Below are 57,671 nucleotides of genomic sequence, written 5' to 3'. Positions count from 1 at the left end.
TAGGTTGGATGATACTTGGAATATTAACTTTAGGAATAGGATTACTTTGGGTAATTCCTTATTATAGTACATCATTAGCTAATTTTTATTTAATAATAAGGAATGGAAAAGATTCTTGTGAAAAATTTAATTTAAATGCATAAATAAAGTATAACTATTCAAAATTTTATATATTAAGGTAGGAAAGGTATGATAAAAATATAGATTTTCATACCTTTCTTTTGCTTTTTATTAAAAAATCTAAAAATACAGAAAATTCATTTTTTCTCTTGATATTTTATCGAAATAAGTAGATAATTGTTATGTAATAGCAAATAAAAGCTTTATAAAATATATAAAAAATAATTAATTTATAAAATAATTAATTAATAAAAAGGCAATAAAAATGCAATAATTGTATTAAAGTAATAACAATAGTCAATAATATTGAATGAAAGATAAATGAAAATTTTTACAAAAATTAAATCCAAAAAAATAATAAGATTACATATAATTTTGAATTTCATAGGGTATAATAATGATGTGGAATGATTACAACAATTCAATATAAAGAATATTGTAGAATATTTTAATATAATATCAATATATTAAAAAAATTAAACAATTTACATTGATAACATTGATAATTTTCAGCAATTTATGTACAATTATAATCGGTCATATAAACGTGGGAAGATTTATTACCGGTGGGACAAGATGTGTCCTGTTTGGTGAATAAGGAGGAGTAATCATGAAAAAGATAGCTATTTTAACTAGTGGTGGAGATGCACCAGGAATGAATGCTGCAGTTAGAGCGGTAACTAGAACAGCAATAGCAGCTGGATTAGAGGTAATGGGAGTTCAAAGAGGATATAGTGGTTTAATTAACGGAGAATTATTCACTATGGACAGAAGTTCAGTTTCTGATATTATTCAAAGAGGTGGAACAATTTTAAGAACAGCTAGATGTCCAGAATTTAAACAAGAAGAAGTAAGAAAAAAAGCAGTTAAAATCTTAAAAGCATATGGAGTAGATGCATTAGTAGTAATAGGTGGAGACGGATCATTTACAGGAGCAAAGCTTCTTTCTAAATTAGGAATTAAAACAATTGGTCTTCCAGGAACAATTGATAATGATTTAGCTTACACAGATTATACTATTGGATTTGATACAGCATTAAACACAGTATTAGATGCGATTAATAAGATTAGAGATACTTCAACATCTCACGAAAGAGTTTCAATAGTTGAGGTTATGGGAAGAAATTGTGGAGACTTAGCTTTATACGCTGGTTTAGCAGGTGGAGCTGAAGCAATAATAGTTCCAGAAAAAGGATTCGATAAAAATGAATTATGCAAAACTATTCTAGAAGGAAGACAAAGTGGAAAGATGCACAATCTTGTACTTTTAGCAGAAGGAGTAGGTGGAGCTTTCGAATTAGCTAAAGAAGTTGAAGAAGTTACAGGAATGGAAACAAGAGCAACTGTTTTAGGACATATCCAAAGAGGTGGAAGCCCAAGTGCTTTTGATACAATATTAGCTTCAAAAATGGGATCAAAGGCAGTTGAAGTTTTACAAGAAGGAAAAACTTCAAGAGTTATTGGAATAGTTGATAATAAAATAGTAGATATGGATATCGACGAAGCTTTAGCAATGGAAAGAAAATTTGATGAAAAGACTTATGAAATTGCAGAAATAATTTCAAAATAGTTTTAAATAATAAATTAATAATGCTATAAATAAATTTTTATATATAGATTTTGGGTAATTACAAAAAAAGAGGGAGTGTTATTTCGAATGAAAAAGACTAAGATGATTTGTACAATAGGTCCAGCTAGTGAAAATGAAGAAATATTATCACAAATAATCCAAGCTGGAATGAATGCTTCAAGACATAACTTTTCACATGGAGATCATGAAGAGCATGCAGGAAGAATAAAAAAAGTTAAGGAATTAGCTAAAAAATTCAACAAAGAAATAGCTATCGTTTTAGATACAAAAGGACCAGAAATAAGAACTGGAAACTTTGAACCAAGCAAGCTTGAACTACAAAAAGGTTCAGAATTCACTATATATGTTGGTGAAGAAGTTCTTGGAGATGCAACTAAATGTTCAGTAAGCTACGATGGATTAGCTAATGACGTTAAACCAGGAAACACAATCTTAATAGATGATGGTTTAGTTGGATTAGAAGTTAAAAAGGTAGAAGGAAATAAAGTAATCTGTGAAGTTATGAACACTGGATTAGTTGGAAGTCACAAAGGAGTTAACGTTCCTGGTGTATCAATAAAATTACCAGCTTTAACTGAAAAAGACGAAGCAGATTTAAAATTCGGTTGTGAAATCGGAGTAAACATGATAGCTGCATCATTCGTAAGAAAAGTTGAAGACGTAAGAGCAATCAGAAAAGTTTTAGATGAAAATGGTGGAGAAAACATCCTTATCTGTCCTAAGATAGAAAACCAAGAAGGTGTTGACAATATAGATTCAATAATAGCTGAATCAGATGCTATTATGGTAGCTAGAGGAGACCTTGGAGTTGAAATTCCAATAGAAAACGTACCAGCAGTACAAAAAATGATCATTCAAAAATGTAACAAAGCTGGAATCCCAGTTGTTACTGCAACACAAATGTTAGATTCAATGATCAGAAACCCAAGACCAACAAGAGCTGAAGTTTCAGACGTAGCTAATGCTATATTAGATGGAACAGATGCAATAATGTTATCAGGAGAAAGTGCTAACGGAAGCTATCCTGTAGAAGCTGTTAGAACAATGGCTAAGATTGCTGAAGAAACTGAAAAGCAATTAGAATACAAAGTTGCAACTTCAACAGCAACTCATCATGTTCCTGCAATATCAGGAGTAATAAGCAGAGCTACTTGTAATGCTGCTAATGAATTACAAGCTGCTGCAATAGTTTCATCAACTCAAAGTGGAGCAACTGCAAAGAGATTATCACAATGCAGACCAGAATGCCCAATATTAGCAATTACTCCAAGCGAAATTGTTGCTAAACAATTAGCTTTCTCATGGGGAGTATATGCAATGGTTTCAGAAAGAATGGAATCAACTGATGAAATGATGGAAAAATCAACACAAATAGCTAAAGAAAACGGATTTGTTAAAGCTGGAGATACAGTAGTTATAGCTGCTGGAGTACCAGTTGCAGAAGTTGGAGCAACTAACTTAATGAAAGTAACTGTTGTAAAATAGTTTAATTTATATAAGTTAATTAAAAATAACCTTTAGATTTATTTCTAAAGGTTATTTTTTATGAAAATATTTAAATTTATAAAAAAATATAATAAAGTATTGTATATTATTTATAAGATATGTTAAAATTATAAGATGTATCTAAAGTAAAGATTATTATTGGCAACTGATTCTATTGCACCCTTAGTGGTGCTAATTTTTTTAAAAAAATGAACAAAAAGTAAAACTTTAAGTTTTACTTTTATAACTATTGTAAATGTTTACTAAAAATATTATTATAAAATTAGAGATAGCGCTATCTTGAATTTTTTATACTTTAATCAAAATTTAATACATGGTACAGAGATTTAGAGAATAGACCACAATTAGTATATTAAAAATATACTTTTGTGGTATTTTTTTATTTTCTGACATCGTAGGGGGGACAAGAGATATGTCAAACTTTTCAAAAGTTAACAAAGCAGATATGACAGTAGATTTATCTAATCAAACAAGAGATATATTAGGATTTTTAAAACCTGCTAAACCAATAGCTAGGTTGCCAAAGGATAAAATAGATTCTGCATATAAAAGGTATAGAATTCAAGTATTTATTAGTATATATATAGGATATCTAACTTATTATTTTGTAAGAAGTAATTTTTCATTAGCAAAAGCTTACTTAGTAGATCAAGGATTTACTAAGCTTCAATTAGGATTTGTAGCATCAGCACTTGGAATAGCATATGGAATTAGTAAATTTGTTATGGGAAATGTTTCTGATAGATCAAATCCAAGGTATTTTTTAGGAATAGGACTTATTTTATCAGGTATAGTAAATTTCTTCTTTCCAATTACATCAAGTATAACATTAATGTTTATATTAATGCTTGCTAATGGTTGGGTTCAAGGAATGGGTTGGCCACCTTGTGGAAGAACAATTACTCACTGGTTTTCAGATAGAGAACGTGGAGTAAAAATGTCAATTTGGAATACTGCTCATAATGTTGGAGGCGGACTTATAGCAACAATAGCAGTAATTGGTGTTTCAATGTTTGGCAGCTGGAAAGGAATATTCTATTTACCAGCAATAATTGCAATTATAATTGGAATTCTTTATATGATATTTGCAAAAGATACTCCTCAATCAGTTGGATTACCACCTATAGAGGAATATAAAAATGATTATCCAGAAGTTCAAGTTGATGATAGAGAAAGAGAATTATCAGCAAAAGAAATATTATTTAAGTATGTATTTACAAATAAATATTTATGGGCAGTAGCTTTGGCAAATATTTTTGTATATTTAGTTAGATATGGAGTTATAAACTGGGTTCCAACATATTTAGAAGAAGTTAGAAACTTTAGTATGAAAGAATCATCAGTTGCATTTGCACTTTTTGAATATGCAGCAATACCAGGTACTATAATAATTGGATGGCTTAGTGATAAAGTATTCCATGGAAGAAGAGCACCTCTTGGAGTATTCTGTATGATTGGTGTATTTATCGGGGTATTTATATATTGGAAGAGTTCAAATCCAATAATTATAAATTGTGCTTTAGCTTCAATTGGAGCTTTAATATATGGACCAGTTATGTTAATTGGAGTAAGTGCATTAGATTTAGTTCCTAAAAAAGCAGCAGGAACAGCAGCTGGTTTTACAGGTCTTTTCGGATACATGGGAGGACAAGTGTTAGCAGAAGTTGCTATGGGTGCTGTTGTTGATAAGTTTAATTGGGATGGTGGATTTATACTACTTATGGCATCATGTATATTAGCAATAGTATTCTTAGCATTTACTTGGAATGTTCATGATAGATCAAAAGCTTAATAGTAAAGGTTATCAATTAAAAATTCTATATAAATAAAAGAATATTATCACACTCCTTGCAAATAATATAACTTAAGGGAGTGTGATAATTTATGAATACAACATTAGGCTGTTCAGTTCATAGTTGTATAAATAATGAAGGTGGACTTTGTGGAGCAGAATATATTCTTATTGAAGGAGAAAATGCTTACACATCAAGTCAGACACATTGTAGTAATTATAGAGAAAAATCAATAATAAATGGATTTAAAGCTTTGGGGAATACTGATTTTATTGGAGAAATAATGCAAATGGTTAATGATGGTAGTGATATAAAACTTAGTCCAACAGTTTCTTGCAATGCAAAATCTTGTTTTTATAATGGAAATGGTAAGTGTGAAGCTAGAAACTTAATAATAACTAAAAACACTGAAAGAAATGATGTGTTAACTCAATGTGAAACTTTTATAGAGTCATATTAAATATTTTTTATACTATAAATAAAATATTTAATTTATCAATTAGTTAAAACAATAATTAATAAAAATCATAATATATAATAAAACAACATATCTTCATAAATAATTTGCATGAGGTGGATAAATGAAAGATAGTATTTCTTTAGGTTTTTCTTATAATGAAAAAAAAGTTAAAAGCTTATTAGGACTAGGATTAGTTATTGTTGTTACTTTTAGTGGTATATTAATTACATCTATTGCAAACAAAATTAAATAATTATAAAGAGCTGTCAAATGAAAGTTTGACGGCTCTTTATATTATAGAAATTAATTTTAAGCTTAGAAATTTTATTTAGAATATGAATTAATTTGATAAGAGGGTTATATCAATATTTATACAACTTTTATATAACTTTATGATATAATAAGTCGGTATTACATGTTAGGAAAAAGGTGAAACGATATGGTTATAAAAAACAAAGAGTACACTTTAGATATATTGTCACAAGGATATGAAGGTGAGGGAATTGCCAAGATAGAAGGATTTCCTATATTTATTGAAGGAGCTTTAAAGAGAGAAAAGGTTAGGGCTTTAATTGTTAAGGTTAAAAAAAATTATGCATATGGCAAATTATTAGAAGTTATAGAAAAATCTGAAGGTAGAGTAGAAGCAAGATGTGAAAACTTTAAAAAATGTGGTGGGTGTAAAATTCAACATATGAATTATAAAACACAACTTGATTTTAAGTATGAGAGAGTTAAAGATTGTATAAAAAAAATCGGTGGTCTTAATGAAGATATAGTAAATTATCCTATTGGTATGAATGAAAATCCATATAATTATAGAAATAAAGTTCAATTGCCTGTAGGAATGGTTAATGGGAAATTATCAATTGGATTTTATGCACCAAGAAGTCATGACATAATTAATATAGATAGATGCTTTATTCAGGAAGATGATTCAGATAAGATAGTGAAAATCTTTAGAGATTGGATGGAAGAAAACAATATAAAACCAGCTTTTGTTGATGGTAAATTTAATAAAGAAGGTTTTTTAAGACATATAATGATAAGAAAAGGCTTCAAAACAGGAGAGGTTATGGTTGTCTTAGTTGCAACTAGAAAAGAATTAAAAAATATAAATGAGCTAATACAAAAGTTAGAGTTTAAAATTAAAGGTTTAAAAAGCGTTATACTAAATGTAAATAAAAAAGATACAAATGTAATACTTACACCTGAATGTTATACGTTATGGGGAGAAGATTGTATTACTGATTACATTGGAAACTTTAAATTTAATATATCACCTCTTTCATTTTTTCAAGTTAATCCTGAACAAACAGAAGTACTGTATGGAAAAGCACTTGAATATGCAAACTTAACAGGAAATGAAACGGTATTTGACGCTTACTGTGGTACAGGTACAATAACACTATTTTTATCACAAAAAGCAAAGAAAGTTTATGGAGTTGAAATAGTTGAGCCTGCAATAGTAAATGCTAGAGAGAATGCTAAAAAAAATAATGTTGATAATGCAGAATTTTTTGTTGGTAAGTCAGAAGAAGTTATACCAAAGCTTATAGAAGATGGAGTTAAAGCTGATGTTATAGTAGTTGATCCGCCTAGAAAGGGTTGTGATAATAAATTACTTAATGCTATAGGTGAAGTAAAGCCAGAGAGAGTCGTATATGTATCATGTGACCCAAGTACTTTAGCTAGGGATTTAAAGGAACTTGATATATTAGGATATAAAACTATAGTGGTACAACCAGTTGATATGTTTCCACATACAGCACATATAGAAAATGTTGCATTATTAGAAAGAAAATAATTTTGATAGAAATACTTATAAATTAAATATATTTTAATGGAAGAATATTAATATATATTCTTCCATTTTTATTAATAATTACAATTATGTTTATTTAGAGGTTAATTATAATTTAAAGAAAGAGAATTAGATAATAGAATGAGATTAGATAAATTTTTAGCACAGTCATCAATTGGAAAGCGTAAAGAAGTTAGAATTTATATAAAAGAAGGAAAGGTAAGAGTTAATGAAAAAGTAGTAACAGTACCTGCAATTAATATAGATGAAAAGATAGATAAAATAGAATATCTTAATAATGTAGTAGAATATTCAGAAAAGGTATATTATATGTTTAATAAACCTTCTGGGTGTATTACTGCAAAGATAGATAAAGAGCATAAAACTGTATTTGAATTTTTAAGTGAAGAAGATAAAAAAGGAATATTTCATGTTGGAAGGTTAGATAAAGATACTGAGGGTTTATTATTGTTCACTAATGACGGAGATTTTGAACATAAGTTAATGCATCCAGAAAAGCATGTATGTAAAACTTATTTCTTTTGGGCATTAGGTTCTTTAAGTAATGAAAATATAAAAAGCTTAGAAAATGGAGTTAATATAATAAAAGGTAGAGTTTTAACTAGACCTGCTAAGGTGAAAATTAATGATTATGGCTTATTTAAGGATTTTGAAGATGAACTTAAAAAGTTAAATATAAATTTAAAAAATTACAATCAATCCGTTGTTTCAGGATATATTACTATTTCAGAAGGACGAAAGCATCAAGTGAAACGTATGCTTAAAGCAGTTGGATGTAATATTTTATATTTAAAGAGAATTGCTATAGGAGAAGTAGTGTTGGACACAAAATTAAATTTAGGTGAATATAGACATTTAACAGAAAAAGAACTTCAAAGTTTGTTTAGTATTTAATATAATTATTATAATAAAATTAAGAAAGTAGAAGTTTTAAAATTTATTATATATTAAATTAGTATTGTTTTGATTTGATATATCTTTTAATTACATAATGTTTATAAATTTATTTAACATAAGTATCATTTAATTATAATATAAAATGGAGATGATTTATTTTGAATTTTGATGATGGATTAGAGAAATTAGGAATAAATAAAGGGGAAATAATAAGCAGATTTGCGAATAATACTAATTTAGTTGAAAAGTTTATAAAAGCTTTTCTTAAGGATAATACATATTATGAATTAAAAGAAGCTGTTGATAATTTAGATTATAAAGAAATAGAAATAAAAGCACATACATTAAAGGGAATATCTTTAAATCTTAGCTTTCATACATTATTTTTATTATGCACAGAACTTGTAAATGATATTAGAGCTCACAAATACAATAAAATAAAAGAACTTTTTTTAGATATAAAAAATGAGTATGAAAGAATTTGTAAAATTATATCAAGTATAAATTAATCTTGGAATTAATAATTAAATAAAAATTTATTAAATTAGTGAGGTGTATCTGTTATATTATAAGAATGTAAAAATTAAAAATGGGGGATAATTTTATGAAAAAGAAGGGACATATTCATAATAATTTAAAAAGATATAAAGAAATAAATGAATATCTTAAAGAGAAATATGATTCTTCAAGTGAATTTTATAAACAGTTATTAGATGAGTATATATATTCTAATAATGAGTTTGATATAGATGAAATTAAAAAACATGAATTATATTTAGAATCGCAAGTTGAATTGGATTCATTAAATGAATTATACAATAAAATGAAAATAGAAGATTTTATAAATAATCAATTAGTTATTAAAGAAAATAATGAAACAAAATACGCTTTTATTTTATTAGATATTGATAACTTTAATAAGATAAATAAAAAATATGGACGAATGTTTGGAAATGAAACTTTAAATAAGGTAGAGTTAAAATTAAAGTCATTAGTTAGAGATAATGATTTTATTTCAAGGGTTAGTGGAGATGAATTTATTATTTTTATTAAGGATATTAAAAATAAAAATGATGTTTTAATAAGAGCTTATGAAATATGTAAAAGTATTAATTTAATATTTTTTTATGATTTTCCAGAACTCCATGTTTCTTGCTCATGTGGAATTTCCATAGCAAAGGAACATGGAAACAGCTTTAATGAGCTTTATAATATATCATATATAGCTCTTACAGAAGCTAAGAAGTTAGGAAAGAATTGTTGTAAAATTTATGGTGAAGAGAGTATAGATATAAATAACAAAAGTTTTAATGAAAACATAAATAATAAAATTTTGATTGTTGATGATATAGATATAAATAGAGAAATTTTAAAGAGTATTTTTTCAGATGAATATGAGGTTTTAGAAGCGGAAAATGGACAGGTGGCTTTAGATATTATAAAAGAGAAAGGTAACGAGATTTTAGCTGTAATTTTAGATATAATAATGCCTATTAAAAATGGATTTGAAGTTATGGCTGAAATGAAAAATAATAATTTAATTAATGAGATACCTGTTATTGTTGTTACTATGATTGATGAAACGGAAAATGAGGTTAAAGCTCTTGAAATGGGTGCCGTTGATTTAATTGTTAGACCATATAATTCAAAAGTTATTAAAGAACGTATAAGAAATGTTATAAGTAGAAAAGAGCTTAGTAAAATAAAATATCAAAACAAGATATTAAAGGAGCAAAATGAAACTGCTGAAAGGTATCGTATAATAGTTGAACAAACAGGGGCTATAGTTTATGAATGGAACCCAATAGATAGAACATTTTATAGTTCAGCAGGAATTAAAGAATTTCTTATAAGTACAACTAAGCCATGTTTAGTTTTTTCAGGTAAAGATACTTGTTGTAAGTATTTTCATCCAGAAGATTATGGGATTATATTAAATACATATTTTAGAGATATCTTAGAGGGTAATGGTAAAACAATTGTTACTGTACGATTAAAAAAACTTGATGGATCATTTGTATGGTGTGAGATAACAATTAATTGTGTAAAAGATGATGACAACAATATACAACGTATAATAGGTACAATAGCTGATGTTGATGAAAAAATTAAATCAGAACAAAAGCTTTTATATATGGCTAAATATGATGAGTTAACTGGAATATATGATAAGGATGAATTTTACAGATCAACTTTAGATATGATTAAAAAAAATAATCAACTATCATATGCAGTAATTGTTATGAATATTTCAAAATTCAAGGTTTTAAATGATATATTTGGCTTAAAAGCTGGAGATAAATTATTATGTTTTATAGCAAATTATCTAAAGAAAAATTTAGTTGGAGATGTAAGGTTTGGAAGACTACAAGCTGATAGTTTTGCAATGTGCGTTCCAGCGGATGAGAAATTTATAATTAATTTAATAAAAGATATAGAAAAGAATATATCTATATATCCATTAGATTTTAATATAATAGTTAATTTTGGAATTTATTTAGTAGAGAAATATGATGAATGTGTAAATTTAATGTGTGATAAAGCAAATATTGCATTATCTACTATTAAAGGAAATTATGTAAAAAGATATGAATTTTATGATAGTAAAATGCGTAGAGATTTAATTAAACAACAAGAGTTAATTAATGATGTTAAGTTAGCAATGCAAAATGGAGAATTCAATATACATATACAACCTCAAATAGAATATAAATCAGGTGAAATTGTTTCAGGTGAGGCATTAGTACGTTGGAATCATAAAATTAAAGGAATGATTCCACCAAATGTTTTTATAAATTTATTTGAGGAAAATGGATTTATTACAAAATTGGATATGCATATATGGGAATGTACTTGTAAATTAATAAGAAAATGGATTGATAATGGTCAAAAAGTAGTACCTATATCAGTAAATGTATCAAGAATAGATATATTTAATTTAAATTTAAATGATCATTTCAATAAACTTATTAAAAAATATAATTTACCTAAAGGAGTTTTGGAATTAGAGATTACAGAAACAGCTTATATGGAAAACTCTGTACAACTTATTGAGATTGTAAATAAGTTAAGAGCAGATGGATTTAAGGTTCTTATAGATGATTTTGGTAGTGGATATTCTTCCTTAAGTATGCTTAAAGATATTGAAGTAGATATATTAAAATTAGATCGTAGTTTTATTCAAGATGCAAATGTTAATAAAAGAAGTGAAAAAATTTTAACTGCTATAGTATATATGGCAAATGCATTAAAAGTACCTATTATTGCTGAGGGAATTGAAACAAAGGAACAAGCGGAATTTTTAGGGGAATTAGGTTGTGACATAATACAAGGATACTATTATTCTAAGCCACTACCTATAGATAAATTTGAAAATTTACTAAATAGCAAAAACTAATAGGAGATTAATTTATATGAGAAAAAGAAAGGAAGGATATGAAAAACGAATAAAAAACATAACAATTATAAGTAATATTATAATTATACTTTTATTAGTTATATTTTTCATATTCTTTATAAGATCTATAGATAGCCTGAAAAAACAAATAAACTATATTTTTTATCATACATTTAATGTATCATCTAGTGTAAATAAAATAAGTAGTAATTTAAATAATATTGGGGTAGGTGTATCTAAGTTATCAAATTTAACTAACGAAGATGATTATAAAGATATAAAGTCAAGCATAGATAAAGATAAAAATAATATTAAAAATGAACTTAAGTACATAAAAGATAATTATTTAGGTCCTTATAAAGACTATGAAGAATTTTACAATAGTATAATGCAAGTAGAAAGTAAGTTTGATGAAGTTTTTAAAGGTGCTAAATATAACAATGGTGATTGGATTAAAAAAGAACTTGGTAAAAAGGTATGTCCGTTAGTTACTAAGTATAATAAAAAGGGATATGAAATTATTGAAAATGCTCAAAAAAAATGCTCAGAATTAAATGAATACTATGAACATATAGATAATGTTTTGGTTATTGGATTAGTTATAATTGCTTTATTTATTCTAATAGTTTCTACAGTATTTAAGAAAGCTATAAAGTCAATGAATAAAAAAGTTTATGATGGTTATGAAATATTAAGTGTTCTTTCAAAAACATTAGATGCTGTATTTATTGTTTTTAATTTAAAGGATAAAAAGAAGGAATTTATTAGTTCAAATAGTTTAAGAGTTCTTGGAATAAATAATATTGAAATAGAAAAAGATAAATTTTCATTTATTAACTTAATTCATCCAGATGAAAGAGAAGAAATAAAAGAATTGCTTGAAAATGCTAATCAAGAAGAACCTTTAGAAAAAGAGTTTAGATTTTATAAAAATAATGAATTAGAGCCTATATGGTTAAGACTTAATATATTCCCTGTAAAAGATAATTATGATCCTAAAAGTAATGTATCTAAATATATAGTAACTATTAGTGATCAAACAGAGGAGAAGAAAAAGAAGCAAGCACTTAGTGATGCTTTAAGGTTAGCTCAAGATGCTAATCGTGCAAAAGGTGATTTTCTTGCTAATATGAGCCATGAATTAAGAACTCCTATGAATGGAATTATAGGTATGACAACATTAGCTAAGACAAACATAAACAATACAAAAAAGGTAGAGCAATATTTAGATAATATATCTATTTCTTCTAATCATTTAATGATGTTAATTAATGATATTCTTGATATGGCAAAAATAGATAACGGAAAAATGTACATAACACATGAATTATTTGATTTTAACGAAATGATAAATGATGTAAATTCTATGATATATCAACAAGCTATAAAAAAAGAATTATCTTATAATGTGAAAATGACAAATATAGTTTATAAAAAGATTATTGGCGATTTTATGAGAACAAAACAGATACTTATAAATATTTTATCAAATTCAGTTAAATACACTCCTTCTGGTGGAAATGTACTTATGGAGATTAGTCAAATTCAAAGTGGAGATAAACTAAAAGTTAACTTTACAATAAGTGATAATGGAATTGGTATGAGTGAAGAGTTTTTAAAGAATTTATTTAAACCATTTGAAAGAGGTAGTAATATAAGTAATAAAAATATAGAAGGTACAGGTCTTGGACTAGCTATTACAAAAAATCTTATAGCATTACTAGATGGAACAATTAGAGTTCATAGCAATTTAAATAAAGGATCAAAATTTGTAATTGAATTGCCTTTTGATATTGATAAAAATTATAAAGTATCAGTAAATGATTTGCAAAATAATAAATTAAATACATTTAGTAATAGTAATATAAAATATTTATTAAAAGGAAAGAGATTTCTTTTAGCAGAAGATAATGATTTAAATGCGGAAATTGCGATATCATTTTTAGAGCAAGCATCTGCTAAGGTAGAACTTGCGAAAAATGGGAAAGAAGTTTTAAAAAAGTTTTTAAAATCACAAAAAAATTATTATGACTGTATATTAATGGATATACAAATGCCATTGATGAATGGATATGACGCAACTAGAGCTATAAGAAATTCGGTACACGATGACGCAGAATCTATACCTATAATTGCAATGACAGCAGATGCTTTTGAAGAGAATATTACAATGTCATTAGAAGCAGGAATGGATGGACATATATCTAAACCAATAGAGATAAACGTACTATACAATACTTTAAAGGAAATACTTATAAATAAAAAAGAAGGAAAATCTAATAATTAATAGAGAAATTTAATTTGATATAAAGTTATACTATTTTATTATTTAAAAATATAAGATTTAAATAATAAAATAAATTACAAAATTTAATTTATAAACTATATGAAAAATAGACTTTTTAAGATTTTATTTTAACTTAAAAAGTCTATTTTAAAATATAACAGAGAAAATTATTTACTTATATATTGTCCAAAAACCCAACCAGTATGTCCATTATAATTTACTTTATACCATCCATTTGAACTACCTAATACAGTAACGACTCTATTATTAGGTATAGTTAATATACAACTACTATGAGTAGTATTAGATGTTCTTAAATTTAATCCTGAGCGAGCAGTTATTCTAGCTTTCTTCATGCTTTTGTTTTCGTTATTAGAAGATGATGATTCTATGAAATTAGAATTTACTCTTACATAGTCTTTAGAAACATAAGCGTGTCCACCTATATATTCTATTTCATAGAAGTTACCTTTTGAACCTGTGATAGTAACTTTATTATTTCTTCTTAAAGAACCAATTATTCTTGAGTTAGTTGAAGCACCACTTCTAACATTTAAATAACTATTAACATTAACAGTACCAGTTTTCTTATCTGTAGAATTATTTGATTTTTTAATTTCTTTACTAGGTGATATATTTTTCGTAGTTTCTGTATAAGTTGAATTTATTCTTACATAATCTTTAGAAACATAAGCATGTCCACCTCTATATTCTATTTCATAGAAGTTACCTTTTGAACCTGTAATAGTAACTTTATTATTTCTTCTTAAAGAACCGATTATTCTTGAGTTAGTTGAAGCACCGCTTCTAACATTTAAATAACTATTAACATTAACAGTACCAGTTGATATTTTCTTAGCTTCAGATTGTATAGCTGTTTGTTTTTTAACTTCAGATTTAATATTTATTTTTTTAGTTGTATCTGTTTTTACTGATTTATAGTTTTTTACATAGTCTGAATAAACATAAGCTGAATCACCATTATAATTTATTCTATAAAAATGATTATCTAATCCTGTAATATCAACTTTAGTATTATTTTTTAATGCTCCAATTGCTTTTGATTTAACTGAAGGGTTACTTCTTACAGTTAAATAAGTATTTACTCTTACAGTACCTTCAGCTATTTTAGGATTAGTTTTACAATTAGATTTTTTAGGGCTAGTTTTATAAGCAACCTTTTTAGCTTCTTCTTTTACATATTCATAGAAATGAGAAGTTGGAGTTATATTTTTTCCATCATATAATCCTCTTTCATGATATATATTATTATTAAATAATGCCTTTTGATTATCAACAACATAAGCTAATGTATGTTCTTCATTAGCCCATCCCATAAAAATATATGCATGCATTTCTCCAGCAAAACATACATCACCAGGTTCTAATTGGTTTAAATTAGTTACTTTTTTCCATCCAACATTTTTTAGTGCTTTTTCTAAATTAGTTGTATATCCAGTCTCTTCAGGAATATTTACTCCAACACGTCTTAATGCTTCTGAAGCAAAGTAAACGCAGTTGTTGCTAGTAATACCATTATGAAGTTTTACAGCTTTTACATCAACAGATTTTTGATGTTCTGGATCCATCATATAATAATATAAATTTTCTTGAACTTTTGAATGAAATTTTGGTTTTACTGCAGATGATATTGTATTTTCACTTGAGGCTTTAACTGGTGAGTTTACTTTATTAGAATCAATTTTTTTTGTTTCTGAAGAAGATGTAGTATTTATATCTTTTTTTACTTTTTCTTCAGATTTTTTATCAACAGTATTTTTACTTTTTATAGTTTTATTTTCTGTTTTTTTGTCTTTAGTAGTTTCAGTATTTTTTGTTACATTATTATTAGTTTTCACTTCTTTATTGTTAGCTTTAGAATTAGAATCTTTTACATCTTTTTTAACTTCTGATTGATTATTAGAATCTAAAGCTTTTGAAGTGATATTTGTATTACTTTCAATTTTTTGTGTACTCATATTATCGGCAGATGCCGTTAATGAAGATGAATACAATAATGATCCTGTAGAAATTGCACTTGCAATTAAAAACATAGCTATTTTCTTACTTTTCATTATTAATCCCCCTAGTTTTCTTTTGTATATTTATCAATTAATATTTTACAATAAAATTACTTTGCAAAATGTTAATAAATTATAAATAAAGAAAAAAAAACAATATATAACAAAAAATAGATAGAGATATAAAGTGTTTTATAATATTGTTATATTAAAAGTATTTTAATATAAATTAATAGAATTATATTATTTGCAACTGTTTATGAATTTTTTAAATAAATTAAGCATTTTTAAATCTTTTAATGCGAGAATTTCAGGATGCCATTGAACCCCTATAACAAATTTTTTATTAATCATTTCTATAGATTCAATAACACCATCTGGAGCATATGAAGTGGCTTTAAAACAATTACTAAGTTTATTAATACATTGATGATGTCCACTATTAACAATATATTTATTTCCTAATAAAGAATTAACTAAACTATTATTTATTGTTGTTATAAGATGAGTTTTTTCACCTAAATAGTTTTCTTGATTATGCTTAATATGATTTTTCTTAAAATAAGATATATCTTGATATAATGAACCATAACAAACTACGTTTAATAATTGCATACCTCTACATATTCCAAGTATTGATTTATTTAAATTAATAGCTTTTTTAGCCAATGTAATTTGATACCAATCCATTAATTCGTTTGATTTATTTTGAAGAGGTTTTGGGGATTCACTATAATAAAGTGGATTTATATCTAATCCTCCAGGAAATAAAAAACCATCACAAAGATTTAATTGATAATTTAATACGTCAAGGTTTTTTGTTGCTGGTAAAATAATTGGCACACCTAAAGCATTTACAATAGACTTAGAATAATTATTGTTATTGTAATCATAATTATCTCCAATAAAATAAGTTCTTTTATCAGTAGATATAGAACTAGGTATTCCTATTATAGGTCTTTTCATAATAATCACCTCAACATAAAATAGAAAAGAACTTTTATAATATTATATTCTTTATATAAAAAGTTGATAAATTTAGTTATATATTTAATTTATAAAAATTAAGGGTAATATAAATTTTATATAATTAAGAATTTTATTGTTTAAGTTTAATAAAATATAAATAGTTTGATTCTTAAAAATCTTAAGTAGTATATAAAAACAATTAAAGAGAATAATAAAATAAGGAGTAATTTAAGATATTAATCAACTTAGGTTACTTCTTTTTTAATCTAAAATAAAGGAGGTTTCTATATGTATAAATCATTATCACCACAAAAGAAATGGATTATAAAAGGAATTCCTATTTTATTTATAATAAGTGCTTGCATTCATTCATTATATAAGTTAACAGGTGAGAATAAAATACTTGCAGCATTTTTTCCTATGAATGAAAGTGTTTGGGAACATTTGAAGATGATTTTATTACCTATAATTTTATGGTGGAGTATTTATTATTTAGTTAATGGAAAAATATACGATATAAATAAAAGAAAATGGTTTACTGGTGCTCTTGTATCATTGATTATTTCTTTAATAACTGTACCTTTATTATATTATTTTTATACTGGAGTCTTTGGTATTGAATCAGTAATTATAGATATTATAATATTATTTTTAGCTGTTTTAATTGGACAATTAATGGGATTATATGTTTATAAAAGGTGTAAGGGTATAAATTATAAATTTTGTATTATAGTTTTTATTATATTAATATTACTTTTTGTTTTATTTACATATTTTCCACCTGAATTACCTATCTTTCTTGATAGTACAACTGGAAAATATGGAATTAATTAAATATAACAAACATTAACATATTTACATTGAAAAGTAAGTATGTTATAATATTAACAAATTTAATAAATCTTCAGGGCAGGGTGAAATTCCCTACCGGCGGTAAAGCCCGCGAGCTATTAAATTAGCAGATTCGGTGAAACTCCGAAGCCGACAGTATAGTCTGGATGAAAGAAGATTAATAATAATTAAGTATTATATTTAATGAAATAATTTTGGTAATTATATTTTAAGTATAATTTTTATACAACATTAATTATTAATAGTATATTATTAAAATTTGTTTTTTAAGCTCTGAAATAATTTATATTTCAGAGTTTTTTAATATTAAATAAAAATTTAATATTAAAATATAATTTAAAATAAATTTAATTTAAAAGATATTAGATACAATTATATATTAAAAATTAAAAAATAATTATAGTATATTGTATTAATATTTTATTTAAATAAAGTTACTATTAATTTATAATATATAGCTTAATTATATTTATAAGGTTAATCAAATTCATTTAAGGTCCTGAGAAAATATTCTCAGGGCTTTTTTATATCCTAAAGAATTATTAAAAATTTAAAAAAGAGAGATGATGCTAATGGATGAAAAGTATATGAAGCTTGCGATGAATTTAGCTAAAAAAGGTGAAGGAAAGGTTAATCCTAATCCTTTAGTTGGAGCTATTATAGTGCAAGATAATAAGATAATTGGTAAAGGTTATCATAGAGAATTTGGGGAAAATCATGCTGAAATAGAGGCTTTTAATAATTTAGCTTCTGACAGTTATGGTGCAACTATGTATGTAAATTTAGAGCCTTGTTCTCATTATGGAAAAACTCCACCTTGTGTTGATAATATTATTAAAAATAAAATTTCAAAAGTGATTATAGGATGTTTGGATCCAAATGAATTGGTCAAAGGAAAAGGTATTAAAAAACTTGAAAATGCGGGAATAGAAGTTAAGATTAGTAATTTAGAAGATGAATGTAAAAAACTAAATGAAGTTTTTATAAAGTATATAAAATTAAAAAAACCATTCGTAGTTTTAAAGAATGCTATGTCTTTAGACGGAAAAATATCAACATATACTGGAGAATCAAAATGGATAACTGGGGAAAAATCAAGAGAATCTGTGCATAATTTAAGGAATAAATATATGGGGATAATGGTTGGTATCAATACTGTTATAAAAGATAATCCAGAATTAACTTGTAGATTAAAAAATGGAAGAAATCCAGTAAGAATTATAGTTGATAGTAATCTTAGAATACCTATAAATTCTAAAGTAATTTTAAATAATAAAAATTCATTTAACTTAAAATTATTAAAAGAATTTAATACTGAAATAGAAAATATAAATGATTTTTTAAAAGAAGATAATAATTTAAAAATTAGAAATAATATAGTTTTAAAAGATATAACAATAATTGCAACTACTAAAAAAGCTAACAAAGAAAAAATAAAAATTTTAGAAAGCAAAGGTGTCATAGTTTTAATTACAAAAGAAAAAGAGAATAGAGTAGATTTAAATGATTTAATGATTAAACTTGGAAAACTAAATATAGATAGCATTTTACTTGAAGGTGGATCAGAATTAAATTTTTCAGCTATTAAGGAAAGAATTGTAGATAAAATTATATGTTATATAGCTCCAAAAATAATTGGGGGAAGTAGCTCAAAGACACCAATAGGTGGACAAGGGATAGAAAAAATAAGTGATGTAATAAATATAAAAGATATGAGCTTTAAAAATATAGGAGAGGATATAGTCGTTGAAGGGTATATAAGATACTAAATAAATTACAAAGCTACTTAATAATTATAATTTAAAAAAATTTATTATATATAATTTTGAGGTGAAAATATGTTTACTGGAATTATAGAAGAAATAGGAGAGGTTAAATATATAAAAAAAGGGATAAACTCATCAAGACTTTTAATAAAAGCAAAAAAGGTTTTAGAAAATACTAAGATTGGAGACAGTGTTTCAACGAATGGAGTATGTCTTACTGTTACAAATATAAGTAATGATAATTTTGAAGCTGATGTTATGTCAGAAACATTAAGAAGAAGTAATTTAGGAGGTCTAAAAATTGGTAGTAAAGTTAATCTTGAAAGAGCATTAACTTTAGAGAAAAGATTAGGAGGTCACATTGTTAGTGGACATATAGATGGAACTTCTAAAATAATATCTTTTTTTAGAGAAGATAATGCAATTTGGATAACATTAAAAGCAGATAAAAATATTTTAAAATATATTATTTTTAAAGGTTCGGTAACAATAGATGGGGTAAGTCTTACTGTGGCATATGTAGATGATGAAATTTTTAAGGTTTCAATAATACCTCATACAGGAAGTGAAACAAATTTATTAAGTAAAAATATTAATGAAACAGTGAATATTGAGTGTGATTTAATTGGAAAGTATGTTGAAAAGTTATTAGGTTTAAATCAAATAAGTAATGAAAAGAAAGCTAATCAAATAAGTGAGGAGTTACTTATAAATACTGGCTTTATATAAAAGAAAAATAAATATTTTAACTATATTTAATAGCTTTATTTTAGATATAAGAAATATTATTAACTAAAAATAATTTATATTATATAAATAATAATTTAGGATTTTAAATATTAGTATAAAGGTGGATGGTAACAAATGTTTAAGTTTAATAGAATTGAGGAAGCAATAGAGGATATAAGAAGTGGAAAGATGGTTATAGTTATTGATGATGAAGATAGGGAAAATGAAGGAGACTTTTTAATGGCTGCTGAAATGGTTAATGGTGAAGCTATTAATTTTATGGCAAAGCATGGAAGAGGCCTTATATGCATGCCAATTGAAAAGAAAATCGCAAAAAAATTAAATTTTCATCCAATGGTTTCAAATAATACAGATAATCATGAAACTGCTTTTACAGTATCAGTAGATTATAAAGATACTACTACAGGAATTTCAGCTTTTGAAAGAGCTTTTACTATAAAAAAAGTTTTAGAAAGTAATAATTGTAATGATTTTAGAAGACCAGGGCATGTATTTCCTTTAATTGCAAAGAATAATGGAGTTTTAGAAAGGTTAGGACATACAGAAGCAGCTGTTGATTTAGCAAAACTTTCAGGTTTTAAAGGTGCTGGAGTTATTTGTGAGATAATGAGTGAAAATGGAGATATGATGAGAACAAAAGAACTTATTGAATTTGCTAAAAAGTTTGGTATTAAGATTATTACAATAGAAGATTTAGTTGAATATAGAAAAAATAAATTAGAAGTTAATAATTTTAAAGATAATCTTATTAAATGTAACTTTAATGAAAAGGAACTTACTTTTAATAATAAAAATTTAAAGTATGAAAGTAGTAATAATGAAGTTGTTGTTGAAAGAGTTGTAGAAACTAAAATGCCAACTAAATATGGTTATTTTACAATGTATGGTTTTATAAATAAATTAAATGGTGAACATCATGTGGCTTTAGTTAAAGGAAATATAGAGGGCGGAAAAAATATTCTTGTAAGAGTTCATTCAGAATGTCTAACTGGAGATGCCTTAGGGTCAAGAAGATGTGATTGTGGGGAACAATATGACGCTGCTATGAAAAAAATATCAAAAGAGGGGAGGGGAATACTTCTTTATATGAGACAAGAAGGACGAGGAATAGGACTTATAAATAAGTTAAAGGCTTATGCTTTACAAGATGAGGGATATGATACAGTTGAAGCAAATATAAAACTTGGATTTGAAGCTGATATGAGGAAGTATGATGTAGCAGCAGCTATACTTAAGGATTTAGGAGTTAAAAGCTTAAAGCTCATGACAAATAACTTAGATAAGATATATAGTTTGGAAAATGAAGGTATAAGTGTAATAAATAGAGTTCCTATTCAAATGGATTTCAATGAAAATAATGAGTTTTATTTAAAAACTAAAAAAGAAAAAATGAATCATATTTTAAATTATTAAACTGATAAATTATAAGATTTATAATAAAAATTTTTAAATGATATTTTAAACAAATTTTTTAGGAGGAATTAATATGAGAATATTAGAAGGAAATTTAGTAGCAGATAAATTAAAAGTTGGAATAGTAGCTGGAAGATTTAATGAATTTATAGTATCAAAATTATTAAGTGGTGCTTTAGATGGTCTTAAAAGACATGGTGTAGATAAAGAAAATATAGATGTTGCTTGGGTTCCAGGTGCTTTTGAAATCCCTCTTATAGCAAAGAAAATGACACAAAATGAAAAATATGATGCTGTTATATGTTTAGGGGCAGTTATAAAGGGATCAACACCTCATTTTGACTATGTATGTGCAGAGGTTTCAAAGGGAATAGCACAAGTATCAATGCAAACAGAAAAGCCAGTAATATTTGGAGTATTAACTACAGATACAATAGAACAAGCTATTGAAAGAGCAGGAACTAAAGCTGGAAATAAAGGTTATGATGCAGCAGTATCAGCTATTGAAATGGCAAATTTATTAAGTAATTTATAAAAATTATAAAAAGACTAGAGCTTTTAAGAGTTCTAGTCTTTTAGATTAATATTTATGCTTTTCTACCAATAGTAGTATTGTCACAAGTTCTATCTCTAAGTTCAGGAATAGGGTGAGTATCAACTTCAAAACGATAATCTTCTTTCTTTTTGCAAATATAATCATCAATTACATTATGACTTGGTACGATATCGTTAGAACTATTTACGATATTTTGGAATTTGCAGAAATTACTATTAGCAGGAACTTTAGAAACATCAATATAATCTTCTTTATCTGAAGTTTCATTTACAGTTCCTTTTAATATATTTCTTACATAATCAACATTTGATCTAAGTTCAAGAAGTTCAGGGAATTCACCATTTGGAATAACTTGTTGCCATTCTTTATTTTCATATTTTTTTAGTAATTCTGCTGCTTTATGTAGTTGAGCAATTTCCATATGTAAGTTTTGTTCCCATAATGATTTTATGTATGGGTCCTTTTCTGTCATATAACATGAATAATATAAATAGCATTCTGTATATTCATGGTTTAAAAGATTTTCAAGCCAAGTACAGTTAGGATCCATTAAGCTTTCATATTGACTAACGTGTTGTTCTTCAATCAATCCAATTTCTTGGTATAATTTTCTTCCTATATCTTCTTTTGCTAAGTTAGAAACATTCATGTAATAATTCATTGTTTGTTGTTCAGCAGCAGTTATAATAGATACGTTTAACTTTGTTATAGGGTCGGCTGTAGTATTATCTATAAAGCGTTTAACATTATCAAACGGATAACGGTGCTCTGATATAGTTGGACGACCTGGCATAATTTCAGTAAATCCTCCAACTAAGTGTTCAGCATGTATTCCTTCTTTCATTTCTAAAAGATCCGCATAACGATATAAGTGGTCAAAATCTTCTAATAATGCAAAGTCTAATGCTTTTTTTACATTAGGATCTGGTTCTCTTTGAGCTAATACCGCAGTTAAATCAACAGCTAATTGTTCGTAACTTATTGTGTGTTCTAGTATAGATTCATTTTTAGGTTTTAAGTTTGAGATTTTCATTTGTTGTTGTTTTTCTATACGACGAGTAAGAGCGATTTCTCTACGAAGGTCATTATTATTACAATGTCTAGCAAATTGATGTGAGAACCAGTTTGCCTCAAATTCTGTTCCGTTCATAAGAATAATTCTAGTTTTAGTATATGGGTCTACTTCATGCTTATTATAAGGTTTTGGATAAATATCATTCCAATTTTCAAATGAGTTCCAAATATCCATAGGTTTTTCATTAAATGGATTCATAGTCATATCTTTACCTCCAATTTTAAAGTTTCATTTATTATTGTTACAATAATAGGGAATATTATGTATTACTATAAAATTTAAATATTAAAAAATTTTGGTTAAATGTTTACAATAATTTTGTAAGGTGTTACTATTTAATTGGAATTAAATGGAGGTGGAAATGAGTTTATTAAGGGGTATTGGGAATGTTTTAGTATATGTTATATTCTACATTTTATATTTGTTTTTAAGTATATTATTAAATTTTAGATGGAATATAATCATATCTGGAACTTTAATGATTATTTTTTTTATAATTGTTACAAGGCAAGGAATAAATATATTTAAAAGATATAAGGGTAAGATTATAAAGATAAAAATATTAAGCTTTATACTTAATATAATGATGTTATTTATGATCTTTATATCTATACTTGTATTGAAGGATTTTTATAAGCTTGAAGATAAAGGTGTTGCGTTATATGCTATTGCTTTAAAGACAGAAGGGGAGTCTGAAGAATATAATAGTAAATTTAAAGTGCTTGATTATAAAAACAATAAAATATTTTATACAGAAGAGCAAGAATCAATAATAGAATTAATAAAAGAATATATTAATGAAGCGAATAAAAAGAACAAAAATATTTTTGGAAATTTTGATTTAAGTACTTTAAGTATTAAATTAGATTACGATAAAAATGTATTCCATAAAAGAAGTAATAATTATAAGGTTGGAGGGTATTATCTTGTAGATGCTAATAGTATGTATTTAAGTGTAGAGGATCCTTATATAGATGTTTTAAAAGGTTATGATTTATTATATGACTTTGATTTTAAAGAAACTTTTTTGCACGAATATACACATCATATAGTATATGAATTTATGAAGAAAAATAATATAGATGAGAGCAAAGTCCCTATATGGTTTATAGAAGGAGTATCGGAGTATGTTGGAAACTTAGGTAATAGTTTATATGAGCCACAAAAAATTATAGAATTTGAAAAATTAACTGATTATGATAATTGGAATGAAAGTATAAGTGAAGTAGATGTTTATACTCAAAGTAATTATGCTGTAAGTAAAATTGCGAATCAAAATGGAAATATTGCAATAAAAAATATATTATTAAATATTAAAAATATGAATTTTAATGAAGCTTTTAAGAAAGTTACAGGAACAGAATTTAAGGAGTTTGAATATAATTTTATAAAAGATTTTAATAATGGTTTTATTGAATATAATGATTTAGTACAATATATAGATGACTATAATATTAATGATGAAACTAGAGTTAAATGTTATGAGAAGTATTTAGAAAAGAATAATATAATTAGTGCTTATGAAACTTTAGCTAATATATATGATAATAGATTAAATAATTATGAAAAGGCTAAAGCTACTTTAAAAAAATGTATAGAAAATAATCCAAGTAGTCCTGAGGCTTGGAGGTATCTTGCTTTACTTTATGATGAAAAGGGAGAAAAAAGTTTGGCAGAAGAAGCATTTAATAAAGAAAAGGAGTTATTAAATAAATAACTATTTTTAATAAATTTAATTATAAAAATACTTAAAATCAATATATAATTTTATAAACAATAAATTATATTAAAAAATTTAAATGAGTAGTTGACAAGTTGGAAATTAAAGTATAATATATATTTAAATTTAAAACAGATTTTTAAATTCTATGACGAGAAAAAGTAAGTTATATAATTGTTCCACAGAGAGTTGGCATTTTGCTGTAAGCCAATGTTCAGTATATTTCCGAAAATCATCTCTGAGAAGTAAAGCTGAAATGATATTTTAGTAAGCTTTATCGGATTTTCACCGTTACAGGAAAAGCGTATTAAGATGTACGTAATTAAGGTGCTATGAACATAGTTAAGTGACATTTAGTTTATTTATGTTTATAGAATTAGGGTGGTAACGCGATTTAACCTCGTCCCTTTTATTAGGGACGGGGATTTTTTATTTTTATAAGTTTTTGATTTAAATATTTTAATAAAATATTTAATTAAAGTTATTTTATAAAAAGAATGTTAAATAAATTAAAAGGGGGCAATTTCATGGACATAGAAGGAGACATACAATTAGAATGATTTTTAAAATTGATTAATTGGGGGCGTTTTTAATGAAAAATTTATCAAAAAAAGATTTATTATTAGTAAGCTTAATGCTTTTCTCATTATTTTTTGGTGCAGGAAACTTGATTTTCCCGCCATTTTTAGGACAGTCAGCTGGAGTAGATACTTGGATTACTATGATTGGATTTTTAATTACATCAGTAGGATTTCCTATTTTAGGTGTAGTTGCAGTAGCAAAATCATCAGGACTATATAATTTAGCAAGTAGAGTAAGTCCTTTATTTGCAACGGTATTTACAATTCTTATTTATCTTTCAATTGGACCTGGACTTGGAATACCAAGGGCGGGAAGTTTACCATTTGAAATGGCAGTAAGACCATATTTAGGAGAAGGCTTTATATCTCATGGATTGGCATTATTTATTTATACATTTATATTTTTTTCAGTAGCTTATTGGCTTTGCTTAACTCCATCTAAATTAGTAGATCGTATGGGGAAAGTTTTAACTCCTACGTTATTAATATTAATTTTTTCAATATTTATTGCAAGTATTTTTAAGCCATTAGGTGCTTATGGTGAAGTAACTGGAGAATATGTAAATGCACCTTTAGTAAGTGGATTCTTAGAAGGATATATGACCATGGATACAATTGCAGCATTAAATTTTGGTATTGTTATCTCACTTGTAATTAAACAAAAGGGAATAAAAGGAGAAAAGGCAGTTGTAAAAAATTCAGTAAAAGCTGGTGTATTTGCAGGTGGATTATTAATTTTAATTTACTCAATGCTTGCTCATTTAGGTGCAACCAGTGGTGGTAGATTTGGAGCAACTGAAAATGGTGCTCAAACTTTATCAAATGTTATGACATATCTTTTTGGAGATATGGGAGCTGTACTTCTTGCAGTAATATTTACACTAGCTTGTCTTACTACTTGCGTAGGACTTATAACATCATGCAGTCAATATTTTGTAACATTAAACTCAAAGATAAGTTATAAAACTTGGGTTAGAGTTTTAGCATTATCAAGTATGGTTCTTGCTAATATGGGACTTACAAAAATTTTAAGTATTTCAGTTCCTGTACTTGATGCAATTTATCCAGTTGCTATTGTTTTAATTTTACTTGCAATGTTTGATAAACTTTTAAAGGGAAATAAGTTAGTTTATTCAGCAACAGTTTTAATTACAGCTTGTGTAAGTGTTATTTATGCATTAAGCAATACTTCATTAAATATGAAATTCCTTGAAGGTATAGTTAGATGGTTACCACTTTATGATAAAGGGTTAGGTTGGGTAGTTCCAGCATTTTTGGTAGCTTTATTAAGTTCTTTAGTTGTATTATTTAAGTATAAGGTTAATAATAATGAAATTTTAGAAAAAGAAATTAATGAGGAAAAGGTAAATTTAAGTGAATTAGAGTTATAAAATTCTTATTTGATTAATTAATTTATTATATATAGAAAGAATAAGAAGTTTGAATATAAAGTATTAATAATAAAAAATTAATTATTATATATTAATACAATAATAAATATAGACTGTAGAATTTTTATCTACAGTCTATATTTTATACTATAATGTTTAAGGATTATTTAAAGCAATTATTAATGCCTTGAGCTATTCCTTCACATATTTGATTATAATTTTTATCATTACTTAGGTAAGAATCTTCTTTAGGATTTGAAATAAATCCTAATTCAAGTAAAACAACAGGAACTTTTGACCAATTAAATCCAGTTAAATCGTCTCTTTTAACTACACCTCTATTATATATACCAGTAGTTTGGGTATAAGAGTTTAGTATCTTTTCACCATAAGAATAACTTTTCTTTGCTATATTTTCTGTTATATATCCTTTGACTTCAGGAACAAGTATAGAAGCTCCTTTAGCGCTTGGTGAATCAACTCCATCACAATGAATTCGTATTAGTAGATTTGCATTAGCTTTATTTCCTATATTTGCTCTTTCTATATTACTACGTTGTTCACTTATATTATCTTTAGTTAAAATAACATTATAACCTTCTTTTTCTAATAAATTTTTTAATTTAATACTTATTTTGTGAGTTATTGTATATTCAGGTATACCACTACTCACACCAGTTGCTCCACTAGTATCTTTTAATTTTTTTTCTTTTGAATCTGGTGATACACATTCTTTTTCATTTGAGCTTTTACTTGAATGTCCTGGATCAATAACTATAGTTATCTTTTTTAAGTTATTAGTATTTTTATTAAGATTATTTTCATTTAAGTTTTTATTATTAGATGTAGAATTAGTATCTTTAGTATTTTTCTTTTCTTTATCGTTAGATTTATCAATATCTTTAGTATCATTGATTATATTATCTGATTCAGAATTTATTTTTGAATTAACAGTATTAGAATCAAATGAATTAACTTTAGATTTATTATTAGTACAACCAAATAAAAGTATTGATAAACTTAACGTTAATAAAATGAATTTCATAAATTTCTTCATTTATATTACCTTCTTTTACTTAGAATTTTCAACTGATTTTATAGTTTTTACATTTGATACTTCATATTCATTAAGTTCTTTATCATCACCTTTAAATGATGAATCTGGAGAATACCAAGACTTTGAATTAAAATATGATTTATAAGGTTCTGTTCCAAATATATAACCATGTCTTGCATAAATTTCATTTCTCATAAGAGCTAATGTTTCTTTGTTGTACTGATTAATGTCGGATTTATCTATATAACTTGAGTTACTATAGGGAATTAAATAATCTCCTTTATAATCATAAATATTTTTAGGAATATTATTAGTTGGAGTTTCATTTTTAAAGCTATAAATATTTTGTGATGAATCTGTAGACTTATGATTTTCTTTTGATTCATCTATTTTTTTCATTAATTCGTTATAGTTTATATAATCTTTTTCGTTATAGCCATATTTCTTAGCTAAAGATAAATAACTAAGGCATGCATCGTAGTTTTTGCCATCAAAGTTTTTATCTGCATAAAATGTACATAATTTATATATTAATTTATTGGTATCTTCTTTATTCAAGTTAGTAAGGGGAGACATTTCATCTATGAATGATGAATCACCTTTTAATACATTATATATTGAATTAATAACATCATCATTATATCTATATTCTAAAGCATTATTATAATCTTTTAATTTTTCAAAAGTAGATGTATCAGAATCTGCTTTATTTACATAATGATTATACATTAGTGAATCTCTTGAAAAATAAATGAAACTACCAATGGATAAAATAACTATAATAATTATACTTATTATTATGTATTTCTTTTTTTTATTTTTAGGTTTAATTTGGTCATCATAAGAATATGATTCCTCATCTATTTTATTATTGTTAATTATATTATTAGTATTTTTATTAATAGTTTCTTTAGATGAATTATTAATATTATTGTTTAAATCATAATCATTTTTATCATATAGTGTAGTTTTATCTAAATCATTAGAATCGGATTTTTGTGATTCATTAATTTTGCTTTTACTATATTTTGACTCATCAATATTAATTTTATTTTTATTAATAATATTATTAGAATTAGTGTCAAGATTACTCTTTATATTAATATCATTATTTTTTGATAACTCTTCATTAGATAAATCTTTAGTATTATTAGATGATATTTCTACTTCATTTTTAATAATTTTATTCCCACATTTATTACAAAACTTAGCTGAACTTTCTAATTTATTTCCACATTTATTACAATATTTCATTAAATACACCTCTAATCTTTAATATCAGTTAAAACTAATAGACCATTAGAATTTCTTTCAAAAGTATAAGTATTTTTAAATTCTTTATATTTTGGAACGTTATTATTTTTAGCAATAGAGTATACTTCATTACAAGTAACTTCTCCAGTATTTGTATCATTATTAAATTTATAATTTAGTATTTCTGTACTATTAAATGATTCAGTAATATTTTGTTTATAAATATCTGGTACAACCTTCTTTTGTTTATTATATATAGGACTATTTTCTTTAAGGTATGATGAAATATAATTAAAGTCATTATAATTAACAGCATAAGCGAACCCAGATGAGTAATTATTTAAAAGGCTATAAAGTTCTGTTTTAAAATCATCTTCTGATGCTTTAGCATCAGCAAAATTAATGTAAATTTCAGATGAAGAATCAACAGTATATTTTTTACTCATAAGTTTTTGACCATTTTCATTTGATATAGCATAAATAGTACTATTTGGGTCAACTGGACCAAAATCCTTAGCATCTTTTACTTTAATTCCAGTATTTTTGTTATTTATATATAAGTCAGCGTTTGGTATATCACTATCTATATGTATAATTTTTAAATCTTTAAATACTTCTATATCTGGACAATTATTATCAAAAGTATTTACATCTATAACTTCACTTTTATTTAAATAAGAATTAGATAATTCTGCTGTGATATTATAGTTTCCAGGCATTAAAGGTCCTATTTCTGTTGATTCGTTTAAATCACTATAAGTTTGATCTAACACTTTAATTTTAAAATTTTTAAAATTGCAATTTACTTTCATAAATGTAGGTTTAACAACAACTTTATATACTGGGAAAAAGAAAAACTTTTTAGAAATCTCTTTTATTGATAAAGGATAACCAGTATCAACATATTTTCCAGCGTTAAAGTTATCATTTATATCAGAAAATTTAGATGGATTTTTAGTAAAATAATCAATTAAAACATTTGCATTTGTTGTATTAATTTGTAGTTTTTGATTATCACAATAAAGAATTTCTTGAAGTTCATCAGCGTTTTTATTAGATATTGCATTAGAAAAATCCATTGCAATTTCAGACTGTGTTTTTGAGGTTGATTTTCCATAAATAAAAATACCTCCTATTAAAATAAATAAAATTATAATAAATCCAATTATAAGTTTAAAATAATTTTTATTTTTGTTTGAATTAGAAATAGTAGAGCAATTAGGACAAGAGCCGTTTTCAAGCCTACTACCACATTTGCTGCAAAAATTCATAATATATCCTCCTTAGTAAAAACTTATATAAATAATTTATCATTTTTATGTATAATTTACAAATATAATTAAAAATTGACATAAATAGTATGCGGAAGGTATAATTTTCAATATAATATTTAATTAAATTAAAGGGGGAGAAATAATGTATTGTACCAAGTGTGGAAGTAAGATTCCAGATGATTCAAAATTTTGTCCAGAATGTGGAAATAGTTGCGGTGGAGAAACAAAAAATAATAAAACAACTATAAATATATCAACTCCAGAAGTTGATATAAAAAAGCATAAAAGTTATGTATTAACTGCAATAAAACATCCATTTACTAGTATGAAGGATGGTATACTAGGACTTTCATTGAAGTTAAGTTTAATATATGGCATAATAATAACTTTGTTAATTCCTTTAATAAAGGTATTATCTATAAAAATATTTAGCTACAACTTATTAAAATCAATTATGGAATTGGTTTATAGTATATCAGGAGAGTATTTTAGTAAGAATGATTCTATATTTTTAAAACAGCAATTTAACACTCAATTAGATATAGTATTTCCTACTGGAAGTGTATATTTCTTAGATTTATTAAATTATATATTATTTTACGGAATAATAATTTTTATAGTATATTTAATTTATAAATATTTAATAAAAGAAAAGATAGATAGAAAAAATTTAGGAAATATATTTTTTGTTTTTTCAGTAATTAATTTTATACTTGTTATAATTCAATCTTTAGCATTATTTATAGGATTTATACCTTGGGCTATAGTAAGTATATTTGCTTCAATAACTTCAGTAATTTTAATTTATAGTGGTTTTAACAGTATATTAAAAGGAAAAAATAAATTAGTGTATTTATTTTCATTTGCTTATGTAATAGCATTTGGAATAGTTTTATGGGTTTCAATTAATAATATAACATCTATAATAACAAAAATTATTTATCATTCTAGTGGATTAAATTTTTAAAAATTCAAAAGTAATAGATTTAATTATAAAATTTTTAATAAAAACGAATTAAAATATTTTTGTAAATAAAATAGAGTTGCTTTAAAAGTATTAAAGCAACTCTTTCATTATGTAGACTATTTTATTGTTCTAAATTCAAAGCCTTTATCTTTAAAATATTCAATTATTTGAGGTAGAGCTTTTGCTGTTTCAGCTTTTCCATAAGTATCGTGCATTAATACAACAATACTATCTGCATTTGGACCAAGTTCATTAACGCTTTTCTTCAAGAATTCAACAAGTTCAGGTGCGTTTTTCTTTTTACCTTCAGCATCACCATTTAGAGCGTTCCAGTCAATATTACTTATATTAAGTTCTTGCATTTTCTTTTTAAAAGGTTCTCTACCTTTCCATGACCAATATCCACCAGGTAATCTTATTACTCTAGTTGAAAAGTCTTTTCCTAAAACACTTTTCATAAGTTCATCATTTTTATTAAAGTCTTTTAGCATATTATGTACATTCATAGTTCTACCTGGGTATAAGTAAGCATAATCATGGCTATAACTATGATTTGCAATAGCATGTCCATTTTTAGCTATTTCTTTTAATAATTCCTTAGCTGTATCATTTGCAGCTAGAGATTTTCCCATTATAAAAAATGTACCTTTAACATTATATTTTTCTAGAGTTTTAAGGACTGTTGGTGTATTAGTAGTTGAAGGACCATCATCAAAAGTTAAGTAAACAACTTTTTTACCATCTGTTCTAACAGGGTACTGTTTAGCTCCAGTTAATAAATCATTTGTATTTTTTGCTACCATTTCAGCATCATCAGCATTTGGGTCATCTTTTAATGCTATATATCCACTATTATCTAATTTTTTTTCTTCAGGCTTTTCTTTTGCTTCGTTATTAATATTATCATTATTGTTGTTATTAGATGAATCAGTAGTAACTTTGTTAGTATCGGCTTTAACAACTTCATTATTAGTACTTTTTTTATTTAAAATTAAAAATAAAGGAATACAAATAATTAATATAGCAATAAATGAAATTGAAATTATTTTTCTTCTTCTCATTGCTTTTTTTCTTTTCATTATTTGCATACTTTTACGATTATTATTTTTCATTTTTTATTACCCCCTTTTATTTCTATATTTAAACTATATATTAAATATTAATATTATTAGTTACATAATGGTTAATTTTTAGCAACAATTGCTGAAAAATGAGCTAAAAATTATTATTTTAATAAATTATCATTTAAATTATCTAAATATGTATTTAAGTTTTTTATTACTAAAATAGATATTGATATTAGACTATGTTTTTTAGTGGATTGGTTTATATAGGTATAAAATATTTAATTTTATATTTAGGTTATTTCATTATAAGAAATCAAATAGAGAATTAATTACAAAAGATTTGTTATTTAAGTATATAATAATTAAATTTTGAAATTATATCTATAATAGAAGGAGCTAAAATTTAGCTCCTTTTTTAATAATTATAAATTATATTAATCCTTTTTGTCTTCTTTCTCTTTCAGCAAGCTTTGGCATTATTAAACCAAGTCCTACTAATACGAAAGGAGTTATTATATTTAATACTAATTGGAAAGTATTTTCTGAATACATACCACCTATACAAGCAAAAGCTGTGAAGAAGAAGCACCATGCTCCTAAAATTATTCCAAGAACTTTGCTCTTTGTGAAACGATATTCTGCATGGAACTTGTCTCCAGCTTTCTTTAATGCGATATAAGCTACAAACACCCATAAATAACGTAATGGCATACAAACAGCATTTAATTTAACTAACCATTTAACTATAGCATCAACATTTCCTATACCAAATGCAGGAATTATAATTAATATTGATACAATTATAGTAATTAATATATTACCATTTATAAATGCACCATGTTCATTTTTCTTAAGTAATTTTGATGGAATAAATTGTTCATCAGCATTTTCAAGTAAAATACGTAAAGGAGCATCAATTGATAGTATTAAAGTTGAAATTTGTCCTATAACATTTGTTATAGCATATATTACAACGAATGTATTTCCGATTCCGTAATACTCACCAAGTTTTTGGAATGCATAATAAGCACCATTAGTTAATAAGTCTTTTGGTACATTATCAGAACTAAACATCATACCAAGAGAAATAGTTCCTAATATAGCACATACTGCAACCATAATTGCTAAAGCAATCATACCTTTAGGGAATCCCTTTGAAGGATTGTCCATTTTATTTACATAAGGTGAAATCTTTTCACATCCTCCAACGGCAAATACTAATATTGAAAGACTAGTAAAGTATTTAACATCAAATGTAGGCATAAATGTTTTAAATGACCAATCAATATTTACTAATTTAGCATCAGTAATAGCAGGTGCTGCTATCATAAGAAGTATAAATAAGATTGACATAACAAACATTGATGTACCAGCAATAGTTGTTATTCTTTTTAAAGGTTTTATACCTCTTGATGCAACCCATATTCCTATTAAGAATATTATTAAACAAAGTGTTTGTAAAAGAATTGGATTTAAAGAACTAACCCCGTTGTTTTGGAATATAGCCCAGAAACCAGCAATAATAGCACCTTGTGGCTTTTGAGAAATATAAGGAAGATGTACAACCCAATAAGTCCAACCAGCATAATATGCAAGTCTAGGTCCAATAGTTTCATTGATCCATGAACTTACACCACCACCTAAATCTTTGAAGGCAGAACCAAGTTCACCTACCATTAAAGCATAAGGTACAAAATAAATAGCAAAAATAAGAATCCATGATACTATAGCCTTTAATCCACCAAATTCTGAGAATCCATTAACTACATTACCGAATCCCCAAACAGCAGAGAATGCCATAAGAGCAAGGCTATACCACATAATTTTTTTAGTTTCTTTAGTTTCTTCCATATGAAACTCCCCCAATTATAAAATTTTTATTTTAATAAAACTATAGATAATTTCAAATATACAATTAAATGTACATTTAATTGTATAATAATTGTATAAAAATAAGTTTAATATAATGAATATAAATAGTCAAGGACATTTGTGTATTATAGGCGAACAATTTGTTTGTATTTGTGTAATAACTAAATATTCTAAAATACCACTAAAGGAGAGGAAATATTTGATTAATACTTATTATTACTACACAAGTTTAGGAAAAATTACTATTGTTCAAGAGGAAAATTATATAACAAAAATTTATTTTGGTGAAAGTAAAGAAGTAAACTCAAATAATATAGAAACGGAATTAATAAAAGATGCAAAAATTCAAATAGAAGAGTACTTAAATGGAAAGAGAAAAAAATTTAATTTACCAATTAATCCAAAGGGAACAGAGTTTCAAAAGAAAGGTTGGAAATCTCTGATGAAAATACCTTATGGAAAAACATTAAGTTATAAAGAAATTGCAAATTTTATTGGAAATAAAAATGCTTCAAGGGCAGTAGGAATGGCTAATAATAAAAATCCAATACTTATAGTCATACCTTGTCATAGAGTAATTGGATCAAATGGAAATTTAATTGGATATGCTGGTGGAATTGATATGAAGCAAAAACTTTTAAATATAGAAAAAGAAAATACGTTATAAATTATAGGTATATAAAATAATTGGTTACTATCACAAATAAAAATAAACTCTATAAAGGAGTATTCCTTTATAGAGTTTACTTTTATTTAGAATTTTCTTTTATATAATTATTTAAATTAGTTATTTGGTTATTTAACTCATCAATTTTTTTATTAGAATTTGAAAGTTCATTATTAGTATCAGAAAGAGTTATTTGTTTATTGCTATATTCTTTATCTAGTTTAGCTTTTAGTTCATTATTTTTATTTGAACCGCAACCTATGATAATTCCAACAAAAAAACAAATAAATACTAATACGATAGTAAGTAGTTTTTTTACTAATTTATTCATTAATTTCTCCCCTTAATTAAAAACATTTAGAGCAAGCATCTAATCCTAAACTTTGTGCTTCTTTTAATGATGCTTGTCTTGCGTTGTTTGGATTAGTATTTCCACAATGGTTTGTTCTATGATATTTTTTACCAGTTGCAGTTATTCAAACAGTAGTTCCAACAGTATTATTGTTGTTATCTTCATAATTTGAAGAATTATTTTTTGCTTTTGATGAAGAGCTTGTATTATTAGTAGTAGATTTATGAGAGCTATTACTACTTTTTTTTATGTTAGTACTAGATTCAGCCGAAGTAGTTTGTTTTTCTTTTAATTCTTCTTTTGCTTTTTCTGCTTTTAATTTTTCAGCTTCTTTTTTTGTTTCAATTTCATCTTTTTTTGATTGTAAAGTAGAAATCTCATTTGTTAGCTTAGATATTTTAGAATTATTAGATTGCAATGCTAAATTATTATTAGAGATTTCAGATGATATACTAGAATTTCTAGATTGAGCTGAAGCTATTTCATCTGCAGATGCTGATGAAATATTACCAAATATAATTCCTAAAAATAAAAATATAATACCAAAAGCTAAAATTTTCTTATTTTTTGATATAAATGATTTAAAGTTCATTATTTAACTTCCCCCTTTGTTTTTAATCATGATTATAATAATATAATGTTTAAAATATATAGTATAATGTTACAAAAATTTAAAATATTGCATTTAAAAATAAATTTTGGATAGTTGTAAAATATATATAATAATTATATTTTTATAATTTAAGTTAGGAGGAAATATGTTTTTTATAGGAATATTCGGAATAGAAAGTAAGTCAAAGGAAATAAAAATTTTAGAAAATCTTCAGTGTAAAAAATGCAATTTAAAAACTAAGGGTAAATTGATAAAAACATTTGACTGTTTTCACTTTTTCTTTATACCTTTATTTAAATGGAATGAAAGCTATTATGTAGTTTGCAACAGATGTAATTCTGTATATGAAATTCCAAAGGAAAAAGGTAAAGCAATAGAAAGAGGAGAGAATGTTGATGTAACTTATTGGGATTTAAAAGAGATTAAAAGAGAATATAATAACAATTATTATCAATATGAAAAAAGATGTCCGAATTGTGGAAAAGTAATAGAAGGTGATTTTAAATATTGTCCATATTGTGGAGAAAAAATAAATTAATTATTAAAAATAAAAAAGTTTAAATCATGTACACAGCAATAAATCAAATTATTAATAAATTACTTCTATAATTAAATCAAAATTATTTTATTATAAGGAGTAAAATTCTATGGGTAATATAGATAATGAAGTTTCTGAAAGTAGAAAATCAAAAATATTAATGTGTGTTGTTATAATGACATTTATGTCATGTATTGATGGAAGTATAGTAAATGTTGCACTTCCACTTATAGCACGTGATTTAAATGTAACAATGGCTCAGGTTGAGTGGGTAGTTACAAGCTATCTTTTAATAATTTCAGTATTAGTTTTATTAAATGGAAGAATAGGAGATATAAAGGGTAAAAATAAAGTTTTTAAGTTTGGAATTTTAGTATTTACTATTGGATCTATTTGTAGTGGATTTTCAAAAAATTTAGTATTACTTATTGTTTCAAGAGTTATACAAGGTATTGGAGCATCTTGTACAATGGCAGTTAATATGGGAATAATAACTGGTATATATAAGGAAGGGGAAGGTAGAGGAAAAGCTCTTGGAATATCTGCAAGTGCAGTTGCTTTGGGAACAATGATAGGTCCATCAATTGGAGGTATACTTGCATCAATTAGATGGGATCTTATATTTTGGATTAATGTACCTATTGGAATAATAAATTTAATATTAGCCAACAAGGTTTTAGAAAAAGATAATATTAAAATTGAAGAGAAAATTGATGTTAGAGGAACAATTGCTTTTGGATTTTTTATAGTTTCACTTATATTGTCAGTAACTAAAGGTGAGTTTGTAGGATATACAAATAAATATATATTATTTGGATTTTTAATTTCAATAATAGGGCTTATTATATTTTTATATTTACAAAAAACAGTTAAGTCACCAGTACTAGATTTAAAATTATTTAAAAATAAATTATTTTCAACAAGTATATTATGTAACTTCTTAACTTTTATAGGACTAAGTTCAGTAACAATAATATTACCATTTTATTTGCAAGATGTACTTAAAATGTCAACTTTACATGCGGGATTTTTTCTTATGATATATCCATTAGTATTAGGAATAGTTTCACCATATAGTGGTAAGCTTTCTGATAAGTTAAATTCAAAATATATAGCCACTATTGGTTGTTTAATATTATCAATAGGATTAATTCTTTTAGGTACAGTAAAAGAAAATACATCTTTATTTCAAGTTGCTATTTATAGCGGAATAATGGGACTTGGTAATGGTTTATTTAAATCACCTAATAATGGACTTGTTATGAAGGAAATTAAAAAAAGTCAACTTGGGATAGCAGGAAGTGTTAATGCATTACTTAGAAATGTTGGCATGGTGTTTGGTATAACTCTTTCAACAACTCTTTTATATAATAGAATGAGTCATATTATTGGTTATGAAGTTTCAAATTATGTACCAGGAAGAAATGATGTATTTATTTATGCAATGGATATTGTATTTTTAACTACAGGCTTTATATGTGTATTAGCAACAATATTAAGTATAATAAGGTCAAAAAAGTATTAAGGAAAATTAATATTGACATAAATTTCAAATAGTGATATATATAAATTATGCATTAGCACTCAAGTTATAAGAGTGCTAATAAAAATATCTTTTGAATTTGAAGGGAGAGATTTAAATTGGAAAAAAGACAATTTAAAGCAGAATCAAAAAGATTATTAGATATAGTAATTAATTCGATTTATACTAACAGAGAAATATTTTTAAGAGAATTAATTTCAAATGCAAGTGATGCAATAGATAAAATTTATTATAAAACATTAGGTGATAATTCATTATCATTTAATAAAGATGATTATTTTATAAAAATAGTCCCAGACAAAGAAAATAGAACTCTTACTATATCTGATACTGGTATAGGAATGACAAAAGAAGAATTAGATGAAAATCTTGGTGTTATTGCAAAGAGTGGTTCACTTAAATTTAAAGAAGAAAATGATTTAAAAGATGGATTTGATATAATAGGACAATTTGGTGTTGGATTTTATTCAGCATTTTTAGTTGCGGATAAGGTTACTGTTATAACAAAAGCTTTTGGTGAAGAAAAAGCTTATAGATGGGAATCAGACGGAGTAGATGGATATACAATAGAAGATTCAGAAAAAGAAAGTCATGGAACAGATATAATTCTTCATTTAAAAGAAAATACAGAAGATGAAAATTTTGATGAGTTTTTAGATGAGTATAAATTAAGATCTTTAATTAAGAAGTATTCAGATTTTATAAGATATCCAATAAAGCTTGATGTTACAAAATCAAAGCTTAAAGAAGGAACAGAAAATGAATATGAAGAATACAAAGAAGAAGAAACAATAAATAGTATGGTTCCTATTTGGAGAAGAAATAAAAATGAACTTACAGATGAAGATTACAACAATTTTTATTTTGAAAAAAGATTTGGATTTGATAAACCATTAAAACATATTCATATAAGTGTTGATGGTATGATAAGTTATAATGCAATACTTTATATTCCAGAAAATATGCCATATGATTATTACACAAAAGAATATGAAAAAGGATTAGAGTTATATTCAAATGGTGTATTAATAATGGAAAAATGTTCTGATTTATTACCAGATTATTTTGGATTTGTAAAAGGTATAGTTGATTCACAAGATTTATCACTTAATATATCAAGAGAATTACTTCAACATGATAGACAATTAAGACGTATTGCTAAAAATATTAAAAATAAAATTAAAAATGAATTAGAAAATATGCTTAAGAATGATAGAGAATCTTATGAAAAATTCTATAAATCATTTGGAAGACAATTAAAATATGGTGTTTATGATGAGTTTGGAGCAAATAAGGATACATTAAAAGATTTATTAATGTTCTATTCATCAAAAGAAAAGAAAATGGTAACATTAGCTGAATATTTAGATAGAATGTCAGAAGATCAAAAATATATTTACTATGCAGTTGGTGAATCAAATGAAAGAATAGAAAAAATGCCACAAACAGAAATGGTATTAGATAAAGGATATGAAATTCTTTATTTCACTGAGGATATAGATGAATTTGCAATTAAGATGCTTATGAACTATAACGAAAAAGAATTTAAGTCAGTATCAAGTGGAGATTTAGGAATAGAATCAGAAAAAGATAATGAAAAGGCAAATGAAGAAAATAAAGATATATTTGAAGCTATGAAAGAAACTTTAAATGGAAAAATAAAAGAAGTTAAAGCTTCAAGTAGACTTAAAAATTATCCAGTATGTTTATCAAGTGAAGGTGAACTTTCAATAGAGATGGAAAAAATATTAAGTCAAATGCCAAATAATGGTGAAGTTAAAGCTGATAAGATATTAGAAGTAAATACAGATCATGAAGTATTTTCTTCATTAAAATATGCTTTTTCAAATGATAAAGAGAAGTTTAATCTTTATACAAATCTTTTATATAATCAAGCATTACTTGTAGAAGGATTAAGCATCCAAGATCCAGTAGAATTTACAAATGATATATGTAAATTAATGAAATAGTTTGAATGAAATAGACTGTCTAAAAATTAGACAGTCTATTTTATTTATTTTAAGTTTGTATAGCAAAGGTAATAAAAAATATACATTAAAACTACTTTAATATAACTTTAATAATACAATTATTAATTTTATTTATTAAAGTTATATTAATAAAGTTAATAAAAGGTAAAAATTACTAACAACTACTAAAAAGTATTAAATTTGATATTATAATTAAATAGACTTTTTTATATTAGGGGGAAAATTATGTACTGTAAGAATTGTGGTAAGGAAATCGATGATAATGCTTATGTATGTGTACACTGTGGAGTAAAAGTTAATAATGAGGATGATAAAAAAATTGATAATCCTTCAAACTTAGCAGGAGCAGTTTCTTGTTGTTTTCCAATTGTAGGATTAATATTATATTTTTTATGGAAGGATGAGAAGCCAAATTCAGCAAAACTTATTTGTAAATGGATGATAGGTGGAATAATTGTTTGGGTAATAATTTATATTTTATTCTTTATGCTTGGAATAGCAAGTGAGTTATAATACATATGGAAAAAATACTTCATTATATGTTTTTTTGTCATAGACTACCGGAAAGATCATTTTTTTTCAAAGGTAAGCAGTTTCCAATATGTGCAAGATGTACGGGAATACTTTTAGGATATTTAATAGGAATTATATATTTGATTATAGTTGGTAAAAGTAATTTTGCTATTATAGTATTATTAATAACTCCTCTTTTAATTGATGGAGTAGGACAGCTAAAAGGAAAATGGATAAGCAATAATTTTAGAAGACTAATTACGGGAATATTTGCAGGTATAGCAACTATACTTTTTTTAAAATTTTCAGCAGAATTAGGATTAAATAGCGGTAGATATATAAGTAAATTTATATTGAATAAATAGAGAAAAGGAGAGTATTGATTATTTCAGTACTCTCCTTTCTTGTTTAACAATTATATTCTAATTTTAGTTTATTTATATTATTTTTTATTTAGAAATGAATTGGTATTTTTACTAATTAAAAAAATGTTAATACATAAACTTATTGACTTAGAGTAAACTCTAAGTAATACAATATAATTTATAAAAATTATGCAATATAAAAATTGGAGTATAAAGATGGAATATACTATAGGACAAATTTCAAAAATAACAGGATTAAGTGAGTATACTATAAGATTTTATGAAAAAGAAAAGCTAATACCAAATATAAAAAGAAATAAAAATGGAATCAGAATATTTAGTGAAGAAGATTTAAACTGGGTAAACATAGTAAAGTGTTTTAGAGATACAAATATGTCAATTGATGATATAAAAAATGTAGTAGCTCTTTATGAAGAAGGAGACCATACATTAGAAGAAAGAAAAAAACTTATAGAAAAGCATAGAGAAAAGATAGAGAATCAAATAAAAGAATTAAGAGAATATTTAAATAGAATTGATGCTAAATTAAATATGTATGAAGGAAAAATAAAGGATAGACATTAAAATATTTATATAGATTTTAAATAAAATATAAAGGAGGAAAAGTTATGAATAACTTTGATTTTTATAATCCAACTCATATAGTATTTGGAAAAGATAGAATAAAGGATATAAATAATCTTGTACCAACAGATTCAAGAGTATTAATTCTTTATGGTGGTGGAAGCGTTAAAAAATTTGGAACATTAGATAAAGTAAAAGAAGCTTTAGGAGATAGAATTGTATTTGAATTTTCAGGAATTGAACCAAATCCAAAATATGAAACATTAATAAAGGCAGTAGATTTAATTAAGAAAGAAAAGATAGATTTTTTACTTGCAGTAGGTGGAGGCTCTGTTATAGATGGAACTAAGTTTATATCATTAGCATCACATTATGATGGAAATTTGACTGATTTATTAATACCAAACTTTACTTTAGAAAATATAAAAGTAGCACTTCCAATAGGAGTTGTATTAACATTACCTGCAACAGGTTCAGAGATGAATAGTGGTGCTGTTATAACATATGATAAGGGAAAATATAGTGTTTATAGTCCTTTAGTATTTCCAAAGTTCTCAGTATTAGAACCAGAAATAACATTTACTTTACCAAAAACTCAAGTTGCAAATGGTGTTATTGACACATATGTTCATGTTCTTGAACAATATTTAACATATCCAGTTGATGCAAAATTTCAAGATAGAATGGCTGAGGGGATACTTTTAAGCTTAATTGAAATAGGAAGAAAAACTATTGATGAACCAGAAAATTATGACTTAAGGGCAAATCTTATGCTATGCGCAACTATGGCATTAAATGGATTGCTTAAGATGGGAGTTCCAGGAGATTGGAGTACTCATAAGATTGGTCATGCACTTACTGCTTTATTTGAAATTGACCATGCAAAAACTTTAGCAGTAGTTTTACCAGCATTATGGACTGTAAGAAAAGATAAAAAGAAAGCAAAATTAGTACAATATGCAGAAAGAATATTTAATATTACAGAAGGTAATGATGATTATAAAGCTGATATGGCTATACAAAAAACAAGAGAGTTTTTTGAAAGTCTTAATATAACTACTAAACTTTCAAATTATAATATAAATAAGGAACAAATTGAATTAGTAGTTGATTCATTAAAGAAACAAGGACTAACTAATTTATCAGAAACAGGAGATTTAACACCTGATATAGTAAGAGAAATATTAATAGAAGCGTTATAAAAAATAAAAACCAATTAATGATAAATTAATTGGTTTTTTATTTAAGGTTTAATGAGATATCTTTAATATAATAATTCTGTTTTATTTATGTTAACTATAAGTTTTTCTTAATATTATAAATATTTCATTAGTTTATAGTAAACTTTAATTAATAGAATTATTTATATGTTTTATTTACTTATCAATAATAATTAAATTTAAATGTATTTAAGGTATTATTAATTACTGGTTTAAAGAATTTGTATGCTAATATATAAAATGCAAAAATATAAATTTTATTTTAGAAACTTAAATTTTATGTATGAAAGGAATGAGGAGTATGAATAATTTTGATTTTTACAATCCAACTCATATAGTATTTGGAAAGGATAGAATAAAGGAGCTAAGTAGTCTTGTACCAAATGATTCAAGAGTATTAATTCTTTATGGTGGTGGAAGTGTTAAAAGGTTTGGAACTTTAGAAAGGGTAAAAGAAGCTTTAGGAGATAGAAGTGTATTTGAGTTTTCAGGAATTGAACCAAATCCAAAATATGAAACATTAATAAAGGCAGTAGATTTAATTAAGAAAGAAAAAATAGATTTTTTACTTGCTGTAGGTGGAGGTTCTGTTATTGATGGAACTAAGTTTATATCATTAGCTTGCAATTATGATGGAGATTTAACTGATGTTTTATTAAGGGAAGTATCAGGAAAAATCAAAAAAGCTTTACCTATAGGAGTTGTACTAACTTTACCAGCAACAGGCTCAGAAATGAATAGTGGTGGAGTTATAACATATGATAAAGGAAAATTTGTAATTGGAAATCCTTTAGTTTTCCCTAAGTTTTCAATATTAGAGCCTGAAATAACATTTACTTTACCAAAAACTCAAGTTGCAAATGGGGTAGTTGATACATTTATTCATGTTGTTGAACAATATGTAACATATCCAGTTGATGCAAGATTTCAAGATAGAACAGCAGAAGGAATACTTAAAACTTTAATTGAAATCGGTAAAGATACAATTGAAAATCCAAATGATTATGATTTAAGAGCAAATCTTGTTTTATGTGCAACAATGGGACTAAATGGTTTAATAGCTATGGGGGTTCCAGAAGATTGGAGCACTCATATGATAGGACATGAACTTACAGCTTTATATGGAATAGATCATGGGAAAACTTTAGCAATAGTTCAACCAGCATCATGGAGTGTAAGAAAGAAGGAAAAGAAGGAAAAGTTATTGCAGTATGCAGATCGTGTATTTAACATAAAAGATGGGGATGAAGATAGTAGAATTGAAATGGCTATAAGTAAGACAAAAGAATTTTTTGAAAGTTTAGGAGTTAAAACAAAGCTTTCAGATTATGGTTTAGATGAAAAAAATATTGATGAAGTAATAAATTCATTACAAAAACATGGACTTACAAACTTAGGGGAAAATGGAGATGTAACATTAGAAGTATCAAGAGAAATATTAAATAAAGCTTTATAAATTTTTATTGTAAGGTTAATTTAATTAAATTGAAGAAATATCATATTAAGGTTTTAAAAATGAAAAATTTTTATAAATTTACCGGTTAACTATTTATAATTTTGCAAAAAAGTATTATTATAATAATATAGGTGTATACAATTACATTAGCAAAATTATGGATATACAGAGGAGAAATTTATGAAGATTGGAATTTTAACAAGTGGTGGAGATGCTCCAGGAATGAATGCAGTTATTCGTGCTATAGTAAAGGTTTCTAATAACTATGGTATTGAGACTTTTGGAATAAAGAGAGGTTATACAGGTCTTTTAAATGAAGAAATTAAAAAGATTGGTGAATTTGATGTAGATTATATTTCAGAAGCAGGAGGAACTATACTAAAAACATCTAGATGTCCAGAATTTACGACAGTAGAAGGAAGAATGAAAGCAATAGAAAATTTAAAAAAATATAATATAGATGCTGTAATTGTAATTGGTGGAGATGGTTCTTTTCAAGGAGCAAATAAATTACATGAATTAGGTGTAAAGGTTATTGGAATTCCTGGAACTATCGATAATGATTTAGAGTATACAGATTATTGTATTGGTTTTGATACAACTTTAAATACAGTATTAGAATGTATAAGTAAGATAAAAGATACAGATGCATCACATGAAAAGCCAACAATAGTTGAGGTTATGGGGAGATACTGTGGAGATTTAGCTCTATATTCAGCAATGGCTGGTGGTGGCGATATAATATCAACACCAGAGAGAAAATTAAGTTTTGAAGAAATTGCACAAAAGCTTAAAAAGAATATAGAAAAAGGAAAGCAAGACAGTATTATAATAATAACTGAAAGAATGTATAATATAGAAGATCTTCAAAGATATTTAGAAGAAACATTAAATATTGGAGTAAGAAACACAGTTTTAGGCTTTATACAAAGAGGTGGAAATCCATCTGCTTTTGATAGAGTTTTAGCATCAAGAATGGGTATTCATGCTGTAGAGCTTCTTAGAAAAAATGAATCTGGAAAAGCAGTAGGAATTCAAGACAATAATATGATAAGTGTTGATATATGTGATGTAAATAAGAAAAGAGACATAAAGGAAAGCAAGTACAATCTTATGGAATTGCTTTTATAAGATAAATATAGATTTAGTTTACGCATAAAATAAAAAGGACATTTTTAATGTCCTTTTTATTTTTTATTATTTTCACTATTGGTATAATTAGATTCATTTATAAGGTTTTTAAACATTTGATGGACTCCTGTACTTGCAAGTCCAGAAAACATACCAGCAAGAATTATATCTAAAGTAATTGATTTGTTTATAAAGATATTTAATGATAAACCAAGTATTAGCATAATTAATGGGATATATTTATTAGGAATAAAATCTAAGCTACTTTTAATTAAATAGCCAATGCATAAACAAATTCCAACTATAGTAGGAATGCAATAATTTTGCAAAAAACCTAAATCCATATTTAAGCCTCCATGTTTTAGAATTAATATATATTATTTAAAATATTTTAAATTTGATATAAAACAATTTGGGTTGATTATAATAAATTTTTGAATTAAAATTATATTATGGCAAAAATAACTTAATAAGACAGTTCGAAACCATCCTGTCTATAAACAAAACTAGGATTATAATATATTATATATATATTTTATTTGTTTATTAGGGCAGTTTATGCCCTTTTTTTTATGCAAAAAATATTAAATTAATTATATGACTATAATTATTGAAATGTTTTAGTTTATAAAATGAATTTTATAATGTATTAATAAAATACAGATTTAGAAATGTCTTATTTAGTTAAATAATTAAATAAGGAGAAAATTTTATGAGTTATTTTTTAGAAGGAGAAGAAAGTTTTGATTCAAGTCATTTTTTAAAAGGACATTCTGGTAAATGTAAAAATTTACATGGGCATCGTTGGAGGGTAAAGTATGGACTAAAAGCAGAAAATCTAATAGAGAGTGGTAGCTCTAAAGGAATGATAATAGATTTTTCTGATATTAAAAATATAATAAAAGAGTATTTTAAAAATTATGATCATGCTTTAATTTTTACTGATGAAAATGTAACAAATGAAGAAAGAATTTTTATAGATGCATGTAGAAGGATGAATTTTAAAATAGTTAATATTTCTGTTAGATCAACAGCAGAAAATATGTGTAAATTATTTTTTTGTGAACTTGAAAATGAGCTTTCAAAAGTAATTAAAAATAAAAATTTTAAAATTGATTATATAACTGTATATGAAACACCAAATAATAAAGCAACATATAGGGAGTGTAATTAATGAAAGTAGTTGAAATTTTTCAAAGTATAGATGGAGAAGCAAATAGAGCTGGTTTTATCACTAATTTTATAAGACTTTCTGAATGTAATTTAAGATGTTCATATTGTGATACTTGTTATGCACAAAATGAATCAGATGGTGTAGAAATGAATGTAAATGAGATTTTAAATAAGCTTGATTTTAATATAAAAAATGTAACATTAACAGGTGGAGAGCCACTTTTACATAAAGAAAATGTTAGTTGCTTATTAAAAAAATTAATAGAAAATGGATTTAATGTAAGTGTAGAAACTAATGGTTCTATAAATATTAAGGAGTATATAGAAGAATTTCCAACTGTATCTTATATAGTTGATTACAAAAGCCCTTCAAGTAATATGGAAAATAAAATGATATTAGAAAATTTTGAGGTTGTAAGAAATATAGATTGTGTAAAATTTGTTGTTTCTAATTTAGAAGATTTAAAAACTATGGAAAAAGTATATAAGGAAAAAAATTTAGAAGATAGAAATATTAATGTATTTGTTAGTGCAGTATTTAATGAAATTAATCTTGAAGATATAGTGAATTATTTGAAATTAAGAAAATTAAATGGAATAAGACTTCAATTACAAATGCATAAAATAATATGGAATCCTATGAAAAAGGGAGTTTAAGAAAATGAATATTTGGAATTCAAAGGAAAAGGAAGAAAGAGCAATAGAGTTAGTTAGAGAACTTTTAGAATTAATTGGAGAAAATCCAAATAGGGAGGGATTAATTGAAACTCCAAAAAGATATGTAAATATGTTAAAGGAAGTTTTAGAAGGTAATAATTATTCCAATAAAGAAATAGCAGAAATGTTTAATAAATGTTTTAATGAAAGTTTTGAAATATCAGATAGTGACGAAATGGTTATAGTTAAAGATATACCTATATTTAGTTATTGTGAACATCATTTAGCTTTAATGTATAACATGAAGGTTACAGTTGCATATATTCCTAATGGAAAAGTAATAGGACTTAGCAAAATAGCTAGAATTGCAGATATGGTAGGCAGAAGATTGCAACTTCAAGAAAAAATAGGTAAAGATATAGCAGAAATTATAGAAATTATAACTGAAAGTTCTGATATAGCAGTTATTATAGAAGGGGAACATTCCTGTATGACAACTAGAGGAATTAAAAAGAATGGATCATGTACTAAAACAAGTATTTATAAAGGAAAATTTAAAGAAAATATACTTTTAAGACAAGAGTTATTGTTAAATATGAAAGGTGGATTTTAGTAATGAATAAGGAAGAAGCAATAGTAGTTTTTAGTGGTGGACAAGATAGTACAACTTGTTTATTTTGGGCAAAGAAAAAATATAAAAATGTAATTGCAGTATCTTTTGACTATGGTCAAAGACATAACCTTGAACTTGAATGTGCAAAAAATATTTGTAAAAAGTATAATGTGGAACATTATATATTAGATTTAAATTTGTTAAATCAATTAGCTCCAAATTCATTAACTAGAGTAGATATAGAAGTTGATAAAGAGGTGAAGAAAGATACAGTTCCAAATAGCTTTGTAGATGGAAGAAACCTTTTGTTTCTAAGTTTTGTTGCAATATTTGCAAAGCAAAGAGGAATAAATAATATAATTACGGGTGTTTCACAAAGTGATTTTAGTGGTTATCCAGATTGTAGAGATATATTTATAAAATCATTAAATGTCACATTGAACTTATCAATGGACTATCAATTTGAAATAATAACACCACTTATGTGGATAGATAAAGCAGAAACTTGGAAATTAGCGGATGATTTAGGTGTTTTAGATATAGTTAAAAATGAAACTTTAACTTGTTATAACGGAATAATAGGAAATGGATGTGGTCATTGTCCATCATGTACATTAAGGAAAAATGGTTATATAAAGTTTAAAAATAAATTTAAATAATGGGGGGAGTTTTTATTATGCAAAATTTAAATAGAGAAAGTGAAGGATTAACACTACTTGGAAATAAAAATACAAATTATGAATTTTCATATACACCAGAGGTTTTAGAAGTTTTTGAAAATAAACATAAAGATAATGATTATTTTGTAAAGTTTAACTTTCCAGAGTTTACAAGTCTTTGCCCAATAACTGGACAACCTGACTTTGCAACAATATATATATCATATGTACCAAATATAAATATGGTAGAAAGTAAGTCTTTAAAATTATATTTATTTAGTTTTAGAAATCATGGAGATTTTCATGAAGATTGTATTAACATAATAATGAAAGATTTAATTAAAGTAATGGATCCTAAATATATAGAAGTTTGGGGAAAATTTACTCCAAGAGGCGGTATATCAATAGATCCTTATTGCAATTACGGTAAGAAAGGCACCAAATGGGACCAGGTTGCTTACAATAGATTAGTAAACCATGATCTTTATCCAGAAAAAATAGATAATAGATAATAGTGTATAAGGATATATTTAATTAAATATATCCTTATTAAATTTAAAAATAAAAATATATAGATAGTTTTAATAAAAAATAAACTTATATATTAAATAACTAAGTTATTTATATAATATTTATACTTAATTTATTTATAATTTTTAATATTTTACTATCAGGCGTATTTTCTGTAATTATATAATTTATATCAGATAGAGTTCCAAATTTATAAGTTCCATCAAAATTAAATTTTCTATTTTCTATTAGAAGATAAGTTTTATTTGATGCTTCAATTATTGCTTTCTTAGTGTTACCTTCTTCTAAATCAAAGTTATTTATACTTTTATCAAAAATGTTTATTCCACAACTTCCTATAAACGCTTTATTAAACCTATATTTAGAGATACCTTGTATAGCTTCAGAACCAACAACGCCTCCAAGTTTTTTGTTATACATACCGCCTATACAAATAACATCTATTTTAAGTTCAGGGTTATTAAAAAGAGAAGTTATTTCAACCATATTAGTAACTAATGTTATTTTTTTTGAACTTTTAGATAATAATTCAGCAAGTAAGTAGTTTGTACTTGATATATCTAAAAATATAGTATCATTATCTTTTATATTTTCAAAAGCTTTATTGGCTATAATTTTTTTTGTATCTATATTATTTATAAGTCTATTAGAAATATTTGTGCTTTCAGCTAAATTTCTTGGAAGTATAGCACCACCATAAGTTCTTTCAACCAAACCTTCCTTTTCAAGTTTATTTAAATCTTTTCTTATCATACTTTCTGTAACATTAAATTTATTACTTAAATCTTTAACTAAGACTTTATTATTTTTTTTAACTAATTCTAATATTTCATTAAGTCTTTCTTCCATAAACATTTTAATTCACCTCATTATTATTATATATAAAATGAGAATAAATGAAAACAAATAAGAATTGAATATATTGACATTAATAATTAATAACTATAAAATATAGATAAATGATAATAAATAAAATTAAATGATAATAAATGGGAGGTGATTTATGTGAACAAAGCTGTTGTGTGTGAAATAGAAAAATACGCTACACATGATGGTCCTGGAATTAGAACAGTAGTTTTTTTAAAAGGGTGTCCATTAAAATGTATATGGTGTGCAAATCCGGAAACTCAAAGAAAAGAAAATGATATTTATTATAACGAAAATAAGTGTGTAAAATGTAAAAGATGTATAAATTCATGCAATAATGATGCAATTATTTTTAAAAATAATAAAGTAGTAATAAACAGGAATAAGTGTATATTATGTGGCGAATGTATAAAAACATGTCTAATGTCTGCTTTAAATTTTGTAGGAAAAGAACGAGATGTAAAAGAAGTGTTTGATGAAGTTTATAAAGATAATATTTTTTATAAACAATCTGGTGGTGGAGTTACTATTTCGGGTGGGGAAGTTTTGATGAATAGTAAATTTGTATTAGAACTTCTAAATATGTGTAAGGAAAATTATATTAATACAGCTATAGAAACAAGTGGGTTTGGAGACTTTAATGATTTAAAGAATATAGCAAATCTTTGCGATACTGTTATGTTTGATATAAAAAGTACTGATGATAATATGCATAAGAAGTTTACTGGAGCAAGCAATAAAATTATATTAGATAATTTAAAAAAGTTAAGTAAAATTCATCATAATATAATTATTAGGATTCCTGTAATTACAGGTTTAAATGATAATGAAGAAAATATTTCAAAAACAGCAGATATAGCTATTGAAAACGATATAAAAGAAATTCATTTATTACCGTATCATTCATTAGGAAAAGACAAGTATAGACAACTTCAAAGAGATTATAAATTAAAAGAATTGAAGAACTTAAACGAAATTGACATAGAACATTTAAAAAATATTGTTCAAAATAAAGGCTTAAAATGTGTAATTGGTGGATAAGAGGAGGTTAAATTTATGAAAGTTTATGAGATTAGAAGTGAGAGAGTAAAGGCTTTAAGAGAATCAGTTTTATCACAAACACCTAGTGTTTGTATTGAAAGAGCTAGATATGTAACAGAGGCGTATAAGGAATATGAAAATGCTCCAGTTTATATAAAGAGAGCTAAGGCAGTTGAAAAAATATTAAAAAATATGACTATATACATTAAAGATGGAGAACTTATAGTTGGTAATCAGGCTTCGAATGAAAGAACTGCTCCAATTTTTCCTGAATATGCAGCAAAATGGATGGAAGATGAAATTAAAGAAAAAGGAAATTTTGATAAAAGGGAAGGAGATAACTTCCATCTTAATGAAGATGATATAGATGAATTATTAGAGATAGTAGATTATTGGAATGGAAAAACATTAAGAGATAAATGTTATGGAGAAATACCAAAAGAAATAGAAGATGCAATTTCAGTTAAAGTAATACATGGTGAAGGAAATATGACATCAGGAGATGGACATATAGTTCCAGATTTTGAAAAGGCACTTAATTTAGGATTAAAAGGTGTAATTGATGAAGCAAAGGAAAAACTTAAAAATGTAGATATAAGTGAAAATGATGGATTAAGAAAAAAAGCATTTTTAGATGGTGTAATTATAACTAATGAAGCAGTAATTAAATTTGCAAATAGATATGCAAATCTTGCTATGGAACTTGCTAAAAATGAAGATAACGAAAAAAGAAGACTTGAATTAATCAAAATCGCAGAAGTTTGTAGTTTTGTTCCAGAAAATCCACCAAGAAGTTTTTATGAGGCTGTGCAATTAGTTTGGTTTATTCATTTAGTAATTCAAATTGAAAGTAATGGACATTCTGCATCACTTGGAAGACTAGATCAATATTTATATAAATATTATAAAAATGATATTGAAAAAGGCATCATAACAAGAGATGAAGCAAAGGAAATATTACAGTGTTTATGGATAAAACTTTATTCAATATTAAAAGTTAGACCAACTTCACACTCAGGATATGGCGCTGGATATCCAACATATCAAAATGTAACTATTGGAGGCTCTAACTTTGATGGAAGTGATTGTGTTAATGAATTAAGCTATCTTATTTTGGAGAGTGTTGGAGAAGCAAAGCTTACTCAACCAAATCTTTCAGCAAGATTACATTCAAATAGTCCAGAAAAATTTATAAGAGAATGTGCAAATGTAATAAGAACAGGTTTTGGGATGCCTGCATTACATACAGATGAAATAATAGTACCTGCCCTTTTAAATAAAGGTGTAAATTATAAAGATGCATATAATTATACAATGGTTGGTTGTGTTGAAGTAGCAGTTCCAGGTAAATGGGGATATAGATGTACAGGAATGACATTTTTAAATATGATAAAAGCCTTGGAACTTACATTAAATGATGGTTTTGATAAGAGAACAGGAAAAACTCTTTTAACTGGAAATGGTAATCTTACAAACTTTAATACTTATAATGAACTTTGGGAAGCTTGGAATAAAAATATTAAATATTATACAAAACTTACAGTAGCTCTTGATAAACTTGCTGATACTCATATTGAAGAGTTTCCAGATATGTTATGTTCATCACTTGTAGATAATTGTATAGAAAGAGGCAAGAGTATAAAAGAAGGTGGCTCTGTATATGATTTTGTTTCAGGTCTTCAAGTTGGACTTGCAAATGTGGCAAATTCCTTAGCAGCATTAAAGAGTGTAGTATATGAAAATAAATATTTAAGTAAGGAAGAAGTTATGTATGCTTTAAGTAATAACTTTGAAGGAGAAAAAGGAAAAGTAATTCAAAAAATATTATTAGAAGCACCAAAGTATGGTAATGATATAGATTATGTAGATAATATAGCAAAAGAAGCTTATGATACTTATATTAATGAAATAGTAAAATATACTACAACAAGAAATGGAAAAGGCCCAATTGGTTGCAAATATGGTTTATCAACTTCTGGAATTTCATCAAATGTACCTATGGGAACAGTAACAGGAGCAACTCCAGATGGTAGGAAAGCATGGACTCCAGCAGCAGAGGGAGCATCACCAGTTCAAGGAACAGATATAAATGGACCAACCTCTGTATTAAAATCAATAACTAAACTTAAAACTATATTAATGACAGGTGGTCAATTATTAAATCAAAAGTTTTCACCGGAATTATTAAAGGGAGATGCTCAATTTGAAAAGTTTGTAGCTTTAATAAAATCTTTTGTAGCAATGAAGGGATGGCATATACAATTTAATATAATTTCAACTGAAACATTAAGAGCAGCACAAAAGGACCCAGAAAAATACAGAGATGTAATAGTTAGAGTTGCAGGGTATTGTGCACAGTTTGTTACATTAGATCCTACAACTCAAGAAGACATAATATCAAGAACAGAAGAAGCATTATAAATTTAATTAAATAAAAATATTTTAAAGTGCAAAATTTATATATTAAAAGGGGAGAAATAATTATGATATACATGTTAGATACTGCAAATATAGCTGATATAAAGAGAGCTTTTGATTTATATCCAATAACAGGAGTAACAACAAATCCAACAATAATATCAAAGGAGAATAAAAAATTTTTAAGACTTTTAAAAGATATAAGAGAAATAATTGATAAAGATACAATGTTACATGTACAAGTTTTAGGTAAGACTTCAGAAGAAATGGTAAGAGAAGCTAAATATTTAAATAAAACTATAGGGGGAAATCTTTATATTAAAATTCCTGTAACTAAAGAAGGAATTAAAGCAATAAAAGTTTTAAGTAAAGATGGGATAAATATAACAGCTACTGCAATATTTACAGCTCAGCAAGCATTAATGGCTGCAGTAAGTGGTGCTAAGTTTGTTGCTCCATATGTAAATAGAATTGATAATATAAGTGGAAATGGTGTACAAGTAGTAAAGGATATTATTGATGAATTAAAACTTTATAACTTGGATTGTAAAGTTTTGGCAGCATCATTTAAAAATGTTCAACAAGTCCATGAATTAAGCAAATATGGGGTTCATTCAGTAACTGTAAATCCAGAAATAATGGATAAAATGCTAGAGCATCCGTTAACTGATTGGAGTGTTGAACAATTTATTAAAGATTGGGAAAGTGTATATGGTGAAGGTAATTTAACAACTGATGTAAAATAGTAAATTTAAAAATTTTATGTTATTAAGAAATTAATCGTCTATAAATTAATAATAATTTATAGACGATTTTTTATATATAAAAAATTTGAAAAAATTTAAATAAATTGTATAATTAAACCAAGGGACTTTGGAGGAATTTATGAAAAATTTATTTGACTTAATTGATTTAAAAAATGGTGATATAGTTTCTGTTGTTGGATCTGGTGGAAAGACGACATTTATGTACAAATTATCTAAAGAGTTATCTAATAAAAAAGTTATTATAACTACCTCTACTAAAATGTTTATCCCAAAAGAAGATGAAAAATTTAATATTATATTTTTAAATGAATCTAAAAATATTAATTTAGAAAAAGGTATAAATTTTTTAATTGGAGAAATTGTTTCTGAAAACAAATTTCATACAAATGTAGAATTAATAAATGAAAATGTATATGGATTTGATTATTTATTAATAGAGAGTGATGGTTCAAAGAGAAAGCCATTAAAAGGTTGGAATGAAACTGAACCAGTAATAAGTAAGAGAACAAATAAAACAGTAGGAATAATACCTATAGATATTATAGGGAAAATTGCTAAAGAGGATATAATTCATAGAATAGAAAAGTTTTCAAAAATATCTCTTATATCAGAAGGTGAGGAAATAACTCCTGAGGCTATAGCAAATGTTATTTCAAGTAAAAATGGATTATTTAAAAATAGTGTTGGAGAAAAAATATTATTTTTAAATAAGATAGAGAATAAAAAACAATATGAAATGGCATGTAAGTTGCTAAAAATATTAGAGAGGAAAAATATAAATATAAATAAAATAATAGGTGGAAGTCTCTTAAATGAAAGTTATTTTTTATTTTAAGTTTTATATTGAGGTGTTTTAGTTGGTAGCAATAATTATGGCATCTGGGATGTCTAGAAGAATGAGTGAAAATAAGCTTCTTATAAATTTATATAATAAGCCTTTAATAAGATGGACTATTGAATTAGCAAAAAGTTGTGATTTTGAAGATGTAATAGTAATTTATAAAGATAAAGAAGTTAAAGATATAGCAGAGAATTTACAAGTTAAAACTATATATAATGGAAGGTTTAAATATGGACAAAGTGAGAGTATAAAATTAGCTTTAAGTTCTTTGAAAAAGGAATATGATGGATATATTTTTTTTACTGGAGATCAGCCTTTTATTAAAAAGGAAACTATTAAAATACTTATGAAAACGTTTATAAAGAGGGGTGGAATAATACTTCCAAAAGTAAATGGCAAAAATAAAAGTCCAGTAATTTTTTCAAGGGAATTTAAGTTTGAATTAATGAATATTGAAGGTGATATAGGTGGAAGAAATGTAATAAAAAATAACATTAAAAAAGTTACACCTGTTTATTTTAATAAAAGTATAGAGTTTTTTGATATTGATACAAAAGAAGATTTAAAAATGGCAAAAGCTATATATGAGGGGGAAAAGTTATGAAAGATGAAATAATAGTAGTAAGAGGTGCTGGAGATATAGCAACTGGGACTATTCAAAAACTTAAGAGGGCAGGATTTTCAGTGGTTTCACTTGAAGTTCAAAAACCTTCATCAATAAGAAGAAATGTATGTCTAAGTGAGGCTATATATGATGGCGAATGCACAGTTGAGGATATAATTGCTAAAAAGGCTGAGTCAATAGAAGAAATGCATAATGTATTAAAAGAAAATAAGGTATGTGTTATGGTTGACTCAAGTGGTGATTTAATAGAAAAAATAAATCCAATTGCAGTTGTTGATGGAACTTTATGCAAAAAAAATATAGGAACTAATAAAAGTATGGCTCCAATAACAATAGCATTAGGACCAGGTTATGAAGCTGGAAAAGATGTTGATATAGTTGTTGAAACAAATAGAGGGCATAATTTAGGGAGACTTATATTTAAAGGGCCAGCTGAAAAAAATACTGGAGTTCCTGGAATTATAAAAGGATATGGAAAAGAGAGGGTTGTTTATTCACCTTGTGAGGGATCATTACACATAATAAAAGATATTGGTGATGTAGTTGAAAAGGGTGAGCCAATATGTAAAGTTGGAAGTGAATATGTATATGCAACTATGAGTGGTTTGTTAAGAGGAATGATAAGAGAAGGGTTTTATGTAACTAAAGGATTTAAAATAGCTGATATAGATCCAAGAATAGAAGAAAAGAAAAATTGTGATTTAATTTCAGATAAAGCAAGATGCGTAGGTGGAGCAGCTTTAGAAGGAATACTTTATTTAAGAAGTATTATGGAGGTTTAAATTATGGAAGAGAGAATTTTGAGAAATATAACTATGGAATTAAATAATTGTAGAAAGGTTGCTCTTGCAATTATAACTGAAGCTGGAGGTTCAACACCAAGGAAAGCAGGGACAATGATGAGTGTTAATGAAGATGGAGTTATAGTAGGAACAATTGGTGGAGGAGCTGTTGAAGCAAGAGTAATAAAAGAGTGTAAAAATGCAATAAAAGAAGGAATAGGTACAAGCTTTGATTACAGATTAAATGAAAAAGGAAATCTTAAAATGACTTGTGGTGGAGATATTTCAGGGTACATAAAAGTGTTTATACCAAAACCAAAACTTATAATATTTGGGGCTGGACACATATCACAAAATATTATAAAAATAACAGATAGCATGAACTTTAGAAGAATAATAATAGAAGATAGAGAAGAATATAAAAGCTACGAAACATTTAAAAATGTTGATGAGTTCATAGTTACAGATGATGAGAATTATATTGAAAACATTGATTTTAAAGATTCTTTTGTAGTTTTAGCAACTAGAGGACATGCTAGTGATCGTAAATGGCTTAAAGCTGTTATAGATAAGCCATATAAATATATAGGGGTAGTAGGTAGTAAAAAGAAGGTTTCAGGATTGAAAGAATATCTTGTAGAAAAGGGAATTGAAGAAAAAATAATAAATAATATTCATATGCCAATAGGGCTTGATATATCAGATGGAACGCCAGAAGAAATAGCATTTAGTATAATTGCAGAAATATTATTTGAAAAAAACAATGGTAACTTAATATGTATGAAGGATAAATCAAAAAAATAATTTAATTAACTAAAATATTTCTAAAAGGGTGAAATTTTATATGAATAAAATAGGATTAAAAGATATTTCAGATGTTGTAAATGAATATGTTGTTTTACTTTCTAATGTATTAAAAATAGATGTTGAAATTGTAGATAATAATATGAATAGAATAGCAGCAACTGGAATATATGAGAATCAAAGTGGTCAAAACATAGAGTTTTCAGGGTATGTTTATAAAGAAGCATTAAGATCTGGGGAACCAAAAGTTATTGAAAATCCTGGATTAGATATACTTTGCAAAAATTGCAAAGATAAGGGTAAATGTAAAGAGTGTATGGAAATATGCGTTCCTATAATATATGGAAATGATAAACTTGGAGTTATAGGACTTATATGCTCAACAGAAGAACAAAAAGTTAGATTAATGGAAAATCTAAATACTAATTTAGAATTTTTAAAGAAAATAGCAGATTTTA

General features: G+C 25.5%; 54 protein-coding genes, 1 riboswitch and 1 other annotated feature (2 of these 56 only partly in view). Of the genes, 42 read left to right on the top strand and 12 right to left on the bottom strand.

The window, feature by feature from the left end:
* The 11 genes from AC4FQW_RS09090 to AC4FQW_RS09040 form a co-directional block, all read left to right on the top strand.
* Positions 1–143, top strand: partial view of a DUF975 family protein gene (locus AC4FQW_RS09090; RefSeq protein ID WP_491148659.1) — the final stretch only. The gene continues 571 nt to the left of window position 1, outside the view; the window shows 143 of its 714 coding nt (coding positions 572–714); its start codon lies off the left edge, out of view; it ends in the stop codon at positions 141–143.
* Positions 144–730: 587 nt separating this feature from the next.
* Positions 731–1,690: a 6-phosphofructokinase gene (gene pfkA, locus AC4FQW_RS09085; protein WP_303127781.1), complete on the top strand. Its 960-nt coding sequence runs from the start codon at positions 731–733 to the stop codon at positions 1,688–1,690.
* An 87-nt stretch (positions 1,691–1,777) separates the two neighbouring features.
* The gene (pyk, locus tag AC4FQW_RS09080; protein WP_303127784.1) at positions 1,778–3,196 is read left to right on the top strand and encodes a pyruvate kinase; all 1,419 of its coding nucleotides are present in this window, start codon (positions 1,778–1,780) and stop codon (positions 3,194–3,196) included.
* Positions 3,197–3,662: 466 nt separating this feature from the next.
* Positions 3,663–5,009 carry a glycerol-3-phosphate transporter gene (glpT, locus tag AC4FQW_RS09075; protein WP_303127828.1) on the top strand — a complete coding sequence of 449 codons (1,347 nt, stop codon included), beginning with the start codon at positions 3,663–3,665 and terminating at the stop codon, positions 5,007–5,009.
* A gap of 92 nt (positions 5,010–5,101) precedes the next feature.
* Complete coding sequence (locus AC4FQW_RS09070; protein ID WP_491148657.1) at positions 5,102–5,470, top strand: DUF1540 domain-containing protein; 369 nt, start codon at positions 5,102–5,104, stop codon at positions 5,468–5,470.
* A 121-nt stretch (positions 5,471–5,591) separates the two neighbouring features.
* The gene (locus tag AC4FQW_RS09065; RefSeq protein ID WP_303127788.1) at positions 5,592–5,723 is read left to right on the top strand and encodes a hypothetical protein; all 132 of its coding nucleotides are present in this window, start codon (positions 5,592–5,594) and stop codon (positions 5,721–5,723) included.
* Positions 5,724–5,909: 186 nt separating this feature from the next.
* Positions 5,910–7,277, top strand: coding sequence for a 23S rRNA (uracil(1939)-C(5))-methyltransferase RlmD (rlmD, locus tag AC4FQW_RS09060; protein ID WP_491148655.1), 1,368 nt, complete (start codon positions 5,910–5,912; stop codon positions 7,275–7,277).
* 138 nt (positions 7,278–7,415) lie between these two features.
* Complete coding sequence (locus AC4FQW_RS09055) at positions 7,416–8,189, top strand: pseudouridine synthase (protein ID WP_303127793.1); 774 nt, start codon at positions 7,416–7,418, stop codon at positions 8,187–8,189.
* Positions 8,190–8,350: 161 nt separating this feature from the next.
* Positions 8,351–8,701: an Hpt domain-containing protein gene (locus AC4FQW_RS09050; RefSeq protein ID WP_303127796.1), complete on the top strand. Its 351-nt coding sequence runs from the start codon at positions 8,351–8,353 to the stop codon at positions 8,699–8,701.
* A 95-nt stretch (positions 8,702–8,796) separates the two neighbouring features.
* Positions 8,797–11,589 (top strand): EAL domain-containing protein, encoded by a 2,793-nt coding sequence (locus AC4FQW_RS09045; RefSeq protein WP_491148654.1) that lies wholly within the window; start codon positions 8,797–8,799, stop codon positions 11,587–11,589.
* 16 nt (positions 11,590–11,605) lie between these two features.
* On the top strand, positions 11,606–13,876 hold the full coding sequence (locus AC4FQW_RS09040; protein WP_491148653.1) for a PAS domain-containing hybrid sensor histidine kinase/response regulator family protein: 2,271 nt from the start codon (positions 11,606–11,608) through the stop codon (positions 13,874–13,876).
* 167 nt (positions 13,877–14,043) lie between these two features.
* Here AC4FQW_RS09040 and AC4FQW_RS09035 read toward each other — a convergent pair whose 3' ends face one another.
* The gene (locus AC4FQW_RS09035) at positions 14,044–15,951 is read right to left on the bottom strand and encodes an SH3 domain-containing protein (RefSeq protein WP_491148651.1); all 1,908 of its coding nucleotides are present in this window, start codon (positions 15,949–15,951) and stop codon (positions 14,044–14,046) included.
* Between the two features lie 189 nt (positions 15,952–16,140).
* Positions 16,141–16,863 (bottom strand): gamma-glutamyl-gamma-aminobutyrate hydrolase family protein, encoded by a 723-nt coding sequence (locus tag AC4FQW_RS09030; protein ID WP_303127808.1) that lies wholly within the window; start codon positions 16,861–16,863, stop codon positions 16,141–16,143.
* A 291-nt stretch (positions 16,864–17,154) separates the two neighbouring features.
* On the opposite strand from AC4FQW_RS09030, the gene AC4FQW_RS09025 reads away from it, so the two are divergent.
* The 5 genes from AC4FQW_RS09025 (at position 17,155) to ribH (ending at position 22,182) form a co-directional block, all read left to right on the top strand.
* Entirely contained in the window at positions 17,155–17,700 is a 546-nt protein-coding gene (locus AC4FQW_RS09025) for a DUF6512 family protein (protein ID WP_303127813.1), read from the top strand.
* A gap of 62 nt (positions 17,701–17,762) precedes the next feature.
* Positions 17,763–17,880, top strand: a riboswitch (FMN riboswitch).
* A gap of 410 nt (positions 17,881–18,290) precedes the next feature.
* Positions 18,291–19,487 carry a bifunctional diaminohydroxyphosphoribosylaminopyrimidine deaminase/5-amino-6-(5-phosphoribosylamino)uracil reductase RibD gene (gene ribD, locus AC4FQW_RS09020; RefSeq protein WP_491148650.1) on the top strand — a complete coding sequence of 399 codons (1,197 nt, stop codon included), beginning with the start codon at positions 18,291–18,293 and terminating at the stop codon, positions 19,485–19,487.
* A gap of 69 nt (positions 19,488–19,556) precedes the next feature.
* The gene (locus AC4FQW_RS09015; RefSeq protein ID WP_491148648.1) at positions 19,557–20,213 is read left to right on the top strand and encodes a riboflavin synthase; all 657 of its coding nucleotides are present in this window, start codon (positions 19,557–19,559) and stop codon (positions 20,211–20,213) included.
* A gap of 135 nt (positions 20,214–20,348) precedes the next feature.
* Positions 20,349–21,647 (top strand): GTP cyclohydrolase II, encoded by a 1,299-nt coding sequence (gene ribA, locus AC4FQW_RS09010; RefSeq protein ID WP_491148646.1) that lies wholly within the window; start codon positions 20,349–20,351, stop codon positions 21,645–21,647.
* 73 nt (positions 21,648–21,720) lie between these two features.
* A complete protein-coding gene (gene ribH, locus AC4FQW_RS09005; RefSeq protein ID WP_491148644.1) occupies positions 21,721–22,182 on the top strand; it encodes a 6,7-dimethyl-8-ribityllumazine synthase in 462 nt (153 codons plus the stop codon).
* A 52-nt stretch (positions 22,183–22,234) separates the two neighbouring features.
* Here the strand turns inward: ribH and AC4FQW_RS09000 are convergent, their stop codons facing one another.
* Positions 22,235–23,476: a hypothetical protein gene (locus tag AC4FQW_RS09000; protein WP_491148706.1), complete on the bottom strand. Its 1,242-nt coding sequence runs from the start codon at positions 23,474–23,476 to the stop codon at positions 22,235–22,237.
* 163 nt (positions 23,477–23,639) lie between these two features.
* Between AC4FQW_RS09000 and AC4FQW_RS08995 the strand changes: the two genes are divergently transcribed.
* Both AC4FQW_RS08995 and brnQ read left to right on the top strand, forming a co-directional pair.
* Complete coding sequence (locus AC4FQW_RS08995) at positions 23,640–24,995, top strand: tetratricopeptide repeat protein (protein ID WP_491148642.1); 1,356 nt, start codon at positions 23,640–23,642, stop codon at positions 24,993–24,995.
* Between the two features lie 142 nt (positions 24,996–25,137).
* Positions 25,138–25,409, top strand: a binding site (T-box leader).
* 181 nt (positions 25,410–25,590) lie between these two features.
* Positions 25,591–26,970: a branched-chain amino acid transport system II carrier protein gene (gene brnQ, locus AC4FQW_RS08990; protein WP_303127985.1), complete on the top strand. Its 1,380-nt coding sequence runs from the start codon at positions 25,591–25,593 to the stop codon at positions 26,968–26,970.
* Between the two features lie 163 nt (positions 26,971–27,133).
* On the opposite strand, the gene AC4FQW_RS08985 is transcribed toward brnQ, so the two are convergent.
* From AC4FQW_RS08985 to AC4FQW_RS08975, 3 genes are read right to left on the bottom strand one after another with little or no spacing between them, the layout of a single operon-like run.
* The gene (locus AC4FQW_RS08985; protein ID WP_491148640.1) at positions 27,134–28,027 is read right to left on the bottom strand and encodes an N-acetylmuramoyl-L-alanine amidase family protein; all 894 of its coding nucleotides are present in this window, start codon (positions 28,025–28,027) and stop codon (positions 27,134–27,136) included.
* A gap of 15 nt (positions 28,028–28,042) precedes the next feature.
* The gene (locus tag AC4FQW_RS08980; protein ID WP_491148638.1) at positions 28,043–29,281 is read right to left on the bottom strand and encodes a YARHG domain-containing protein; all 1,239 of its coding nucleotides are present in this window, start codon (positions 29,279–29,281) and stop codon (positions 28,043–28,045) included.
* Positions 29,282–29,292: 11 nt separating this feature from the next.
* Positions 29,293–30,552 carry a zinc ribbon domain-containing protein gene (locus tag AC4FQW_RS08975; protein WP_491148637.1) on the bottom strand — a complete coding sequence of 420 codons (1,260 nt, stop codon included), beginning with the start codon at positions 30,550–30,552 and terminating at the stop codon, positions 29,293–29,295.
* Between the two features lie 145 nt (positions 30,553–30,697).
* Here AC4FQW_RS08975 and AC4FQW_RS08970 point away from each other — a divergent pair, with 145 nt between their 5' ends.
* A complete protein-coding gene (locus tag AC4FQW_RS08970; RefSeq protein ID WP_491148636.1) occupies positions 30,698–31,522 on the top strand; it encodes a zinc ribbon domain-containing protein in 825 nt (274 codons plus the stop codon).
* A gap of 116 nt (positions 31,523–31,638) precedes the next feature.
* Here the strand turns inward: AC4FQW_RS08970 and AC4FQW_RS08965 are convergent, their stop codons facing one another.
* Both AC4FQW_RS08965 and AC4FQW_RS08960 read right to left on the bottom strand, forming a co-directional pair.
* Positions 31,639–32,634 (bottom strand): polysaccharide deacetylase family protein, encoded by a 996-nt coding sequence (locus AC4FQW_RS08965; protein WP_491148634.1) that lies wholly within the window; start codon positions 32,632–32,634, stop codon positions 31,639–31,641.
* A gap of 384 nt (positions 32,635–33,018) precedes the next feature.
* Entirely contained in the window at positions 33,019–34,440 is a 1,422-nt protein-coding gene (locus AC4FQW_RS08960; protein ID WP_491148632.1) for an amino acid permease, read from the bottom strand.
* Positions 34,441–34,660: 220 nt separating this feature from the next.
* Here AC4FQW_RS08960 and AC4FQW_RS08955 point away from each other — a divergent pair, with 220 nt between their 5' ends.
* Entirely contained in the window at positions 34,661–35,128 is a 468-nt protein-coding gene (locus tag AC4FQW_RS08955) for a methylated-DNA--[protein]-cysteine S-methyltransferase (protein WP_491148630.1), read from the top strand.
* Between the two features lie 82 nt (positions 35,129–35,210).
* Here AC4FQW_RS08955 and AC4FQW_RS08950 read toward each other — a convergent pair whose 3' ends face one another.
* Complete coding sequence (locus AC4FQW_RS08950) at positions 35,211–35,459, bottom strand: Z-ring associated ZapG family protein (RefSeq protein WP_303127967.1); 249 nt, start codon at positions 35,457–35,459, stop codon at positions 35,211–35,213.
* Between the two features lie 145 nt (positions 35,460–35,604).
* Positions 35,605–36,072, bottom strand: coding sequence for a hypothetical protein (locus tag AC4FQW_RS08945; protein WP_491148627.1), 468 nt, complete (start codon positions 36,070–36,072; stop codon positions 35,605–35,607).
* A gap of 166 nt (positions 36,073–36,238) precedes the next feature.
* Between AC4FQW_RS08945 and AC4FQW_RS08940 the strand changes: the two genes are divergently transcribed.
* The 9 genes from AC4FQW_RS08940 to pfkA (AC4FQW_RS08900) all read left to right on the top strand — a co-directional run bounded on the left by AC4FQW_RS08940 (position 36,239) and on the right by pfkA (AC4FQW_RS08900) (position 45,435).
* Positions 36,239–36,631: a zinc ribbon domain-containing protein gene (locus AC4FQW_RS08940; RefSeq protein ID WP_303127962.1), complete on the top strand. Its 393-nt coding sequence runs from the start codon at positions 36,239–36,241 to the stop codon at positions 36,629–36,631.
* Positions 36,632–36,740: 109 nt separating this feature from the next.
* Entirely contained in the window at positions 36,741–38,156 is a 1,416-nt protein-coding gene (locus tag AC4FQW_RS08935; RefSeq protein WP_303127960.1) for an MFS transporter, read from the top strand.
* A 116-nt stretch (positions 38,157–38,272) separates the two neighbouring features.
* Entirely contained in the window at positions 38,273–40,144 is a 1,872-nt protein-coding gene (gene htpG, locus AC4FQW_RS08930; RefSeq protein ID WP_491148624.1) for a molecular chaperone HtpG, read from the top strand.
* A 246-nt stretch (positions 40,145–40,390) separates the two neighbouring features.
* Positions 40,391–40,678, top strand: a complete 288-nt coding sequence (locus AC4FQW_RS08925) for a zinc-ribbon domain-containing protein (protein ID WP_491148623.1) — start codon at positions 40,391–40,393, stop codon at positions 40,676–40,678.
* A 5-nt stretch (positions 40,679–40,683) separates the two neighbouring features.
* Positions 40,684–41,043, top strand: coding sequence for a DUF2085 domain-containing protein (locus tag AC4FQW_RS08920; RefSeq protein WP_303127954.1), 360 nt, complete (start codon positions 40,684–40,686; stop codon positions 41,041–41,043).
* Between the two features lie 216 nt (positions 41,044–41,259).
* Complete coding sequence (locus tag AC4FQW_RS08915) at positions 41,260–41,628, top strand: MerR family transcriptional regulator (RefSeq protein ID WP_303127952.1); 369 nt, start codon at positions 41,260–41,262, stop codon at positions 41,626–41,628.
* 44 nt (positions 41,629–41,672) lie between these two features.
* Entirely contained in the window at positions 41,673–42,830 is a 1,158-nt protein-coding gene (locus AC4FQW_RS08910; protein ID WP_491148620.1) for an iron-containing alcohol dehydrogenase, read from the top strand.
* A gap of 319 nt (positions 42,831–43,149) precedes the next feature.
* Positions 43,150–44,304 (top strand): iron-containing alcohol dehydrogenase, encoded by a 1,155-nt coding sequence (locus AC4FQW_RS08905; RefSeq protein WP_491148618.1) that lies wholly within the window; start codon positions 43,150–43,152, stop codon positions 44,302–44,304.
* 180 nt (positions 44,305–44,484) lie between these two features.
* Positions 44,485–45,435: a 6-phosphofructokinase gene (gene pfkA, locus AC4FQW_RS08900; RefSeq protein ID WP_303127940.1), complete on the top strand. Its 951-nt coding sequence runs from the start codon at positions 44,485–44,487 to the stop codon at positions 45,433–45,435.
* A gap of 56 nt (positions 45,436–45,491) precedes the next feature.
* Here pfkA (AC4FQW_RS08900) and AC4FQW_RS08895 read toward each other — a convergent pair whose 3' ends face one another.
* Positions 45,492–45,779, bottom strand: coding sequence for a phage holin family protein (locus AC4FQW_RS08895; protein ID WP_491148617.1), 288 nt, complete (start codon positions 45,777–45,779; stop codon positions 45,492–45,494).
* 368 nt (positions 45,780–46,147) lie between these two features.
* Here AC4FQW_RS08895 and AC4FQW_RS08890 point away from each other — a divergent pair, with 368 nt between their 5' ends.
* The 5 genes from AC4FQW_RS08890 to queF are packed head-to-tail and all read left to right on the top strand — an operon-like array spanning position 46,148 to position 49,049.
* Complete coding sequence (locus AC4FQW_RS08890) at positions 46,148–46,609, top strand: 6-carboxytetrahydropterin synthase (RefSeq protein ID WP_303127936.1); 462 nt, start codon at positions 46,148–46,150, stop codon at positions 46,607–46,609.
* Complete coding sequence (locus AC4FQW_RS08885; RefSeq protein WP_303127933.1) at positions 46,609–47,265, top strand: radical SAM protein; 657 nt, start codon at positions 46,609–46,611, stop codon at positions 47,263–47,265. The genes AC4FQW_RS08890 and AC4FQW_RS08885 overlap by 1 nt, the downstream gene beginning before the upstream one ends.
* 4 nt (positions 47,266–47,269) lie before the next feature.
* On the top strand, positions 47,270–47,878 hold the full coding sequence (gene folE / locus AC4FQW_RS08880) for a GTP cyclohydrolase I FolE (protein WP_303127929.1): 609 nt from the start codon (positions 47,270–47,272) through the stop codon (positions 47,876–47,878).
* Between the two features lie 2 nt (positions 47,879–47,880).
* Complete coding sequence (queC, locus tag AC4FQW_RS08875; RefSeq protein WP_491148615.1) at positions 47,881–48,537, top strand: 7-cyano-7-deazaguanine synthase QueC; 657 nt, start codon at positions 47,881–47,883, stop codon at positions 48,535–48,537.
* 17 nt (positions 48,538–48,554) lie between these two features.
* Positions 48,555–49,049: a preQ(1) synthase gene (gene queF, locus AC4FQW_RS08870; RefSeq protein ID WP_491148613.1), complete on the top strand. Its 495-nt coding sequence runs from the start codon at positions 48,555–48,557 to the stop codon at positions 49,047–49,049.
* A gap of 109 nt (positions 49,050–49,158) precedes the next feature.
* Here queF and AC4FQW_RS08865 read toward each other — a convergent pair whose 3' ends face one another.
* Positions 49,159–49,923 carry a DeoR/GlpR family DNA-binding transcription regulator gene (locus AC4FQW_RS08865; RefSeq protein ID WP_303127923.1) on the bottom strand — a complete coding sequence of 255 codons (765 nt, stop codon included), beginning with the start codon at positions 49,921–49,923 and terminating at the stop codon, positions 49,159–49,161.
* 150 nt (positions 49,924–50,073) lie between these two features.
* Here AC4FQW_RS08865 and AC4FQW_RS08860 point away from each other — a divergent pair, with 150 nt between their 5' ends.
* From AC4FQW_RS08860 to AC4FQW_RS08825, 8 genes are all read left to right on the top strand, one after another.
* Positions 50,074–50,976, top strand: a complete 903-nt coding sequence (locus tag AC4FQW_RS08860; protein ID WP_491148611.1) for a glycyl-radical enzyme activating protein — start codon at positions 50,074–50,076, stop codon at positions 50,974–50,976.
* Positions 50,977–50,991: 15 nt separating this feature from the next.
* Positions 50,992–53,397, top strand: a complete 2,406-nt coding sequence (locus AC4FQW_RS08855) for a glycyl radical protein (protein WP_491148610.1) — start codon at positions 50,992–50,994, stop codon at positions 53,395–53,397.
* 62 nt (positions 53,398–53,459) lie between these two features.
* Entirely contained in the window at positions 53,460–54,140 is a 681-nt protein-coding gene (locus tag AC4FQW_RS08850; RefSeq protein ID WP_491148609.1) for a fructose-6-phosphate aldolase, read from the top strand.
* A gap of 139 nt (positions 54,141–54,279) precedes the next feature.
* The gene (yqeC, locus tag AC4FQW_RS08845; protein ID WP_491148607.1) at positions 54,280–54,996 is read left to right on the top strand and encodes a selenium cofactor biosynthesis protein YqeC; all 717 of its coding nucleotides are present in this window, start codon (positions 54,280–54,282) and stop codon (positions 54,994–54,996) included.
* 22 nt (positions 54,997–55,018) lie between these two features.
* Positions 55,019–55,606: a nucleotidyltransferase family protein gene (locus tag AC4FQW_RS08840; RefSeq protein WP_491148605.1), complete on the top strand. Its 588-nt coding sequence runs from the start codon at positions 55,019–55,021 to the stop codon at positions 55,604–55,606.
* Complete coding sequence (yqeB, locus tag AC4FQW_RS08835; protein WP_303127906.1) at positions 55,603–56,409, top strand: selenium-dependent molybdenum cofactor biosynthesis protein YqeB; 807 nt, start codon at positions 55,603–55,605, stop codon at positions 56,407–56,409. The genes AC4FQW_RS08840 and yqeB overlap by 4 nt, the downstream gene beginning before the upstream one ends.
* Before the next feature lie 3 nt (positions 56,410–56,412).
* Positions 56,413–57,213: an XdhC family protein gene (locus AC4FQW_RS08830; protein ID WP_491148603.1), complete on the top strand. Its 801-nt coding sequence runs from the start codon at positions 56,413–56,415 to the stop codon at positions 57,211–57,213.
* Between the two features lie 40 nt (positions 57,214–57,253).
* A protein-coding gene (locus AC4FQW_RS08825; RefSeq protein ID WP_491148601.1) for a sigma 54-interacting transcriptional regulator crosses the window boundary here: on the top strand, positions 57,254–57,671 show its beginning. 1,367 nt of this gene lie beyond the right edge of the window; 418 of the gene's 1,785 nt are visible here — the first part of the coding sequence; its start codon is at positions 57,254–57,256; the stop codon falls past the right edge of the window.

The organism is Clostridium sp. TJA085 (assembly GCF_058310235.1).
Note: the sequence above shows the minus strand (reverse complement) of the source record. Positions and strands in the feature narration are given on the sequence as shown.

Bases quoted from the DNA above. Each gene is read 5' to 3' on its own strand.
- pfkA (WP_303127781.1), top strand. From the start codon at position 731: ATGAAAAAGATAGCTATTTTAACTAGTGGTGGAGATGCACCAGGAATG.
- pyk (WP_303127784.1), top strand. From the start codon at position 1,778: ATGAAAAAGACTAAGATGATTTGTACAATAGGTCCAGCTAGTGAAAAT.
- glpT (WP_303127828.1), top strand. From the start codon at position 3,663: ATGACAGTAGATTTATCTAATCAAACAAGAGATATATTAGGATTTTTA.
- AC4FQW_RS09070 (WP_491148657.1), top strand. From the start codon at position 5,102: ATGAATACAACATTAGGCTGTTCAGTTCATAGTTGTATAAATAATGAA.
- AC4FQW_RS09065 (WP_303127788.1), top strand. From the start codon at position 5,592: ATGAAAGATAGTATTTCTTTAGGTTTTTCTTATAATGAAAAAAAAGTT.
- rlmD (WP_491148655.1), top strand. From the start codon at position 5,910: ATGGTTATAAAAAACAAAGAGTACACTTTAGATATATTGTCACAAGGA.
- AC4FQW_RS09055 (WP_303127793.1), top strand. From the start codon at position 7,416: ATGAGATTAGATAAATTTTTAGCACAGTCATCAATTGGAAAGCGTAAA.
- AC4FQW_RS09045 (WP_491148654.1), top strand. From the start codon at position 8,797: ATGAAAAAGAAGGGACATATTCATAATAATTTAAAAAGATATAAAGAA.
- AC4FQW_RS09040 (WP_491148653.1), top strand. From the start codon at position 11,606: ATGAGAAAAAGAAAGGAAGGATATGAAAAACGAATAAAAAACATAACA.
- AC4FQW_RS09035 (WP_491148651.1), bottom strand. From the start codon at position 15,951: ATGAAAAGTAAGAAAATAGCTATGTTTTTAATTGCAAGTGCAATTTCT.
- AC4FQW_RS09030 (WP_303127808.1), bottom strand. From the start codon at position 16,863: ATGAAAAGACCTATAATAGGAATACCTAGTTCTATATCTACTGATAAA.
- AC4FQW_RS09025 (WP_303127813.1), top strand. From the start codon at position 17,155: ATGTATAAATCATTATCACCACAAAAGAAATGGATTATAAAAGGAATT.
- ribD (WP_491148650.1), top strand. From the start codon at position 18,291: ATGGATGAAAAGTATATGAAGCTTGCGATGAATTTAGCTAAAAAAGGT.
- AC4FQW_RS09015 (WP_491148648.1), top strand. From the start codon at position 19,557: ATGTTTACTGGAATTATAGAAGAAATAGGAGAGGTTAAATATATAAAA.
- ribA (WP_491148646.1), top strand. From the start codon at position 20,349: ATGTTTAAGTTTAATAGAATTGAGGAAGCAATAGAGGATATAAGAAGT.
- ribH (WP_491148644.1), top strand. From the start codon at position 21,721: ATGAGAATATTAGAAGGAAATTTAGTAGCAGATAAATTAAAAGTTGGA.
- AC4FQW_RS09000 (WP_491148706.1), bottom strand. From the start codon at position 23,476: ATGAATCCATTTAATGAAAAACCTATGGATATTTGGAACTCATTTGAA.
- AC4FQW_RS08995 (WP_491148642.1), top strand. From the start codon at position 23,640: ATGAGTTTATTAAGGGGTATTGGGAATGTTTTAGTATATGTTATATTC.
- brnQ (WP_303127985.1), top strand. From the start codon at position 25,591: ATGAAAAATTTATCAAAAAAAGATTTATTATTAGTAAGCTTAATGCTT.
- AC4FQW_RS08985 (WP_491148640.1), bottom strand. From the start codon at position 28,027: ATGAAGAAATTTATGAAATTCATTTTATTAACGTTAAGTTTATCAATA.
- AC4FQW_RS08980 (WP_491148638.1), bottom strand. From the start codon at position 29,281: ATGAAATATTGTAATAAATGTGGAAATAAATTAGAAAGTTCAGCTAAG.
- AC4FQW_RS08975 (WP_491148637.1), bottom strand. From the start codon at position 30,552: ATGAATTTTTGCAGCAAATGTGGTAGTAGGCTTGAAAACGGCTCTTGT.
- AC4FQW_RS08970 (WP_491148636.1), top strand. From the start codon at position 30,698: ATGTATTGTACCAAGTGTGGAAGTAAGATTCCAGATGATTCAAAATTT.
- AC4FQW_RS08965 (WP_491148634.1), bottom strand. From the start codon at position 32,634: ATGAAAAATAATAATCGTAAAAGTATGCAAATAATGAAAAGAAAAAAA.
- AC4FQW_RS08960 (WP_491148632.1), bottom strand. From the start codon at position 34,440: ATGGAAGAAACTAAAGAAACTAAAAAAATTATGTGGTATAGCCTTGCT.
- AC4FQW_RS08950 (WP_303127967.1), bottom strand. From the start codon at position 35,459: ATGAATAAATTAGTAAAAAAACTACTTACTATCGTATTAGTATTTATT.
- AC4FQW_RS08945 (WP_491148627.1), bottom strand. From the start codon at position 36,072: ATGAACTTTAAATCATTTATATCAAAAAATAAGAAAATTTTAGCTTTT.
- AC4FQW_RS08940 (WP_303127962.1), top strand. From the start codon at position 36,239: ATGTTTTTTATAGGAATATTCGGAATAGAAAGTAAGTCAAAGGAAATA.
- AC4FQW_RS08935 (WP_303127960.1), top strand. From the start codon at position 36,741: ATGGGTAATATAGATAATGAAGTTTCTGAAAGTAGAAAATCAAAAATA.
- AC4FQW_RS08925 (WP_491148623.1), top strand. From the start codon at position 40,391: ATGTACTGTAAGAATTGTGGTAAGGAAATCGATGATAATGCTTATGTA.
- AC4FQW_RS08920 (WP_303127954.1), top strand. From the start codon at position 40,684: ATGGAAAAAATACTTCATTATATGTTTTTTTGTCATAGACTACCGGAA.
- AC4FQW_RS08915 (WP_303127952.1), top strand. From the start codon at position 41,260: ATGGAATATACTATAGGACAAATTTCAAAAATAACAGGATTAAGTGAG.
- AC4FQW_RS08910 (WP_491148620.1), top strand. From the start codon at position 41,673: ATGAATAACTTTGATTTTTATAATCCAACTCATATAGTATTTGGAAAA.
- AC4FQW_RS08905 (WP_491148618.1), top strand. From the start codon at position 43,150: ATGAATAATTTTGATTTTTACAATCCAACTCATATAGTATTTGGAAAG.
- pfkA (WP_303127940.1), top strand. From the start codon at position 44,485: ATGAAGATTGGAATTTTAACAAGTGGTGGAGATGCTCCAGGAATGAAT.
- AC4FQW_RS08895 (WP_491148617.1), bottom strand. From the start codon at position 45,779: ATGGATTTAGGTTTTTTGCAAAATTATTGCATTCCTACTATAGTTGGA.
- AC4FQW_RS08890 (WP_303127936.1), top strand. From the start codon at position 46,148: ATGAGTTATTTTTTAGAAGGAGAAGAAAGTTTTGATTCAAGTCATTTT.
- AC4FQW_RS08885 (WP_303127933.1), top strand. From the start codon at position 46,609: ATGAAAGTAGTTGAAATTTTTCAAAGTATAGATGGAGAAGCAAATAGA.
- folE (WP_303127929.1), top strand. From the start codon at position 47,270: ATGAATATTTGGAATTCAAAGGAAAAGGAAGAAAGAGCAATAGAGTTA.
- queC (WP_491148615.1), top strand. From the start codon at position 47,881: ATGAATAAGGAAGAAGCAATAGTAGTTTTTAGTGGTGGACAAGATAGT.
- queF (WP_491148613.1), top strand. From the start codon at position 48,555: ATGCAAAATTTAAATAGAGAAAGTGAAGGATTAACACTACTTGGAAAT.
- AC4FQW_RS08865 (WP_303127923.1), bottom strand. From the start codon at position 49,923: ATGTTTATGGAAGAAAGACTTAATGAAATATTAGAATTAGTTAAAAAA.
- AC4FQW_RS08855 (WP_491148610.1), top strand. From the start codon at position 50,992: ATGAAAGTTTATGAGATTAGAAGTGAGAGAGTAAAGGCTTTAAGAGAA.
- AC4FQW_RS08850 (WP_491148609.1), top strand. From the start codon at position 53,460: ATGATATACATGTTAGATACTGCAAATATAGCTGATATAAAGAGAGCT.
- yqeC (WP_491148607.1), top strand. From the start codon at position 54,280: ATGAAAAATTTATTTGACTTAATTGATTTAAAAAATGGTGATATAGTT.
- yqeB (WP_303127906.1), top strand. From the start codon at position 55,603: ATGAAAGATGAAATAATAGTAGTAAGAGGTGCTGGAGATATAGCAACT.
- AC4FQW_RS08830 (WP_491148603.1), top strand. From the start codon at position 56,413: ATGGAAGAGAGAATTTTGAGAAATATAACTATGGAATTAAATAATTGT.